The 53,954-nt window shown below is 68.2% G+C and carries 56 protein-coding genes (1 of these 56 running past the window's edge); 26 read left to right on the top strand and 30 right to left on the bottom strand.

All coding sequences use genetic code 11. The annotated features are described in order from the left end of the window. Positions 1 to 203: the 5' portion of a YcgL domain-containing protein gene (locus AC3WTD_RS07540; protein ID WP_008436685.1), read on the bottom strand. Its footprint begins 91 nt before the window's first position; 203 of the gene's 294 nt are visible here — the first part of the coding sequence; it begins with the start codon at positions 201 to 203; the stop codon falls past the left edge of the window. A 253-nt stretch (positions 204 to 456) separates the two neighbouring features. On the opposite strand from AC3WTD_RS07540, the gene AC3WTD_RS07535 reads away from it, so the two are divergent. After that, on the top strand, positions 457 to 1,953 hold the full coding sequence (locus AC3WTD_RS07535; protein WP_492613409.1) for an OmpP1/FadL family transporter: 1,497 nt from the start codon (positions 457 to 459) through the stop codon (positions 1,951 to 1,953). 77 nt (positions 1,954 to 2,030) lie between these two features. On the opposite strand, the gene AC3WTD_RS07530 is transcribed toward AC3WTD_RS07535, so the two are convergent. The 3 genes from AC3WTD_RS07530 to putA all read right to left on the bottom strand — a co-directional run bounded on the left by AC3WTD_RS07530 (position 2,031) and on the right by putA (position 7,023). After that, positions 2,031 to 3,467, bottom strand: coding sequence for a coniferyl aldehyde dehydrogenase (locus tag AC3WTD_RS07530; RefSeq protein WP_492613408.1), 1,437 nt, complete (start codon positions 3,465 to 3,467; stop codon positions 2,031 to 2,033). Beyond that, positions 3,457 to 3,741, bottom strand: coding sequence for a restriction endonuclease (locus AC3WTD_RS07525; RefSeq protein WP_235642453.1), 285 nt, complete (start codon positions 3,739 to 3,741; stop codon positions 3,457 to 3,459). The genes AC3WTD_RS07530 and AC3WTD_RS07525 overlap by 11 nt, the downstream gene beginning before the upstream one ends. Before the next feature lie 126 nt (positions 3,742 to 3,867). Beyond that, positions 3,868 to 7,023: a bifunctional proline dehydrogenase/L-glutamate gamma-semialdehyde dehydrogenase PutA gene (gene putA, locus AC3WTD_RS07520; RefSeq protein WP_027493459.1), complete on the bottom strand. Its 3,156-nt coding sequence runs from the start codon at positions 7,021 to 7,023 to the stop codon at positions 3,868 to 3,870. 246 nt (positions 7,024 to 7,269) lie between these two features. On the opposite strand from putA, the gene AC3WTD_RS07515 reads away from it, so the two are divergent. The 5 genes from AC3WTD_RS07515 (at position 7,270) to AC3WTD_RS07495 (ending at position 11,778) form a co-directional block, all read left to right on the top strand. Then, positions 7,270 to 7,710, top strand: a complete 441-nt coding sequence (locus AC3WTD_RS07515) for a DUF2244 domain-containing protein (RefSeq protein WP_027493460.1) — start codon at positions 7,270 to 7,272, stop codon at positions 7,708 to 7,710. 286 nt (positions 7,711 to 7,996) lie between these two features. After that, entirely contained in the window at positions 7,997 to 8,908 is a 912-nt protein-coding gene (coxB, locus tag AC3WTD_RS07510; protein WP_492613407.1) for a cytochrome c oxidase subunit II, read from the top strand. A gap of 63 nt (positions 8,909 to 8,971) precedes the next feature. Further along, positions 8,972 to 10,588 (top strand): cytochrome c oxidase subunit I, encoded by a 1,617-nt coding sequence (gene ctaD, locus AC3WTD_RS07505; RefSeq protein WP_008436673.1) that lies wholly within the window; start codon positions 8,972 to 8,974, stop codon positions 10,586 to 10,588. A 46-nt stretch (positions 10,589 to 10,634) separates the two neighbouring features. Further along, positions 10,635 to 10,778 carry a hypothetical protein gene (locus AC3WTD_RS07500; protein WP_185754682.1) on the top strand — a complete coding sequence of 48 codons (144 nt, stop codon included), beginning with the start codon at positions 10,635 to 10,637 and terminating at the stop codon, positions 10,776 to 10,778. A gap of 112 nt (positions 10,779 to 10,890) precedes the next feature. Continuing rightward, entirely contained in the window at positions 10,891 to 11,778 is an 888-nt protein-coding gene (locus AC3WTD_RS07495) for a cytochrome c oxidase subunit 3 (RefSeq protein ID WP_027493462.1), read from the top strand. Positions 11,779 to 12,133: 355 nt separating this feature from the next. Here AC3WTD_RS07495 and AC3WTD_RS07490 read toward each other — a convergent pair whose 3' ends face one another. After that, positions 12,134 to 12,349: a twin transmembrane helix small protein gene (locus AC3WTD_RS07490; protein WP_492613406.1), complete on the bottom strand. Its 216-nt coding sequence runs from the start codon at positions 12,347 to 12,349 to the stop codon at positions 12,134 to 12,136. A 59-nt stretch (positions 12,350 to 12,408) separates the two neighbouring features. On the opposite strand from AC3WTD_RS07490, the gene AC3WTD_RS07485 reads away from it, so the two are divergent. The 7 genes from AC3WTD_RS07485 to AC3WTD_RS07455 all read left to right on the top strand — a co-directional run bounded on the left by AC3WTD_RS07485 (position 12,409) and on the right by AC3WTD_RS07455 (position 19,630). Continuing rightward, positions 12,409 to 13,167, top strand: coding sequence for an SURF1 family protein (locus AC3WTD_RS07485; protein WP_027493463.1), 759 nt, complete (start codon positions 12,409 to 12,411; stop codon positions 13,165 to 13,167). Continuing rightward, complete coding sequence (locus tag AC3WTD_RS07480; RefSeq protein ID WP_492613405.1) at positions 13,164 to 13,733, top strand: redox-active disulfide-containing membrane protein; 570 nt, start codon at positions 13,164 to 13,166, stop codon at positions 13,731 to 13,733. The genes AC3WTD_RS07485 and AC3WTD_RS07480 overlap by 4 nt, the downstream gene beginning before the upstream one ends. Next, a complete protein-coding gene (locus tag AC3WTD_RS07475) occupies positions 13,733 to 14,908 on the top strand; it encodes a COX15/CtaA family protein (RefSeq protein ID WP_492613404.1) in 1,176 nt (391 codons plus the stop codon). The genes AC3WTD_RS07480 and AC3WTD_RS07475 overlap by 1 nt, the downstream gene beginning before the upstream one ends. 2 nt (positions 14,909 to 14,910) lie before the next feature. Continuing rightward, positions 14,911 to 15,813, top strand: coding sequence for a heme o synthase (gene cyoE / locus AC3WTD_RS07470; RefSeq protein WP_027493466.1), 903 nt, complete (start codon positions 14,911 to 14,913; stop codon positions 15,811 to 15,813). A 505-nt stretch (positions 15,814 to 16,318) separates the two neighbouring features. Next, a complete protein-coding gene (locus AC3WTD_RS07465) occupies positions 16,319 to 16,552 on the top strand; it encodes a hypothetical protein (RefSeq protein WP_027493467.1) in 234 nt (77 codons plus the stop codon). Positions 16,553 to 16,708: 156 nt separating this feature from the next. Then, positions 16,709 to 19,363, top strand: coding sequence for a magnesium-translocating P-type ATPase (gene mgtA / locus AC3WTD_RS07460; protein ID WP_027493468.1), 2,655 nt, complete (start codon positions 16,709 to 16,711; stop codon positions 19,361 to 19,363). Positions 19,364 to 19,384: 21 nt separating this feature from the next. After that, complete coding sequence (locus AC3WTD_RS07455; protein ID WP_492613403.1) at positions 19,385 to 19,630, top strand: PA4824 family protein; 246 nt, start codon at positions 19,385 to 19,387, stop codon at positions 19,628 to 19,630. 435 nt (positions 19,631 to 20,065) lie between these two features. Here the strand turns inward: AC3WTD_RS07455 and AC3WTD_RS07450 are convergent, their stop codons facing one another. The 4 genes from AC3WTD_RS07450 to AC3WTD_RS07435 form a co-directional block, all read right to left on the bottom strand. Further along, positions 20,066 to 21,061 (bottom strand): bile acid:sodium symporter family protein, encoded by a 996-nt coding sequence (locus AC3WTD_RS07450; RefSeq protein WP_492613402.1) that lies wholly within the window; start codon positions 21,059 to 21,061, stop codon positions 20,066 to 20,068. Between the two features lie 9 nt (positions 21,062 to 21,070). Then, positions 21,071 to 21,691 (bottom strand): DedA family protein, encoded by a 621-nt coding sequence (locus AC3WTD_RS07445; RefSeq protein ID WP_027493471.1) that lies wholly within the window; start codon positions 21,689 to 21,691, stop codon positions 21,071 to 21,073. A 118-nt stretch (positions 21,692 to 21,809) separates the two neighbouring features. After that, complete coding sequence (gene dnaG / locus AC3WTD_RS07440; RefSeq protein WP_492613401.1) at positions 21,810 to 23,603, bottom strand: DNA primase; 1,794 nt, start codon at positions 23,601 to 23,603, stop codon at positions 21,810 to 21,812. Positions 23,604 to 23,737: 134 nt separating this feature from the next. Continuing rightward, a complete protein-coding gene (locus tag AC3WTD_RS07435; protein ID WP_027493473.1) occupies positions 23,738 to 23,908 on the bottom strand; it encodes a DUF1328 domain-containing protein in 171 nt (56 codons plus the stop codon). Positions 23,909 to 24,053: 145 nt separating this feature from the next. On the opposite strand from AC3WTD_RS07435, the gene AC3WTD_RS07430 reads away from it, so the two are divergent. Next, on the top strand, positions 24,054 to 24,368 hold the full coding sequence (locus AC3WTD_RS07430) for a hypothetical protein (protein WP_027493474.1): 315 nt from the start codon (positions 24,054 to 24,056) through the stop codon (positions 24,366 to 24,368). Here AC3WTD_RS07430 and AC3WTD_RS07425 read toward each other — a convergent pair. Both AC3WTD_RS07425 and rpsU read right to left on the bottom strand, forming a co-directional pair. Beyond that, on the bottom strand, positions 24,346 to 24,792 hold the full coding sequence (locus tag AC3WTD_RS07425; RefSeq protein ID WP_027493475.1) for a GatB/YqeY domain-containing protein: 447 nt from the start codon (positions 24,790 to 24,792) through the stop codon (positions 24,346 to 24,348). The genes AC3WTD_RS07430 and AC3WTD_RS07425 overlap by 23 nt on opposite strands. 190 nt (positions 24,793 to 24,982) lie before the next feature. After that, positions 24,983 to 25,198, bottom strand: a complete 216-nt coding sequence (gene rpsU / locus AC3WTD_RS07420; RefSeq protein WP_007081639.1) for a 30S ribosomal protein S21 — start codon at positions 25,196 to 25,198, stop codon at positions 24,983 to 24,985. Between the two features lie 67 nt (positions 25,199 to 25,265). Here rpsU and tsaD point away from each other — a divergent pair, with 67 nt between their 5' ends. Then, positions 25,266 to 26,315 carry a tRNA (adenosine(37)-N6)-threonylcarbamoyltransferase complex transferase subunit TsaD gene (gene tsaD, locus AC3WTD_RS07415; protein ID WP_492613400.1) on the top strand — a complete coding sequence of 350 codons (1,050 nt, stop codon included), beginning with the start codon at positions 25,266 to 25,268 and terminating at the stop codon, positions 26,313 to 26,315. A gap of 136 nt (positions 26,316 to 26,451) precedes the next feature. Here the strand turns inward: tsaD and AC3WTD_RS07410 are convergent, their stop codons facing one another. The 3 genes from AC3WTD_RS07410 to AC3WTD_RS07400 form a co-directional block, all read right to left on the bottom strand. Continuing rightward, entirely contained in the window at positions 26,452 to 27,171 is a 720-nt protein-coding gene (locus AC3WTD_RS07410; protein WP_492613399.1) for a pseudouridine synthase, read from the bottom strand. 108 nt (positions 27,172 to 27,279) lie between these two features. After that, the gene (locus tag AC3WTD_RS07405; protein ID WP_235642455.1) at positions 27,280 to 28,062 is read right to left on the bottom strand and encodes an ABC transporter permease; all 783 of its coding nucleotides are present in this window, start codon (positions 28,060 to 28,062) and stop codon (positions 27,280 to 27,282) included. Beyond that, positions 28,059 to 29,024, bottom strand: coding sequence for an ABC transporter ATP-binding protein (locus AC3WTD_RS07400; protein ID WP_027493478.1), 966 nt, complete (start codon positions 29,022 to 29,024; stop codon positions 28,059 to 28,061). Before AC3WTD_RS07400 ends, AC3WTD_RS07405 begins: the two co-directional genes overlap by 4 nt. Positions 29,025 to 29,117: 93 nt before the next feature. Here AC3WTD_RS07400 and AC3WTD_RS07395 point away from each other — a divergent pair, with 93 nt between their 5' ends. Then, positions 29,118 to 29,879: a ferredoxin--NADP reductase gene (locus AC3WTD_RS07395; RefSeq protein WP_492613398.1), complete on the top strand. Its 762-nt coding sequence runs from the start codon at positions 29,118 to 29,120 to the stop codon at positions 29,877 to 29,879. A gap of 270 nt (positions 29,880 to 30,149) precedes the next feature. Continuing rightward, positions 30,150 to 30,497: a hypothetical protein gene (locus AC3WTD_RS07390; protein ID WP_235642456.1), complete on the top strand. Its 348-nt coding sequence runs from the start codon at positions 30,150 to 30,152 to the stop codon at positions 30,495 to 30,497. Positions 30,498 to 30,558: 61 nt separating this feature from the next. On the opposite strand, the gene AC3WTD_RS07385 is transcribed toward AC3WTD_RS07390, so the two are convergent. The 4 genes from AC3WTD_RS07385 to AC3WTD_RS07370 all read right to left on the bottom strand — a co-directional run bounded on the left by AC3WTD_RS07385 (position 30,559) and on the right by AC3WTD_RS07370 (position 35,678). Next, positions 30,559 to 31,545, bottom strand: coding sequence for a fimbrial protein (locus AC3WTD_RS07385; protein ID WP_492613397.1), 987 nt, complete (start codon positions 31,543 to 31,545; stop codon positions 30,559 to 30,561). Beyond that, the gene (locus tag AC3WTD_RS07380; protein WP_492613396.1) at positions 31,542 to 34,307 is read right to left on the bottom strand and encodes a fimbria/pilus outer membrane usher protein; all 2,766 of its coding nucleotides are present in this window, start codon (positions 34,305 to 34,307) and stop codon (positions 31,542 to 31,544) included. The genes AC3WTD_RS07385 and AC3WTD_RS07380 overlap by 4 nt, the downstream gene beginning before the upstream one ends. Beyond that, a complete protein-coding gene (locus AC3WTD_RS07375; RefSeq protein WP_492613395.1) occupies positions 34,304 to 35,047 on the bottom strand; it encodes a fimbrial biogenesis chaperone in 744 nt (247 codons plus the stop codon). Before AC3WTD_RS07375 ends, AC3WTD_RS07380 begins: the two co-directional genes overlap by 4 nt. A 91-nt stretch (positions 35,048 to 35,138) precedes the next feature. After that, on the bottom strand, positions 35,139 to 35,678 hold the full coding sequence (locus tag AC3WTD_RS07370) for a fimbrial protein (protein ID WP_492613394.1): 540 nt from the start codon (positions 35,676 to 35,678) through the stop codon (positions 35,139 to 35,141). Positions 35,679 to 36,197: 519 nt separating this feature from the next. Between AC3WTD_RS07370 and AC3WTD_RS07365 the strand changes: the two genes are divergently transcribed. Genes AC3WTD_RS07365 through AC3WTD_RS07340 form a run of 6 tightly spaced genes read left to right on the top strand, consistent with a single transcriptional unit; the run spans position 36,198 to position 40,733 of the window. After that, complete coding sequence (locus AC3WTD_RS07365) at positions 36,198 to 36,581, top strand: hypothetical protein (RefSeq protein ID WP_027493484.1); 384 nt, start codon at positions 36,198 to 36,200, stop codon at positions 36,579 to 36,581. 32 nt (positions 36,582 to 36,613) lie between these two features. Continuing rightward, a complete protein-coding gene (locus AC3WTD_RS07360) occupies positions 36,614 to 37,018 on the top strand; it encodes a UbiA prenyltransferase family protein (RefSeq protein ID WP_037090152.1) in 405 nt (134 codons plus the stop codon). Further along, the gene (locus AC3WTD_RS07355; protein ID WP_027493485.1) at positions 37,011 to 37,211 is read left to right on the top strand and encodes a helix-turn-helix transcriptional regulator; all 201 of its coding nucleotides are present in this window, start codon (positions 37,011 to 37,013) and stop codon (positions 37,209 to 37,211) included. The genes AC3WTD_RS07360 and AC3WTD_RS07355 overlap by 8 nt, the downstream gene beginning before the upstream one ends. Positions 37,212 to 37,231: 20 nt before the next feature. Further along, positions 37,232 to 38,785, top strand: a complete 1,554-nt coding sequence (locus AC3WTD_RS07350) for an alpha/beta hydrolase (protein WP_027493486.1) — start codon at positions 37,232 to 37,234, stop codon at positions 38,783 to 38,785. 11 nt (positions 38,786 to 38,796) lie between these two features. Next, positions 38,797 to 39,531, top strand: coding sequence for an ABC transporter ATP-binding protein (locus AC3WTD_RS07345; protein ID WP_027493487.1), 735 nt, complete (start codon positions 38,797 to 38,799; stop codon positions 39,529 to 39,531). Further along, entirely contained in the window at positions 39,528 to 40,733 is a 1,206-nt protein-coding gene (locus AC3WTD_RS07340; protein ID WP_492613393.1) for an ABC transporter permease, read from the top strand. The genes AC3WTD_RS07345 and AC3WTD_RS07340 overlap by 4 nt, the downstream gene beginning before the upstream one ends. A 119-nt stretch (positions 40,734 to 40,852) precedes the next feature. On the opposite strand, the gene AC3WTD_RS07335 is transcribed toward AC3WTD_RS07340, so the two are convergent. From AC3WTD_RS07335 to AC3WTD_RS07325, 3 genes are all read right to left on the bottom strand, one after another. After that, positions 40,853 to 41,176, bottom strand: coding sequence for an EF-hand domain-containing protein (locus AC3WTD_RS07335; protein WP_027493489.1), 324 nt, complete (start codon positions 41,174 to 41,176; stop codon positions 40,853 to 40,855). Between the two features lie 2 nt (positions 41,177 to 41,178). After that, a complete protein-coding gene (folE, locus tag AC3WTD_RS07330; protein ID WP_492613392.1) occupies positions 41,179 to 41,781 on the bottom strand; it encodes a GTP cyclohydrolase I FolE in 603 nt (200 codons plus the stop codon). Positions 41,782 to 41,857: 76 nt separating this feature from the next. Continuing rightward, positions 41,858 to 43,300 (bottom strand): DNA recombination protein RmuC, encoded by a 1,443-nt coding sequence (locus AC3WTD_RS07325; RefSeq protein ID WP_492613391.1) that lies wholly within the window; start codon positions 43,298 to 43,300, stop codon positions 41,858 to 41,860. A gap of 123 nt (positions 43,301 to 43,423) precedes the next feature. On the opposite strand from AC3WTD_RS07325, the gene AC3WTD_RS07320 reads away from it, so the two are divergent. Beyond that, complete coding sequence (locus AC3WTD_RS07320; protein ID WP_027493492.1) at positions 43,424 to 44,617, top strand: NAD(P)/FAD-dependent oxidoreductase; 1,194 nt, start codon at positions 43,424 to 43,426, stop codon at positions 44,615 to 44,617. A gap of 255 nt (positions 44,618 to 44,872) precedes the next feature. Here the strand turns inward: AC3WTD_RS07320 and AC3WTD_RS07315 are convergent, their stop codons facing one another. The 6 genes from AC3WTD_RS07315 to AC3WTD_RS07290 form a co-directional block, all read right to left on the bottom strand. Continuing rightward, a complete protein-coding gene (locus AC3WTD_RS07315; protein WP_492613390.1) occupies positions 44,873 to 46,045 on the bottom strand; it encodes a class I SAM-dependent rRNA methyltransferase in 1,173 nt (390 codons plus the stop codon). Positions 46,046 to 46,181: 136 nt separating this feature from the next. Beyond that, the gene (locus AC3WTD_RS07310) at positions 46,182 to 46,616 is read right to left on the bottom strand and encodes a hypothetical protein (RefSeq protein ID WP_492613389.1); all 435 of its coding nucleotides are present in this window, start codon (positions 46,614 to 46,616) and stop codon (positions 46,182 to 46,184) included. Positions 46,617 to 46,705: 89 nt separating this feature from the next. Then, a complete protein-coding gene (locus AC3WTD_RS07305; RefSeq protein ID WP_492613388.1) occupies positions 46,706 to 47,884 on the bottom strand; it encodes a glutathionylspermidine synthase family protein in 1,179 nt (392 codons plus the stop codon). Further along, complete coding sequence (locus AC3WTD_RS07300) at positions 47,884 to 48,426, bottom strand: DUF1190 domain-containing protein (RefSeq protein ID WP_027493629.1); 543 nt, start codon at positions 48,424 to 48,426, stop codon at positions 47,884 to 47,886. Before AC3WTD_RS07300 ends, AC3WTD_RS07305 begins: the two co-directional genes overlap by 1 nt. 183 nt (positions 48,427 to 48,609) lie before the next feature. After that, positions 48,610 to 49,572, bottom strand: a complete 963-nt coding sequence (locus tag AC3WTD_RS07295; RefSeq protein ID WP_027493630.1) for a serine/threonine protein kinase — start codon at positions 49,570 to 49,572, stop codon at positions 48,610 to 48,612. An 88-nt stretch (positions 49,573 to 49,660) separates the two neighbouring features. Then, entirely contained in the window at positions 49,661 to 50,101 is a 441-nt protein-coding gene (locus tag AC3WTD_RS07290) for a hotdog fold thioesterase (RefSeq protein WP_492613387.1), read from the bottom strand. Positions 50,102 to 50,155: 54 nt separating this feature from the next. Here AC3WTD_RS07290 and AC3WTD_RS07285 point away from each other — a divergent pair, with 54 nt between their 5' ends. After that, positions 50,156 to 51,226 carry a 2Fe-2S iron-sulfur cluster-binding protein gene (locus AC3WTD_RS07285; protein WP_492613386.1) on the top strand — a complete coding sequence of 357 codons (1,071 nt, stop codon included), beginning with the start codon at positions 50,156 to 50,158 and terminating at the stop codon, positions 51,224 to 51,226. A gap of 119 nt (positions 51,227 to 51,345) precedes the next feature. Here the strand turns inward: AC3WTD_RS07285 and AC3WTD_RS07280 are convergent, their stop codons facing one another. The 3 genes from AC3WTD_RS07280 to AC3WTD_RS07270 all read right to left on the bottom strand — a co-directional run bounded on the left by AC3WTD_RS07280 (position 51,346) and on the right by AC3WTD_RS07270 (position 52,816). Further along, positions 51,346 to 51,792 (bottom strand): rhodanese-like domain-containing protein, encoded by a 447-nt coding sequence (locus AC3WTD_RS07280; RefSeq protein ID WP_027491592.1) that lies wholly within the window; start codon positions 51,790 to 51,792, stop codon positions 51,346 to 51,348. 77 nt (positions 51,793 to 51,869) lie between these two features. Next, positions 51,870 to 52,283 carry a hypothetical protein gene (locus AC3WTD_RS07275; protein ID WP_027491591.1) on the bottom strand — a complete coding sequence of 138 codons (414 nt, stop codon included), beginning with the start codon at positions 52,281 to 52,283 and terminating at the stop codon, positions 51,870 to 51,872. A gap of 59 nt (positions 52,284 to 52,342) precedes the next feature. Beyond that, positions 52,343 to 52,816, bottom strand: coding sequence for a YiiD C-terminal domain-containing protein (locus tag AC3WTD_RS07270; protein ID WP_027491590.1), 474 nt, complete (start codon positions 52,814 to 52,816; stop codon positions 52,343 to 52,345). 60 nt (positions 52,817 to 52,876) lie between these two features. Here AC3WTD_RS07270 and AC3WTD_RS07265 point away from each other — a divergent pair, with 60 nt between their 5' ends. Then, on the top strand, positions 52,877 to 53,656 hold the full coding sequence (locus tag AC3WTD_RS07265; RefSeq protein WP_027491589.1) for a uroporphyrinogen-III synthase: 780 nt from the start codon (positions 52,877 to 52,879) through the stop codon (positions 53,654 to 53,656). Positions 53,657 to 53,954: the final 298 nt, after the last annotated feature.

The raw sequence follows: 53,954 nt of genomic DNA, 5'->3' as shown, positions 1-53,954 counted from the left end.
CCTTGCGTGCGCAGGTGCTCGAGCACCTGCGCGGTATCCTCGACCGGCAGCTTGCGGGCCTCCTCCAACTGCACCTCCATCACGAAACGCAGCTCGCCCAGCAGCAGCGCCAGCGGCTCGGGCAGCGTGTCGAACGCGTCGCGCTGCGCCAGCCATAGATAGCTGTCGGCTTTGCGCAGGCTGGCGTAGACGAAACATTGCATGGCGGCACCGTGTGGATGGGTGGGCGGACGCGGGGTGGCGAGAGTAGCAGCGCGGGGTACGGGACCCTCCGCCCTCCAGTTTGCCTGTCCGATTGAAATGCGCTCGTTAGTTATTTGTTGCGACCGCACTTGCAACGCCTTGTCCAACAGGGCAAAGTCCTGCAAAGGAAGTTCAAACGCACGTATGAAATTGTTCTTCCGGCCGATCCATCGTCACTACCCGAGCTGTTCCAACACCATGCAGGAGCTAGCGATGCATACGTCTTTCCGTTCCCTCACGGGCGCCGCCCGTCCACTGGCGCTTGCCGCGCTGAGCATCGCGGTTGTGGGCGCCCTGGTCGCACCCGCGAGCGCGGATGCCAGTGCGTTCCAGCTCAAGGAAAACAGCGCCAAGGGCCTGGGCCGCGCCTACGCGGGTTCCGCTACTGCCGGCGGCGACGCCTCGGTGGTGGTCAACAACCCGGCCGCGATGTCCGAGCTGAAGGGTACCTACCTGCAGGCCGACGTCACCGCCATCAATTTCAGCGCCAAGTTCGACGGCAGCGCGCATGACGTACTGGGTCGCCCGATCAGCGGTGGCAACGGCGGCGACGCGGGCACCACCCTGCCGGTGCCGGCGCTGTTCTTCGCCACCCAGGTCAGCGACCGCATGCACGTGGGCGCCGGCTTCTCGGTGCCGTTCGGCTTCCAGACCGAATACGACAAGAATTGGGTCGGCCGCTATAACGGCATCAAGTCCAAGTTCCAGTCGCTGGACGCCACGCTGTCGGCGTCGTTCGACGTCACCGACAACTTCAGCCTGGGCGCCAGCTTCATCGCCCAGAAGACCAGTGCCGAGCTGACCAGCGCGGTCAACTACAACGCCGTGGGCCTGGGCATCCAGCAGGGCATCGGGGCCAAGACCGCCGCCGGCGTCGCACAGATCCAGGCCGCGGCCGCCGCCGGGCAGCTCTCGTCGGCCCAGGCTGCCGCCATGATCCAGGCAGCCGTGCAGCAGGGTCGGGCTGCCGCGGCCGGCGTGGCGGCGGTGACGCCTCCGGGTTCGGATGGCTATGCCCGCATCAAGGGCGACGACTGGGCCTACGGCTGGCAGCTGGGCGGCTACTGGAAGCTGACCCCGAACGACAAGCTGGCGCTGAACTACCGTTCCAAGATCAGCCACACCCTGGAAGGCACCGGCAACTTCACGACCACGCCGGGCTACGATCTGCTGCTCGCCAATCCGTCGCTGGCCAGTTCGATCCCGCCGTTCTCCCACACCACTGGCAGCGCCGACTTCACCACCCCGGCGGTGGCCAGCGCAAGCTACTGGCATCAGGCCGAAAAATTCGGTTTCGGCGTCGACGTGGCCTGGACCAAGTGGGACGTGTTCAAGAACCTGACGGTGAACTACGGCAACTCACAGCCGCGGACATCCGAAGCGTACAACTGGCGCAACACCATCTACGCCTCGATCGGCGGCGACTACTACCTCAACGACAGGCTGACCCTGCGCGGCGGCATCGCGGTCGACAGCAGCCCGACCCACCTGAGCACCCGCAGCCCGCGCGTGCCCGATTCGACCCGCAAGATGGTCACTGTCGGCATCGGCTACAAGGCCAGCGAGCACCTCGAGATCAATGCCTCGTATGCGCACATCTTTGTCAACAACGCGCACGTCAATGTCACCGACAGCACCCGCGACACGCTGACCGGCAACTTCGACGACTACGGCAATCTGCTGAGCGTGTCGGCGATGTACAAGTTCTGACGCTTGGCATGCGGTAACCGTACGAGTGAAACCTCCCCGCCCCGGCGGGGAGGTTTTTTTATGCTCGGGGGGAAATGTCAGCCGCGGCGCAGCAACAGGGTGAGCATGCGCCGGAAGCGTTCGCCGTAGGGCGGATTGAGCAGGCCGGCGCCGTTCCAACGGGCCTGGCGGAACACCGGCTTCAGGTGCGAGAACGTGCGGAAGCCGGCCTCGCCGTGATAGCCGCCCATGCCGGAAGCGCCGACACCGCCGAACGGAAGGTCGTGCTGAGCGATGTGGTACAGGGTGTCGTTGATGCTGACGCCGCCGGCGCGGGTGCGCGCCAAAACGCGGTCGATGCTCGCCTGGTCCTGTTCGAACAGGTACAGCGCCAGTGGGTGCGGGCGGGCGGCGACCTGGGCGATCGCGTCGTCCAGTGCGTCATAGGGCAGCAGCGGCAGCAGCGGGCCAAAGATCTCCTCGCGCATCACCGCCATGCCGTCGTCGACGTCGGTCATCAGCTGCGGCGGCAGCAGCCGGCGCGCCGAGTCCGCCGTTGCTTCGCCGAGCGGATGCGCGTGTGCACCGGCCGCCAGCGCATCGTCGCGCAGCGCCACGAGGCGCCGGTACTGGCGGTCGGAGACGATGCTGGCGTACTGCGTGCTCCGCTCCAGTTGCGGGTACATCCGCGCCACCGTCTTGCCGGCCAGCTCGATGAACTCCGCCACACGTGCGCGCGGCAGCAGCACGTAATCCGGCGCGATGCAGGTCTGCCCGGCGTTGACCAGCTTGCCGAACACGATGCGCTCCACCGCGTGCTCGAAACGCGCACCCGGGCCGATGATCGCCGGCGACTTGCCGCCCAGCTCCAGCGTCACCGGGGTGAGGTTGGCGGCGGCCGCGCGCATCACATGGTGGCCGACCGCGGTGGAGCCGGTGAACAGCAGGTGGTCGAACGGCAGCGCAGAGAATGCCTGCGCCACGTCCGCGTCGCCGTTCACTACGACCACCTCGTCGGGCGGGAAGTATTTCGCCACCTGTTCGGCGAACAGCGCCGAGAAGCGCGGAGTGAACTCGCTCATCTTCAGCATCGCGCGGTTGCCGGCGGCCAGCGCGTCGACCAGCGGGCCGACAGCCAGGTACAGCGGGTAGTTCCATGGCACGATGATGCCGATGACGCCTAGCGGCTGGGGGATCAGCACGTTGTGGGCGGGCAGGAAGGCGAGTCCCGCCAGCGAGCGCCGCGGACGCATCCAGCGGCGACCATGGCGCAGCGCATGGCGCACCGCCGACAGGCTGGGGAAGATCTCCAGCATGTCGGTTTCCTCTTGCGGCCGACAGCCGAAGTCGGCGCTGATGGCTGCCGCGAACGCCGCGCGCTGTTCGCGCAGCATCTGCTCCAGTTTGCGCAGGCGTTGCGCACGGATGGGCCAGTCAGGCATCGGCTCGCGCGCCTGCGCCTCGTGCAGGCGCTGCAGCACGCTGGCGAGATCGGCGTCCGTCGCATCGCGCGCGGCGCTTCGCTCAGGATTCACGGCGGAATTCGTCAAAGAAGGCATGGTCGACCTCATACACCATTTTGGGCCTGATGCCGATGAGTTTGTCCTGGAACGGTTCGACCAGTTGCCCGTCGTCGATCAGCTCGATCGGCACCACGCCATCGCGCGTGGCTTCGGCCTCGCCATCCGGAGTGAAGCGGCCGGTGGTGATGAACACGCCCTTCTCGGCGCGGCCAAGCAGGGCATTGTGGAACTCGCCCACCGCGCTGCGGGTGACGGTGTCCTTGTAGCGCTTGGCCTGGAAGGCCACGCGCAGGCTTACGAAGGCTGCGGTATGGCAACGCCGGAATGTTTCCCTTTTCCCTCGCCCCTCTTCCCGAGCGCCGTTTGGGAGGAGGGGCAAAGCCTGGCTCTGCTATTCCCGATTCTCTATTCCCTACTCCCCGATAGTCAGCAACGACGCGTTGCCGCCGGCGGCGGTGGTGTTGATGGTGAGCGTGCGCTCGCCGGCGAAGCGCAGCAGGTAGTGCGGACCGCCGGCCTTGGGGCCGGTGCCGGAGAGGCTTTCGCCGCCGAACGGCTGCACGCCGACCACCGCGCCGATCTGGTTGCGGTTGACGTAGCAGTTGCCGACGCGGGCGTGGCTGCGGATGTATTCCACGGTGTCGTCGATGCGGCTGTGCACGCCCAGGGTGAGGCCGTAGCCGGTGGCGTTGATCTGCTCGACCACCTGCTTCAGCTCGCTGCCCTTCCAGCGCAGCACGTGCAGCACCGGGCCGAACACCTCGCGGGTGAGCGTGGACAGCACGGGGATCTCGTAGGCGCGCGGCGCGAAGAAGGTGCCGTGGGCGGCGACCTCGGCGTCGAGCGTCGCCTCGGCGATCAGCTTGGCTTCCTTGTCCATGCGTGCGGCGTGGTCGACCAGGATCTGCTTCGCATCCTCGTCGATCACCGGACCGACGTCGGTGGACAGCTGGCCGGGGTCGCCCACCTTCAGCTCGGCCATCGCGCCGGCGAGCATGCTGGTCACCTTGTCGGCGATGTCCTCCTGCACGAACAGCACGCGCGCAGCCGAGCAGCGCTGGCCGGCGGACTGGAACGCGGAGGCGATCACGTCCTTGACGATCTGCTCGGGCAGCGCGGAGGAGTCGGCGATCATCGCGTTCTGGCCGCCAGTCTCGGCGATCAGCGCGGCGATCGGTGCATTGCGCGCGGCCAGTGCGCGGTTGATCGCCCAGGCGGTTTCGGTGGAGCCGGTGAAGGCCACGCCGGCCACGCGCGGGTCTTTCGTCAGCGCGGCGCCCACGGTGGCGCCGTCGCCGGGCAGATATTGCAGTATGGCCTCGGGCACGCCGGCCTCGTGCAGCAGCTTCACTGCGGCATAGCCGATCAGGCTGGTCTGCTCGGCGGGCTTGGCGATCACGCTGTTGCCGGCGGCGAGCGCGGCGCTGATCTGGCCCAGGAAGATCGCCAGCGGGAAGTTCCACGGGCTGATGCAGACGAACACGCCGCGGCCGTTGAGGAACAATTGATTGCTCTCGCCGGTGGGGCCGGGCAACTGCTCGGGCTGGCCGAACAGGCGGCGCGACATCGTCGCGTAGTAGCGCAGGAAGTCGGCGGCCTCGCGAACTTCGGCGATCGCGTCGGGCAGGCTCTTGCCGGCTTCGCGCACGCACAGCGCGATGAACTCGGCGCGGCGCGCTTCGAGCTGTTCCGCCGCGTGTTCGAGGATCGCGGCGCGACTGGCGGCGGGCAAGCGGTCCCAGTCGGGCTGGGCGGCGACGGCGTTGGCCAGCGCCCGGTCGACCAGCGCGGCATCGGCGCTGACGTAGCTGCCCACGGTCTGGCGGCGATCGGCGGGGTTGGTCACCGTGACGGTCGGGCCGTTGCCCTTGCCGCCGGGGACCAGTGGTGCGGCGTGCCACGGGCCGCTCTTCGCGTTGACGGCCTCGGCGAGGGCCTTCAGTTCGTTGTCGTTGGAGAAGTTGATGCCCATGGAATTCTTCCGCAGTTCGCCAAAGAGGTTGACCGGCAAGGGAATGCGCGGGTGGGGAATGGACGCGAAGTGGCGCACCGTCTCGCAGGGATCGGCCACCAGCTCGCGCACCGGCAGCGTCTCGTCCACCACGCGGTTGACGAAGCTGGTGTTGGCGCCGTTCTCGAGCAGGCGGCGCACCAGGTAGGGCAGCAGGTCCTCGTGCGTGCCCACCGGCGCGTAGACGCGGCACGGCACGTTGAGCTTGTTCGCGCCGATCACCTCGGCGTAGAGGTCGGTGCCCATGCCGTGCAGGCGCTGGAACTCGAACGGTCGGCCGCGCGCAATGTGGTGCACGGCGGCGATCGAGTGCGCGTTGTGGGTGGCGAACTGCGGGTAGATCAGCTCGCTGCCGGCGTCGAACAGCTTGCGCGCGCAGGCGAGGTAGGAGACATCGGTGTTCGGCTTGCGCGTGTACAGCGGATAGCCCGGGAGCCCCTGTTCCTGCGCGCGCTTGATCTCGGCGTCCCAGTAGGCGCCCTTGACCAGCCGTACGTACCAGCGGCGGCCGGTGGCACGCGCGGTTTCGACCAGCCAGTCGATCACGAACGGGGTGCGCTTGGAGTACGCCTGCACCACGATGCCGAGGCCGTTCCAGCCGGCCAGCGAGGGGTGCGCGAAGACGTCGCCGATGATGTCCAGCGAGAGTTCCAGCCGGTCGGCTTCCTCGGCATCCACCGACAGCGCGATGCCTTGTTTCATCGCCAGCTGCGACAGCTCCAGCAGTTTCGCGGTGAGCATGCGCCGTGCGTCTTCGCGCCTGGCCACCTCGTAGCGCGGGTGCAGCGCGGACAGCTTGACCGAGATCGACGGCGCGTCGGTGTGGTTGGCGAACGGGCCGCGCGCGCCGATGCGGGCGATCGCGCGGCGGTAGTCTTCCTGGTAGCGCTCGGCGGTTTCCGCAGTGAGCGCCGACTCGCCCAGCATGTCATAGGAATAGCGGTACACCGCGTATTCCTTCTTGGCGCAGCGGTCCAGCGCCTCGTCGATGCTGCGGCCCATCACGAACTGGTGGCCCATGATGCGCATCGCCTGGCGCACCGCCAGCCGGATCGCCGGCTCGCCGGCGCGACCGGCGAGGCGCTTCAGCGCGCCGGTGAAGTCGCGGCGGGTGTCCTCGGCCAGTTGCACCAGGTGGCCGGTGAGCATCAGGCCCCAGGTGGAGGCGTTGACGAACAGCGACTCGCTCTGGCCCAGGTGCTTCTTCCAGTCCGCCTCGCCGAGCTTGTCGCGGATCAGCTTGTCGGCGGTGGCCTTGTCGGGGATGCGCAGCAACGCCTCGGCCACGCACATCAGCAGCACGCCCTCCTCGGAGGACAGGTCGTACTGGCGCATGAAGGATTCCACTGCGCTCTGGTCCTTCGCGCGTGCCCGCACGCGCGTGACCAGGCCGGCGGCGACGTCGATCACCTGCTCGCGCTCGGCCGGCGGCAGGGTGGCCTGGGCGAGCAGGTCGTTGACCGCTTCGGTCTCGTCGCGCAGCCAGGCGGCGGTGATCCGCGCGCGCGCGGGCGCGCCGTCGGGGGGAAGTTCGGGGCGGAGAATGGCTTGGGTCACGGGCTTGTCGCTGGGATGTGCGGATGTGGAGGGAGCCCGGAATTGTACGCGTGCCGTGCAATCCGCGGGAGTCGGGGCGTCGCGCAGGGGGAGCTCTGTCGCGCAACATCATTCCTTGATCCAGGTCAAGCAGGTGCGACATTGTTGCCCGTTGCGTTGTCGCGGCCTATGATTCCTGTGTTCCAGGCACGCCGGGTCTCGATGATCGTGCTTCGACCAGCTACCGCCGGCTTGCCCCGCGTGACGATGTGGCTCAAGCCCAACCGCACGCTAAGCCGGCGCGGTCTGCGTCGGCTGATCGTGGTTCTGGCGGCGCTGGTGCTGATGACGGCTGGACTGGTGGCGTGGCAGGGGAATGTGTTCGCTCCGCTGTTTGCCTTGGTGGAATCCGCTGCCATGGCCATCGCCTTGAGTGTGGCCTGGCGGGCTGGCGACCGTAGCGAGCGCATCACCCTCGACGCAGAGTCGCTGGAGGTGCAATCGCTGCCGGGTCGGCGCCGCACGCGTTTCCCGTCGTACTGGGTGCGCGTGCTGCTGGAGCCAGGCGGCAGTCGTCAGCGGTTGCTGTTGTCGTCACATGGACGCGAGCTGGAGATCGGCGCTTTCCTGGCGGAACAGGAACGTGCCGCGCTGTCGAAGAAGCTCATGGTGTTGCTGGCCGATTTCAACGGGCAGCCACGCAAGTAGGTTCAAAAGAGTCTGTGTTGATTATCCAAGTACGCCGCGCCGGGAGCTGTTTGCCCGCGGGGCAAGGAAGAGGGAGGGAATGTATGTCGATACATGACCGAGCGATGACGCCGCTCCGTGGGCAAACGGACCCGGCCCTGCGGGTTGCCCTGCAGCGGCCGTCACGCGCCAGCTCGCGGCTTGCCCATGCAGCCAGCATGGGCTTCACCACGGACCACCACCTGCCAGCCGCTGCAGGGCAACGCGACGTACTTGGATCATGAATACAGACTCTAAGGTGCAAGACATGACATCTGGCGGCATCAGGCGATCATTCACGGCAGTGGCGGCCCTCGCCCTTGCATCGTTCGGCAGCACGGCGCTGGCCGCTCCCGGTCCGTGGCAGCTGAACATGGAGCGCGGCGCGAGCACCTGGTCGCCGGTGCCGTACCACCTGAACAACGTGGCGCTCGGCGTGTGCACGGTAATCGGCGTGCTGGTGTTCAGCGCCATGTTCATCGCCATCTTCCGCTTCCGCAAATCGCGCGGCGCGGTGGCCGAGAAGTGGTCGCACAACACCACCGTGGAGGTGGTCTGGACCACCATTCCGGTGCTGATCCTGATCACCCTGGCCTACCTGGCCACCAGCGGCCTGACCAGCTGGGCCGACACCACCGGTTCGCAGATGACCGTCAAGGTCACCGGCTACCAGTGGAAGTGGCGCTACGACTATGTCGACTACCTGGGCAAGTCGATCGACAAGGTCGGCTTCATGTCCAGGCTGGACACGCGCAGCGACCAGACCCGCCAGCTCGGCTCGGGCATGGACCCGTTCGCGGTCAAGGTCGGCAACGAGAACACCTACCTGCTGGACGTCGACAAGCCGCTGGTGGTGCCGGTCGACACCAAGATCCGCTTCGTGATCACCAGTGGCGACGTGATCCACTCCTGGTGGGTGCCGGCGACCGGCTGGAAGATCGACGCGATCCCCGGGATCATCAATGCGGCGTGGGCCAACTTCACCACGCCGGGCACCTATCGCGGCCAGTGCGCCGAACTGTGCGGCCAGGACCACGGCTTCATGCCGATCGTGGTGGTGGTGAAGTCGAAGGCCGATTTCGCCAAGTGGCTGGCCGAGCAGGAGGCGTCGTCGGCGGCGCCCGCTGCGGCGGCGCAAACCGCCCAGGTCGCCGCTCCGCCGGCCGGCAAGCAGGGCTGAGGCCGCTTGCCGCTACGGTTTTTTTGCAGTCGCATTCCATATCAAGGTTAGAGGTGCAAGGCCATGTCCTACGCAGCCACCCATGATCAGCACGACGATCACCACGGCGCGCCGAAAGGTTTCTTCCAGCGCTGGTGCATGTCCACCAACCACAAGGACATCGGCACGCTGTATCTGATTTTCTCGTTGACCATGCTGTTCATCGGCGGCAGCTTCGCCATGCTGATCCGTGCCGAGCTGTTCAAGCCCGGCATGCAGCTGATGCAGCCGTACTTCTTCAACGAAATGACGGCGATGCACGCGCTGGTGATGATCTTCGGCGCGATCATGCCGGCCTTCGTCGGCCTCGGTAACTGGATGATCCCGTTGATGGTGGGCGCGCCGGACATGGCGCTGCCGCGCATGAACAACCTGTCGTTCTGGATCCTGCCGTTCGCGTTCGTGCTGCTGCTGTCCACGCTGTTCCTGCCCGGCGGCGGCCCGGCCGGCGGCTGGACCATGTACCCGCCGCTGTCGCTGCAGAGCGGCTCGCTGGCCTACGCGGTGTTCGCCATCCACCTGATGGGCATCAGCTCGATCATGGGCGCGATCAACATCATCGCCACCATCCTCAACATGCGCGCGCCCGGCATGGACCTGATGAAGATGCCGGTGTTCGTGTGGAGCTGGCTGATCACCGCCTTCCTGCTGATCGCGGTTATGCCGGCGCTGGCCGGCGCGGTGACCATGCTGCTGACCGACAAGTACTTCGGCACCAACTTCTTCAACCCGGGCGGCGGCGGTGACCCGGTGCTGTACCAGCACATCTTCTGGTTCTTCGGCCATCCCGAGGTGTACATCATGATCCTGCCGGCGTTCGGGATCATCTCGGAGATCGTGCCGACCTTCGCGCGCAAGCCGATCTTCGGCTACAAGGCGATGGTGTTCGCGATCGCCTGCATCGCCTTCCTGTCGTTCATCGTGTGGGCGCACCACATGTTCGCGGTGGGCCTGCCACTGGGCGCCGAAGTCTTCTTCATGTACGCCACCATGCTGATCTCGGTGCCGACCGGCGTGAAGGTGTTCAACTGGGTGGCCACCATGTGGGGCGGCTCGATGACCTTCGAGACGCCGATGCTGTTCGCCATCGCCTTCATCATCCTGTTCACCATCGGCGGCTTCTCCGGCCTGATGATGGCGTTGGTGCCGGCCGACTTCCAGTATCACGACACCTACTTCATCGTGGCGCATTTCCACTACGTGCTGGTCACCGGCGCACTGTTCGCGATCATCGGCGCTGCGTACTACTGGATGCCGAAGTGGACCGGCAACATGTACAACGAGTTCTGGGGCAAGGTGCACTTCTGGAACAGCGTGATCTGGGTCAACGTGCTGTTCTTCCCGCAGCACTTCCTGGGCCTGGCCGGCATGCCGCGCCGCATCCCCGACTACAACGTGGCGTTCGCCAACTTCAACATGATCAGCTCGATCGGCGGCTTCCTGTTCGGCGCCACCCAGCTGATCTTCGTGGGCGTGCTGATCCACTGCGCGTTCTTCTCGAAGAAGAAGGCCACCGATCGCGTATGGGAAGGGGCCAAGGGCCTGGAGTGGACCATCCCGTCGCCGGCGCCGCACCACACCTTCGAGGTGCCGCCGGTGATCAACGACGATGAACTGGCTCACGGCCACGTCAACGATTGACCGTCATGCCGGCCGTGGCCGGCATGCTCCTCGGGAGCAAGCAGAGATGGCGCAGCAGACGATTCATACGGCAACGGCCCAGCCGGACGGGAAATCCCGCCGCGGCGTGCGGCGCACGGTCACGATACTTGCCGTGGTCGCGCTGGCGGTCTACCTGTCGACGTTCCTGCAGATTCTGCTGATGAAATAGCGGTCCACGCGTTACAGGTGTCCTTCAACCGGCGCGGTTCGGCGGCCGGCGTGCAGTTCCCCGGTCGCTGCGACGGGGCAAAGTCATCAAGAGAAATCCACGGGGTTACACCATGGGTCAGCAACACGACGCTTACTTCGTTCCGACCAAGAGCTACTGGCCGTTCGTGGCCGCAGTGGTCATGTTCACCACCGTGTTCGGAGCTGCGCACTGGCTGGGCGCGGAGCCCGGCGAGAGCGGTTTCGGCAAGTCCGTGCTGACCATCGGCGTGATCGGCATGCTGGCCATGTTCTTCGGCTGGTTCCGCTCGGTGATCAACGAGTCGCTGGCCGGCAGCTACAACCACCAGGTGGATACCTCATTCCGCATGGGCATGATGTGGTTCATCTTCTCCGAGGTGATGTTCTTCGGCGCATTCTTCGGCGCGCTGTTCTACATCCGCATGTTCTCGGTGCCGTGGCTCGGCGGTCACGGCCACGGCGTGCTGACCCACGAATTCCTGTGGAGCGACTACACGGCCGCGTGGGGCGCCAATGGCGGCAACGGCCCGGAACAGGCCGGCGGCGCGTTCCGCACCGTGCCGGCGTGGGGCCTGCCGCTGCTCAACACGGTGATCCTGCTCACCTCCAGCGTCACCGTGACGATCGCGCACCACGCGCTGCGCGCCGGCCATCGCGGCAAGATCCTGCTGTTCCTGGGGCTGACCGTGCTGCTGGGCGCCACCTTCCTGTACTTCCAGGCGCACGAGTACATGGAGGCGTACAAGGAATTGAACCTGACCCTGCACAGCGGCGTCTACGGTTCGACCTTCTTCATGCTCACCGGCTTCCACGGCCTGCACGTGACACTGGGCACGATCATGCTGGCGGTGATCTGGCTGCGCGTACTGAAGGGGCATTTCGACAAGGACCATCACTTCGGCTTCGAGGCGGTGGCGTGGTACTGGCACTTTGTCGACGTGGTCTGGCTCGGCCTGTTCATGTTCGTTTATATCCTCTGACTTCACGCGACGTCCTGTCGCGAAAGGCAAAGATCAAGAAACCGGCCATCCGTGGCCGGACTTTTCAGAAGAGCGACGCGAGATCTTGCTGCGGAGAGCGAATCAAGAACCGGCCATCGGGCAGCTACTCCTGCGTTGCCTCAACTCGGGCATCCATGCCCTCGCCATGCCCTCGTCATGGCCGGTTCTTGCTTTCACGCGACGTCGTGTCGCGAAAGGCAAGATCAAAACCGGCCATCCATGGCGGGATTCTTCATAGGAGCATTGCTCCGGATCGGGTTCGGGCATGAAAAAAGCCCGCCGGATAGCGGGCTTTTCGTTTGGCGGGAAATGGCCGCGGTCGTGGCGGCTACAATCATTGGCCCACGTCGTGCGGGTGCAGCCAGCCCATCCAGATGCCGAACGCGACCATGGCGATGAACACCAGCGACAGGCCGATGCGGCGGGTCAGCGCCCATACCGTGCGGCGGTCGTCGTCCTTGTCGGTCATCATGAAGTACAGCGCCTGACCGAGGCTGAAGATCACCACCAGCAGCACCACTACCAGCGCAATTTTATAGATGGCTTCCACGTGATTGATCCCGTCAAGTTCGACATGGCGAGTATAGCGGCCACCGGCAGGCGCCCGGCGTGAGCGGATTCCGCCGTCCTTCGTGGTGGGCGCTGCTGCTGACCGTGGCCGGAGCGTTGCTGTTCGTGCGTCTTGGCGTCTGGCAGCTGCATCGCGCCGACTTCAAGGAAGACCTTCTGCGACGGTATGCCGCGGCCGCGGCGGCGCCGCTGCAGGACTTTGCCGGGGTGGCCGAGGCGCCGCCGGCGGACGGCTTCCCGCGGGTCAGGGTCGATGGCCATTACCTGGCCGACCGCGTGTACCTGCTGGACAACCCGAAGCATGACCGCCGCGGCGGTGTGCAGGTGTACGCGCCGCTGGTACTGGATGGCCACGCGCCGTTGCTGCTGGTCGATCTCGGTTTCCTGCCCGGCAACGGTAGCGACAAGCCGCCCCAGGTGCCCCCATTGCCGATCGGCAGGGTGAGCCTGCAGGGGCTGTACGTGCCGCCGCCGCCGGTTGGCTTCGAGATGGGCGGCAATGCGCTGGCGCGGCAGACGCAGTGGCCGAAGAGCTCGATCTTCCTGGACCCCGCGCAGGTCGCCGCCGATCTCGGACGGCCGCTGTATCCGAGGGTGCTGGCGCTGGACCCTGACCTGGCGGCGATCTACGAGCGCGAGCGCAACCTCGATTTTTCCTCGATGCCGCCGGCGCGGCATCGTGCCTACGCGTTCCAGTGGTTCACCTTCGCGCTGGCCGCGGTGGTGATCCTGCTGGTCGTGCATCGCAAGCGCAAGCCGCGCCGCTCCGATTCCACCAAGGTCGATGAGAACCGATGAAAGCCGCTGACCCCGCCAACGTGCGCAAGAGTCGACTCTTCCTGCTGCTGATCGTGCTGGCGTTCGTCGTGCCGATGATCGTCGCCGGCTTGCTCAGCTGGAGCGGCTGGCAGCCTGGCACCAGGGGCAACGGCGAGCCGATCCTGCCGCAACGCAACTTTGTCGACGAACAGCTGCGCGTGCGGCTGGCGGATGGCCAGGCCTACGCCTGGCGCGACACCCAGCCGCGGCTGACTCTGGTGGCGCTGGCTGGCCCCGAGTGCGCCGCGCGCTGCCTGGCCACGCTGACCAGCATGGCCGCCGCGCGAGTCACGCTGAACCGCAACCAGTCGCGCCTGCGCCTGCTCTACCTGGGCACGCCGCCTGTGGATGACGCGCGCGACGGGATGCGCAACTACTGGCAGCTCGGCACCGACATCGACGGCAAGCTGGCCGGGTTCCGGCCCGACGTGCCGGACAGCGTGAGCGCGCTGCTGGTGGAATCCAACGGCACCGCGTTGTCGCTGTATCGCGCCGGCTTCGATCCGAGCGGCTTGCGCAAGGACCTGCAGAAGGTGATCAAGTGATGTCGTCGCGCTCGCTGCGTTGGTTGCGCTGGCTGGCACTGTTCGCGGCAGTGTTCGCGTTTGGACTGGTGATGTTTGGCGCCTTCGTGCGGCTGTCCAATGCCGGCCTGTCCTGCCCGGACTGGCCGACCTGCTACGGCCAGGTGACCTGGCCGCAGCATGCGCAGGCGGTGGCGCATGCCGACGTGGCGTTCCCGGATCGCCCGTACGAAGCGCACAAAGCCTGGCGCGAGCAGGTGCACCGCTTCCTCGCCGGCACGCTCGGCGTGCTGGTGCTGCTGCTGGCGTTGCTGGCGAGCTGGCGGCGTCGCGATGCGCTGCTGGCGGTACTCGCCGGCGCCGTATTCGCCGCGTTCGGCGTGGGCCTGTACATGCGCGGCGAACACCTGTGGTCGTCGCTACTGGCGGCCTGCGCGATCGCGCTGCCGCTGATCGCCGCGATCCGCCTGCCGCGGCCCGGCGCCTGGAAGATCTGCGTGCTGGCGCTGGCGGTGATCATCTTCCAGGCGATGCTCGGCATGTGGACGGTGACCTTGCTGCTCAAGCCCATCGTGGTGATGGGCCACCTGCTCGGCGGCATGGCCACGTTCGCGCTGCTGGCCTACGCCGCGCTGCGTTTCGCCGGCGTGGCGGCAGCGGGCGATGGCCTTGCCGACCTGCGCCGGCTGGTGGCCGTCGGCATCGTGCTGCTGCTGTGCCAGATCGCGCTGGGCGGCTGGACCTCGGCGAATTACGCCGCGCTGGCCTGCGGCTACGGCCCGGGCTCGTTCCCCGAGTGCCTCGGCCAGTGGGCGCCGCCCGCCGATTTCCGCGAGGGCTTCGTGTTGTGGCGCGGCATCGGCGTGAACTACGAGGGTGGCGTGCTCGACATGGCCGCGCGCAGCGCGATCCAGATCGCGCACCGGCTGGGCGCGCTGGTGGTGTTCTGCTACCTCGGCTGGCTGGCGGTTCGCACGGCGCGGCATGGCCTGCGCGCGCTGGGCTTGGCGATCGCGCTGGCGCTGGCGGCCCAAGTGCTGCTGGGCATCAGCAACGTGTACTTCGGCCTGCCGCTGGCGGTGGCGACCGCACACAATGGGATAGCGGCCCTGCTGCTGTTCACCCTGTTGGCCACGCTGGCGCGCACGCAGCGGCGGCATGACGCGTCGATGTTCCTGTCGTTGGGGCGAGCGTGAAGATGAGCGTTTTCCATGAGTACCTGCAACTGACCAAGCCGCGCATCGTCGCGCTGCTGGTGTTCTGCGCGGTGATCGGCATGTTCCTCGCCGTGCCCGGGGTGCCGCCGTGGCGGGTGCTGGTGTTCGGCACGCTGGGCATCTGGCTGGCGTCGTCCTCGGCGGCCGCGTTCAACCAGCTGATCGACCAGCGCATCGACAAGGTGATGGTGCGCACGGCGCACCGGCCGCTGGCCACCGGCCATCTCAATCCGCGCCAGGTGTTCGTGTTCGCGCTGGTGCTGGGCATCGCCTCGATGCTGGTGCTGGTGCTGTGGGTCAACACGTTGACCGCGGTGCTGACTTTCGCCGGCCTGATCGGCTACGCGGTGATCTACACCGCGTTCCTGAAGCGCGCCTCGCCGCAGAACATCGTGATCGGCGGCCTGGCCGGGGCGATCCCGCCGGTGCTGGGCTGGACCGCGGTTACCGGCGCGCTGCACCCGTACGCGCTGCAGCTGTGCCTGATCATCTTCGTGTGGACGCCGCCGCACTTCTGGGCGCTGGCGATCTTCCGCCGGGACGACTACTCGCGCGCGCAGGTGCCGATGCTGCCGGTGACCCACGGCGTGGTGTTCACCCGCTGGCACATCCTGTTCTACACCGTGCTGCTGGTGCTGGTGACCCTGCTGCCGGCGCTGACCGGGATGAGCGGGCTGGTCTACCTGGGTGGTGCCGCGGTGCTGGGCGGGGCGTTCCTCTATTACGCGGTGCGTCTGCTGAATCCGCCGGACGAGCTGTACGCGATGAGGGTGTTCAGCTACTCCATCGTCTACCTGATGGCGCTGTTCGCGTTCCTGCTGGTCGACCACTGGCTGCTGCCGCCGCTGATGCCTTCAGGCCCGTCGTCGGTATCGATCGGCTGAGAGGTTGTGATTTTTTCAACCGCTCAGACCGGCCACGGCGAGGGCATGGCGAGGGCATGGATGCCCGAGTTGAGGCAACGCAGGAGCGGTTGCCCGATGGCCGGGCATGAAACAGTCACGCGAGTGACTGTTTCATGTGAGCGAGTCCGGGCGTGTACCGGACTCGCGACTGAAGAAAACCACGGGAAGTGGTTTTCTTCACAAGCGCTGAGCGGCGATCGTGCGAACTTTCGTCGTCGCGGGCATTGACAATGCGCTGCTGCAATACAACAATACGCGCGCCCTCCGGCGCGCTCGCGCTGGCTGGCTTCCTGTCCTGACTAACCAAGGCATATGGACGTTTACCCTAGTCGCAACGTCGACATCCGCTCGCATCGGGTGCCGGCATTGCATAACAAGCTGATGATCTGCGGCGACCGCCCGCGGTCGGCTGGCGCTTTCCTCGACTAGGGAAGACCGGCCCACCTCCCGCGGCGCCGTGGGCGCCGTAACGAGGAGATGGGCCATGAAGCTCCTTCGCGATTCCGCTCTGTTGCGCACACTGTGCCGGCTGCTGGTCGACCGTCGCAAGACCGTGCGCGCGCCCTACACCATCACCGTGCCCGCCCCGCTGGAACGTCCCGCCGGCGGCAGCGTGGTCGAGCTGCCGCGCCGTGCTGACGCCGGCGAGCGCGCCGCGTCGACGCAACAGGTCCGCTTGCCATCGTCCGGCCATCTCGCGCTGGTATCCAGTCGCTGATGGTCGCCCCGACCTCATGCAAGGGGTGGCCTCCGCCAGCGGCGGAGCCATCGCGGCCGCGTGCGCGGCCATGCGCAACCATGCCGGCGCGTCTGGCGGATTGATTCCGCGGACTCGCACCGGTGGCAGGCAACAGCGGGTTCACGGAAGCGGGTCATGATCAAGCAATCCATCCAGGGCGCCCTCCCGAAGGCGCCGGGCAAGAGCGCGCCGGCACCGGCGCACGTGGCGGCCGCGCAGGAGGCGTTCCGCGACAACCAGGCGCTGCTTGCCGCGCTGGACACCACGCCGGCCGGCCTCGACGAGGGGCAGATCGCCGCGCGGCTGGGGCGCGACGGCGTCAACGAGGTCTCGCACGAGAAGCCGCCGCACTGGTCGGTGCAGCTGCTGCGCGCGTTCAAGAACCCGTTCATCATCGTGCTGCTGGCGCTGGCCGGGGTGCAGCTGTTCACCGATTCCAGCGACCTCACCGGGCCGGCGATCATCGCGGTGATGGTGGGCATCAGCGTACTGCTGAGCTTCACCCAGGAGTTCCGCTCCTCGAAGGCGGCGGAGAAGCTGAAGGCGATGGTCCGCAACACCGTCACGGTGACGCGGCGTGCCTCCGACGGCCACAGCGAGCGCATCGAGGTGCCGGTAGGCGAACTGGTCGCCGGCGACATCGTGCACCTGGCCGCCGGCGACATGGTGCCCGCCGACCTGCGCCTGCTGCACGCGAAGGACCTGTTCATCAGCCAGGCGATCCTCACCGGCGAGTCGCTGCCGGTGGAGAAGGCGGCGCCGGACGCGCCTGGCGTGGCCGGGGCGGACCACGCCAGCCCGCTGGACCTGCCGACGATCTGCTACATGGGCACCAACGTGGTCAGCGGTACCGCCACCGCGGTGGTGGTGGCGACCGGCCCGCGCAGCTATCTCGGCTCGCTGGCGCACAGCATCGTGGGCCAGCGCGTGCAGACCAGCTTCGACCGCGGCGTGAACAGCGTCAGCTGGCTGCTGATCCGCTTCATGGCGGTGATGGTGCCGGTGGTGTTCCTGATCAACGGCTTCGACAAGCACGACTGGCTGCAGGCGTTCATGTTCGCACTGTCGGTGGCGGTCGGACTCACCCCGGAAATGCTGCCGCTGATCGTCACCGCGAACCTGGCCAAGGGCGCGCTGGCGATGTCCGGCCGCAAGGTGGTGGTGAAGCGGCTCAACGCGATCCAGAACTTCGGCGCGATGGACGTGCTGTGCACCGACAAGACCGGCACGCTCACGCTGGACAAGATCGTGCTGGAGCGGCATCTCGACCTGCATGGCGAGGAATCCGACGAGGCGCTGGAGTACGGCTACCTCAACAGCCGTTTCCAGACCGGCCTGAAGAATCTGATGGACAAGGCGGTACTGGAGCATCGCGACCTGGAGCCAGCCGCGGCGCACTACCGCATCGTCGATGAGATCCCGTTCGACTTCCAGCGCCGGCGCATGTCGGTGGTGCTCGGCAACGGCGACGGCCACGACTTGATCGTGTGCAAGGGCGCGGTGGAGGAGATGCTGTCGATCTGCGCCTGGGCGAGGACCGGCGGCGAGGTCGTGCCGATGACCGACGCCCAGCGCGACGAGATCAAGGAGATGACGCACGGGCTCAACGAAGACGGCCTGCGCGTGCTGGTGGTGGCAGTGAAGCAGCAGCCGCCGGCCGGGCGGCCGTACGGCGTCGCCGACGAGAGTGGGCTGACCGCGGTGGGCTGCCTGGCCTTCCTCGATCCGCCGAAGGATTCGGCGGCCACGGCAATCGCCGCGCTGCATCACCATGGCGTGCAGGTGAAGGTCATCACCGGCGACAACGAGGCGGTGACGCGCAAGATCTGCCGCGAGGTGGGGCTGGACGTGGAGCATTCGGCGCAGGGCCGGCAGATCGAGCCGCTGGACGACGCGGCGCTGGATGCGCTGGTGGCGCGCACCACCGTGTTCGCCAAGATGTCGCCGCTGCAGAAGGCGCGCGTGGTGAAGTCGTTGCAGCGTCAGGGTCACACGGTGGGCTTCCTCGGCGACGGCATCAACGACGCGCCGGCGCTGCGCGAGGCGGACGTGGGCATCTCGGTGGATACCGCCACCGACATCGCCAAGGAGTCGGCCGACATCATCCTGCTGGAAAAGAACCTGATGGTGCTGGAGGAGGGCGTGATCGAGGGCCGCATCACCTTCGGCAACATCATCAAGTACATCAAGATGACCGCCAGCTCGAACTTCGGCAACATGTTTTCGGTGCTGGTGGCGAGTGCGTTCCTGCCGTTCCTGCCGATGCTGCCGCTGCAGATCCTGGTGCTGAACCTGCTCTACGACATCTCGCAGCTGTCGATCCCGTTCGACCGCATGGACGACGAGTACCTGCGCAAGCCGCGCAAGTGGAACGCCAGCGACATCGGACGCTTTATGGTGTGGATCGGCCCGGTCAGCTCGATCTTCGACATCACCACGTTCCTGCTGCTGTGGCACGTGTTCGGCGCGAACTCGGTGGCGCACCAGTCGTTCTTCCAGTCCGGCTGGTTCGTCGAGAGCCTGCTCACGCAGACGCTGATCGTGCACATGATCCGCACGCGCAGGATTCCGTTCCTGCAGAGCATCGCCTCGGCCCCGGTGCTGGCGCTGACCAGCGCGATCATCCTGATCGGCCTGTTCATCCCGTTCATCGGGCTCGGCGCCAAGATCGGCATGGTGCCGCTGCCGCCGGCGTTCTTCGGCTGGGTGGCGCTGACCGTGCTCACCTACGGCGTGCTGACCCAGCTGATGAAGCTGGTGTACATCCGCCGCTACGGGCGCTGGCTGTGACCATGGCCGGGAGCAGCGACCATGCGCCACCTGGTGGTGCCATTCGTGCTGGCCGCCATGCTGCTGTCGCCGTGCGCGGCGCGGGCGGGAGCCAGTCTGCTGGTCGATGACGCCGGCACCGTGCCGGATGGCCGCTGCCAGCTCGAATCCTGGTTGCGCTTGCGCGGCGGTGGTGAGGTTACGGCCGTGCCGGCCTGCGGCCGGGCGGGGTGGAGTACAGCCTGGGCGGCAGCGCCAGCGCCGGGGCGCCGTCGGGGCCGTGGCTGAGCGCCGGCCTCAAGCGCACCCATGCTCGACATGGACGAGGCCGCCCCGGGCGCCGCCGTCTCGCTGGGCAGCAGCGGGCGCCGCTCCGATCACCGCCTGGCGGCGGGTACGGCCAACCTCGTCGTCAGCCTGCCGCTGGATCCGTCCTGGGCCGTGCACGTCAACCTGGGCTGGAACGCCGCGCGCGACGGGCCACCGCGACCAAGCGGCGGCATGGGCATGCAGTACGCGCTGGCAGCGCACTGGAGCGGCCTCGCCGAACTCTACGCCGCGCGGTGTCGTCGGTGGCGCGGCGCAGGCCGGGCTGCGGCGCTCGTTTGCGCACGGTCTCAGCTTCGACCTGCTCGCCGGCCACGACCGCGACGGGCGCTGGCTCACCTTCGGCTTCAACTACGCGCCGGGCGACTCCTGACGCCTGGGCGAGCGGCGCCGGTGTCAGTCCGCTTCCAATGTGTCATCCGTCGCCGCCGCCCGCGTGGCGTAGCGCCGCGCCACCACCGCGCACACGATCAGTTGCAGCTGGTGAAAGATCATCAGCGGCAGCACCAGCGCGCCGAGGCCGCCGAGCTGGCCGGCGAACAGGATCTTCGCCATCGGGATGCCGCTGGCCATGCTCTTCTTGGAGCCGCAGAACACGATGGCAATCTCGTCTTCGCGCGAAAAGCCGAGCCGGCGTGCGGCCCAGGTCAGCGTAGGCATCACCAGCGCCAGCAGCAGCGCGCACATCGCCAGGGTGGCGAGCAGGGCGGAGACCGGCGTGTCGCGCCACAGGCCGTCGACCACGGCGGCGCTGAACGCGGTGTAGACCACCAGCAGGATCGTGCCCTGATCGGTGTAGCCGAGCAGCGGCCGGTGGCGGTCGACCCAGCCGCCGATCCGGCGCCGCGCGACATGGCCGAGCGCAAACGGCAACAGCAGTTGCAGCATGATGTCCAGCACGCCGCGCCATGAGGCGCCGCCGCCGTGGCTGGCCAGCAGCAGGCCGACCAGCAGCGGGGTCAGCACGATGCCGATCAGGTTCGACATCGACGCGCTGACCACCGCAGCGGAGACGTTGCCGCCGGCGATCGAGGTGAATGCGATCGACGACTGCACCGTGGAAGGCAGCGTGCAGACGAACAGCACGCCGAGATACAGCTCCGGCGTCAGCAGCGCGTGGCCGAGCGGTCGCAGCGCCAGCCCGAGCAGCGGAAACAGCACGAAGGTGCTGGCGAACACGGTCAGGTGCAGCCGCCAGTGGGTCAGCCCCTGCACGATCGCCGCGCGCGGCAGCTTGGCGCCGTGCAGAAAAAACAGCAGTGCGATCGCCGCGTCGGTGATCCCGTCGAGCACCCGTGCGGTGCCACCGCGGCAGGGCAGCAGCGTGGCCAGCAGCACGGTGGCGAGCAGGGTGAGGGTGAAGTTGTCCGGACGAAAGCGACGCAGCGACATGCGGCCAGCTCAATCCAGCCCGCAACGCGTGCGGCGCCGGTGCCTCCACCACAGCACCAGCACGGTCAGCAGCAGGATTCCCCCCAGCACCCACAGGCTGCTCTGGCCGCGGTGGATCCATTTCACCAGCCACTCGTGGTTGTCGGCGCCGAAGTAGCCCAGGTAGACCCAGATCGGCACGCTGATCAGCGCGGCCATGGTGTCGATCAGCAGGAAGCGCAGGAACGACACCCGGTGGGTGGTGCCGGCGGTGAGGTAGACGGTGGTGCGCATGCCGGGCAGGAAGCGGGCCAGGAACAGCAGCCGGTTGCCGTATTGGTCGAACTTCTCCTGCACTTTGACGTAGCGCGCCGGGGTCAGCACGCGCGCCACGAAGCGCCATTGCAGCATGCGCGCGCCGTAGTGGTGGCCGAGCAGGAAGATGGCGCAGTCGCCCAGCAGCACGCCGGACATCGCCAGCGCGAACATCGTATGCACGTTGGCGTAGCCGAGCCCGGCGATCACGCCGCCGGCGACCAGGGTGACGTCTTCCGGCAGCGGCAGGCCGGCGCCGCAGATCATCAGCGCGATGAACACGGCCACGTAGCCGTTCTCGGCGAAGATCGTCACCAGTTGCTGCAGCAGGTCCATCAGTGTCCTTGTGCCCCCCGGTGCGGACCCTGGCCGGCCGCAACCGGGCATGATCCCACAGTCGGGTGGAGTCCGGCGGCCGCTGCGGCAAGGGTGGACTGGTGGCAGCTCATCGTGGTCAGGCCGAGGTCACCGGCGGACGCACGCGGGCGGCCAGCAGTTCGCGCAGTTCGGCCTTCTCGGCGGGGTCGAGCGTACTCTCGCGGCTCTTCGCGGTGAGCGCGTCGCGACGCTGGGTCGCAGCCTGGTCTTCCATCCGCGCCAGTGCGTCGAAGAACTCGCTGCGCTGCGCCTCGGGCTCGCCCACCGCCAGCGCCGCCATCAGCTTCTGCAGCGAAGGGTATTCCGGCCGCTCGGCGAAATGCTCCACCAGCATGGCGGAGTTGATGCCGGGCCGCGCGCGCGCGCGGTCGAGCAGCTCGGCCAGCAGCGCCACGCCGGGCTTGTCCAGGCGCAGGAAGCGGTAAGGCCGCTCCACCTGGTCGGCCATACCCGGCTGCGCCAGTAGCAGCGAGATCGCGCTGCGCACCAGGCTGCGCTGCACCGCGGTGGGCCGCTGCACGGCGCGACGTGTGGCAGGGTCGGCCTGCAGTACCGCGCGGGCGCCACTGCGCTTCTCCAGCTCCTGTGCCATCAGGTCGCGGAAGGCGCCGTCGGGCAGGCGGGCGATCAGCGGGCGGGCGCGCTCGGCGAGGCGGGCGCGGCCGTCGAGGCTGGCCATGTCGACGTCGCGCGCCAGTTCGTTGAAGAAATAGTCCGACAGCGGCATTGCTTCCCGGATGCGCTTTTCGAAACCCTCCTTGCCTTCCTTGCGCACCAGCGTGTCCGGGTCCTCGCCGTCGGGCAGGAACAGGAAGTACGCCTGGCGCCCGTCGCGCAGCCGCGGCAGCGCCGCTTCCAGCGCCTTCCACGCCGCGGCGCGGCCGGCGCGGTCACCGTCGAAACAGAACACCACGTCGGGCGCGGCGCGGAACAGCACCTCGGTGTGTTCCGGCGTGGTCGCCGTGCCCAGCGTGGCCACCGCGACCGGCAGGCCCGCCTGGTGCAGCGCGATCACGTCCATGTAGCCCTCCACCACCACGATGCGCTCAAGCTTGGGGTTGGCCTGCTTCACCTGCCACAGCGCGAACAGCTCGCGGCCCTTGTGGAACAGCGGAGTCTCGGGGGAGTTGAGGTACTTGGGGGATGAGTTTTGTTGAGAAGTGCGGGCGGGGATGCCTGCTTCTTGATCTTCGCGCGCAGGAGGCGCGCTGGAAATGATGCGACCGCCGAACGCGATCACGCGGCCGCGGCGGTCGAGGATCGGGAACATCAGCCGCTCGCGGAAACGGTCGTACTTGCTGCCGCGCTCGCTCGACGCGACCATGCCTGCCTCGTTGAGCAGTTCCATCCGCCGCGGCGTGTTGCCCAGCGCCTTGATCACGCCGTCGTAGCCGGCCGGCGCCCAGCCGAGGCGGAAGCGTTTGATCGTCTCCGCGTCCAGGCCGCGTTTCCTGCAATACGCCTGGACCTCGGCGCTGCGCGGCAGCTCGCCCTCGTACCAGGCCGTGGCGGCATCGAGCAGCGCGTACAGGTCGGTCTTGTCCTCGCGCGGGCGTTCGTCGCGGCCGCCCTCGCGCGGCACCGTCAGGCCCACCGACTGCGCCAGCTCCTCGACGGCGTCGGGAAACTCCAGCCGCTCGTAGTCCATCAGGAACTTCACCGCGCTGCCGTGCGCGCTGCAGCCGAAGCAATGGAAGAACTGCTTGGCCGGGCTGACGTAGAACGAGGGCGTGCGCTCGTTGTGGAACGGGCAGCAGGCGGTCCATTCGCGCCCGGCCTTCTTCAGCGGCACGCGCCGCTCGATCACGTCGACGATGTCGACGCGGGCGAGCAGTTCGTCGATGAAGCTGTCGGGGATCAGGCCGCGCATAGACCGCCTAGTCTAGTCGGTCGCCGCCGACGAGGCTTGGGCGGCTTGCGCTGACCTGGGGCGAAATGTCGCAGGGAGGACGGCGAGCTGCCGTCTCCAGGCCGTTCCCGTCCCGCCGCCGATCCGAAGCGTTGCTAGACCAGGCTGACCACGCCGATCACCGCCAGCACGGCCAGCAGGAACAGGATCAGGAAGCACACGAACAACACCTTGGCGATGGTGGCGGTGGCGCCGGAGAGACTGCCGAAGCCGAGCCAGCCGGCGACCAGCGAGACGATGGCGAAGATGATGGCCCACTTCAGCATGCGCTTCTCCTGCGGCGGCGCCCGCGGCACGGTGGGGTCGCCCGTTGCCCCGGTTGTAGCGGAGCTGGCGTGAATGCGATGCATGGCGGCTTGCCGGTGCGCCGGCGGCACGGCAAGCTTCCTGGCCCGCCCGGAGTGACGAACCATGCTGATCAATGCAGTGATGATGCTCAGGCAACGCGCGATCGTGCGCGCGTTCGAGCGGGCGGCCGCGACCACGGCGGCGACCGCCTGCACGGCGGGGCTGCTAGGGTTGAAGCCGGGCATGGCCTGGCATCGGCTGGTGAGCCTGGCGGTGCTGCGCTGTCCGGGCGAGGGCCGCTATTTCCTCGACATGGAGAACTGGCAGCGGCTGCGCCGGCGCCGCCAACGTATTGCGCTGGCCGTGATCACCGGCGTGCTGGTGCTGCTGGGGCTGCTGTTCCTGGCCGGCACGCTCAGCCGGCCAGGCGCGCCTTGATCCGCCCTGAGACCACGCCCATGTCGGCGCGACCGGCGGCCTTCTCCTTCACCGCGGCCACCACCTTGCCCATGTCGCGCGGCGAGCTGGCGCCGGTGGCGGCGATCGCGGCGGTGATCAGCGCGTCGATCTCCTCGTCGCCGAGCTTGGCCGGCAGGTAGCCCTCGATCACCACCATCTCGGCGCGCTCGACGTCGGCCAGGTCCTCGCGGCCGGCGGCGGCGTACTGGCTGACTGAATCCTTGCGCTGCTTCAGCATCTTCTCCAGCACGCTGAGCACCTGCGTGTCGTCCAGCTCGATCCGCTCGTCCACCTCGCGCTGCTTGATCGCTGCCAGCATCAGCCGGATCACGCCCAGCCGGTGCTTGTCGCCGCTGCGCATGGCGGTCTTCATGTCTTCGGTGATCTGCTGCTTGAGCGTCATGGGCGGAACCTCGGAAGGTGGATGTAATGATTCTACGGAAACGACAAGGCCGGCGTTGTCCTGGGGACAACACCGGCCGAGGTCGAATCCGGAGTGCTTGCGGTGGCTGCGACTGGCCGCGCCAACCGTGTTTCCTGCATGTGCCGCGTGAGGACGCGGGCGGCTCGCCGACGGGCGAGCGGGCGGAAACTCAGTACAGGCGGACCTTGCGCGAGACGTCGCGCGACAGGCGGCGCAGGTGGCGCTTCACCGCGGCGGCACGCTTGCGCTTGCGCTCCTGGGTCGGCTTTTCGTAGAACTCGCGCTTGCGCGTCTCAGCCAGCACGCCGGCCTTTTCGCAGGTACGCTTGAAACGACGCAGTGCGATCTCGAACGGCTCGTTCTCGCGAACTTTTACGTTGGGCATGGAAACTCCGAGTGGTAATCTGCCCCGCTGACGGGGTTATTGGGTAGAGCGAGCCGCGAAGTATACCGTGGAAACAGGCAAATTTTCAAAGCCCGTGCTGGGTATCGAGACCTCCTGCGACGAGACCGGCGTGGCCCTGCTGCGCTGGGAGCCGGACGCGCCCGGCCGCGGCCTGCTGGCCCACACCCTGTACAGCCAGATCAAGCTGCACGCCGACTACGGCGGGGTGGTGCCGGAACTGGCCAGCCGCGACCACGTGCGCAAGCTGCTGCCGCTGATCCGCGAGGCGCTGGCCCAGGCCGGGCTGGGCGTGCGCGACCTGGGCGGGGTGGCCTATACCGCCGGCCCGGGCCTGGTCGGCGCCCTGCTGGTGGGCGCTTCGGCCGGGCGCGCGCTGGCCTGGGCGCTGGGCGTGCCGGCGATCGGGGTACACCACATGGAAGGCCACCTGCTGGCGCCGCTGCTGGAGGCCGATCCGCCGCAGCCGCCGTTCGTGGCCCTGCTGGTTTCCGGCGGCCATTCGATGCTGGTCGAGGTCGAGGCCATTGGTCGCTACACGATCCTGGGCGACACCCTGGACGACGCCGCCGGCGAGGCCTTCGACAAGACCGCCAAGCTGATGGGCCTGCCGTATCCGGGCGGTCCGGCGCTGGCGAAGCTGGCGACGCAGGGCACGGCCGGCGCGTTCCGCTTTTCCCGCCCGATGACCGACCGGCCGGGGCTGGATTTCAGCTTCTCCGGGCTGAAGACCCAGGTGTTGCTGGCCTGGCAGCAGTCTGACCAGTCCGAGCAGACCCGCGCCGACATCGCCCGCGCGTTCGAGGAAGCGATCGTCGACACGCTGGTCATCAAGTGCCGCCGCGCGCTTGCGGCCACCAGCGCGCAGCGGCTGGTGATCGCTGGCGGCGTGGGTGCGAACCGCCACCTGCGCAGCGAGCTGGCCAAGGCTGGCGAAAAGGATGGTTTCCGGGTGTACTTCCCGCGGCTGGACTTCTGCACCGACAACGGCGCGATGATCGCGCTCGCCGGCGCGATCCGCCTGGCCGGCGGCCAGCATCAGGACGAAACCGTGCAGGTGCGCCCGCGCTGGGATCTGCAGACTTTGCCGGCAGCGTGAGCGACAGGCACGACCTTGTGTTGGGGAGCCCGCTCGCGGGCGATGCTTTCGCTTTTTCGAATCCCGAATCCCGAATCCCGAATCCCGGACTTCAAAGCATCGCCCGCCAGCGGGCTCATACGAGTGCATGTGGGGGTCACCACTGCATGCGGCCGGGCAGCAGGCCCTTCAGCTCCGCCTCGGTGAGGTTGCGCCACTGGCCGGGCTTGAGATGGCCCAGCTTCACGTTGTCGATACGCACGCGGCGCAGCTGCGTGACGCGATAGCCGAACGCGGCCGCCATCAGCCGGATCTGCCGGTTCAGGCCCTGGGTCAGCACGATCGAGAAACCGAACTTCGCGATGCGGCGGGTGCGGCAGGGCCGGGTCATCTGGCCATGGATGCGCACGCCTTTCGCCATGCCGGCGAGAAACTCGTCGGTCACCGCCTTGTTCACCGCCACCAGGTACTCCTTCTCGTGGTGGTTCTCGGCGCGCAGGATCTCGTTGACGATGTCGCCGTTGCTGGTGAGCAGGATCAGCCCCTCGGAATCCTTGTCCAGCCGGCCGATCGGGAAGATCCGCTGCGGGTGGTCGACGAAGTCCACGATGTTGCCGGCCACCGCCTGGTCGGTGGTGCAGGTGACGCCCACCGGCTTGTTCAGTGCGATGTAGACCGCCTTCTTCGCCGCCGGCGTGGCGGCCAGGATGCGCGCCTTGACGACTTCGCCGTCCACCCGCACCTCGTCGCCTTCCAGCGCCTTGGCCCCGGTCGAGACCACTTCGCCATTGATGGTCACGCGCCCGGCCGCCAGCCACTCGTCCGCCTCGCGACGCGAGCACAGGCCGGCTTCGCTGATGTACTTGTTGACGCGCATGGGATTAGAACCGGGATTCGGGATTCGGGATTGGGGATTCGGCAAGGCGCATTCCCGCGGGCTTGTGGCTTCTGCGAATCCCCAATCCCGAATCCCGAATCCGGGCCTTCAAGACCTCAGCCCCACGCCGCGCTTGAGCAGCTGCAGCGCGAACACGCTGAGCACCGCCACGAAGCCCAGCATCACCACGAAGGCCCAGCCCACGTGCACATCGCTGATGCCGAGCACGCCGTAGCGGAATGCGTTAACCATGTACAGGATCGGGTTGGCGCGCGAGATCGCCTGCCACGGTTCGCCCAGCATGTTGATCGAGTAGAACACGCCGCCGAGGTAGGTCAGCGGAGTGAGGATGAAGGTGGGAACCAGCGCGATGTCGTCGAATTTCTTCGCGTACACCGCGTTGACGAAGCCGGCCAGGGAGAAGATGGTGGCGCCCAGCAGCACCGAGGTGAAGGTGATCAGCGGGTGCATCACGTGCAGGTCGGTGAAGAACAGTGCGATCAGCAGCACCAGTACGCCGACCACCAGGCCGCGCACCACCGCGCCGGCGACATAGCCGGTCAGGATCACCCAGTTCGGCATCGGCGACACCAGCATCTCCTCCACCGCGCGGCTGAACTTGGCGCCGAAGAACGAGCTGGAGATGTTGCCGTAGCTGTTGGTGATGATGCTCATCATCACCAGCCCGGGCACGATGTACTGCATGTAGCTGAAGCCGCCCTCGACGCTGCCGATGCGGCTGCCGATCAGCTTGCCGAAGATCACGAAGTACAGCGTCATGGTGATCGCCGGCGGGATCAGCGTCTGCGTCCAGATGCGCATGATGCGCACGATTTCGCGGCGCAGGATGGTGTTCAGGGCAACCAGGTTGGCGGCGGCGTTGCGGCTCATGCAGCGCGCTCCCGATCCGGCGCGTGCCGGCCGCTCTCCACCAGCCGCACGAACAGTTCCTCCAGCCGGTTGGTCTTGTTGCGCATCGAGGTCACCGTGATGCCGTGCGCGGACAGCGTGGCGAACAGCGAGTTGAGGTCGTGCGAGCGGGCCATCTCGGCTTCCAGCGTGTGGTCGTCGCGGCGGCGCAGGGTGACGTGGGGGATGCTTGGCAGCGCGGCCGGGATGGCGGCCACGTCGAGCACGAAGGTCTCCACGTCCAGCGTCGCCAGCAGGCGCTTCATGCTGGTGTTCTCGATGATGCGGCCGTGGTCGATGATCGCGATGTTGCGGCACAGCGACTCGGCTTCCTCCAGATAGTGTGTGGTCAGAATCACCGTGGTGCCGGCCGCGTTGATACCGCTGATGAACTGCCACATCGAGCGGCGGATCTCGATGTCCACACCCGCGGTAGGCTCGTCGAGGATCAGCAACCGGGGCTCGTTCATCATCGCGCGGGCGATCATCAGGCGCCGCTTCATGCCGCCGGAAAGCATGCGCGCCTGGTCGTGCGCCTTGTCCCACAGGCGCAGCTCCTTCAGGTACTTCTCCGCGCGCTCGGCGGCGATCTTCCGCGGAATGCCGTAGAAGCCCGCCTCGTTCACGCAAATGTCGAACGACTTCTCGAACTGGTTGAAGTTGATCTCCTGCGGCACCAGGCCGATCAACTTCATTGCCTCGCTGCGCTGCTTGTTGACCGATACGCCGAACACCCGGGCGTCGCCGGAGGTGGAGTTCACCAGCGAGGACAGGATGCCGATCAGGGTGGACTTGCCGGCGCCGTTCGGGCCGAGCAGGGCGAAGAAGTCGCCGGGCTGCACGGTGAGGCTGATGCCCTTCAGGGCCTCGACGCCGTTGCCGTAGGTTTTGCGCAGGTTGTCGACGGCGAGCGCCGGGACCGTATCGGGAAGCTGCGGGGACATGGGCTGCACCGGAGGGGTTAACCCGTATTATAGCGGGCCACGCCCCGTCGTCCGGCCCTGCCGGATGGCACTCACCGTTTCCGGAAACGCTCCATGGCCGACCCCTTCCAGCTCCGCCTCGTCGACAGCCGCATGCTCGCGCCCACCGTGCGCCACCTGGTGCTCGAGCGCGTCGATGGCCAGCCGCTGGCGTTCCAGCCGGGCCAGTTCGTGCAGGTGCATTTCCACTACGACGACGGCACGGCGACCAAGCGCAGCTACTCGGTGGGCACCGTCGGCGACGGCAGCTTGCCGGGCGGATTGACAGAAGTCGGGCGCATCGAAATTGCGGTGAGCTATGTCGAGGGCGGCGCGGCGACGAAACTGCTCGGCGAGCTGCCGGTCGGCGGGGTGGTCGATGCCAGCGGTCCCTACGGTCGCTTCTATCTGCAGGAAAGCGATCGCCACCCGCGCTACCTGCTGCTGGCCACCGGCACCGGCGTCACCCCGTATCGCGCCATGCTGCCGCAGATCGGGAAGCTGCTGGCCGCGGGCGGCCGCGAAGTGGTGCTGCTGTACGGCGCCCGCAGCGAGGCCGAGCTGCTCTACGGCGAGGAATTCGAGGCGTTCGCCCAGGTCCACCCCGGCTTCGCCTTCCATGCCTGTCTCAGCCGCGAGGCCCGCGCCGTGCCGCGTCCCGACGACCGCTATGGCCACGTGCAGAACGTGCTGGCCGAACTCGGCCCCCACGCCGACCGCGACATCGCTTACCTGTGCGGCAACCCCAACATGGTCGACGCCGCCTTCAATGCGCTGAAGGATTTCGGCCTGCCGGTGGCGCAGATCCGCCGCGAGAAATACATCTCGTCGCGCTGAACACGGCCGCGGCGAGGCGCCCGGCTATGACGCCCGGCGGGGTTACCGTTCACCGACGCGTCACGGCCGTTTCACTTGCCCAAGGCTAAATGACCGTGGCGGAGTGACGGACCAGTCGCGTCAGGGTCACGGTTCGCTCGGTCAATGTGATCGCCATCACATTTCCGGCAATGGGTGCGCCGGAATCGATCAAGGTCGGACGGACTGGGGTCGATAGCCCGCTGAGAGGCTCCATGTTCAAGGGAGCGGTATCTCGACGAGGTGAGCGGTATGAGCGGTCCGCTTGGCTTTGCATTGGCAGGTCTGGCCATGCTCGTGGGCGCGTCGAACGTCTGGGCGGCGAGCGGTCGCGTCGTGTTTTCCGGTGCGGTGGTCGAGCCGACGTGTGTCGTCGCCGAAGCCGGTTCCATCGCGCAGGAAGCCGGCAGCCCGGCGGCGCAGCATCTGGCTTGCGGCCGCACCGCCACCGATGCCGGCCGCAGCTACACGCGCGAGGTGATCGACCTGACTGCGGCCAACCGCGGCCACGATCGTTTGCTGGATTATTTCGTCAGCTACGCCCGGCGCAATGCCGACGGCGCCGCCGCGGCGAAGCTGGTCGTGCACACCTACGATTGAACCGAGCGACGCCGCGTAGGCGCGGATGCCGGCCGCGCGAGCCCTGGTGACGCGTCCGAAATTACTGGTAGGAGAGCGTGAACGTCGCCGTGGCGCCAAGCAGGCCGGCGCTTACCGTGCTCCCGGTCTGGTAGTAGCGGGCGAAATAGTTCACCGTGAGCGTACCGTTCGGCGTGGCGCCAATGGTCTGGGCCACGCCGAATGACACCGGTGTCACCCCCGACGAATCCAGTACCTGCACGCCGACGCCGCCGGTGCTGCCGCTCGACGGCGCGATCACGCCTGGTTTGCCGGCGACCGGCGTGGCCGTGTCCAGCGTGATGCGCACGGTGGCGCCGCTGGAACAGGTCAGCCCGATCGAGAACGGCGTCGTGCCGGCGACCGAACCGACACCGCTGAAGGCCTGACTGGTGACCGTGGGCAGCGCCACGGTGATGTTGCTGGTGCTGACCTGGCAGGCGGGCGCGGTGAAGGTCAGGCTGTTGGCCAGGTTGATCACCGCGTCGTAGATGAAGTTGCCCGGTGTGCCCGCCTTGAAGCTGGCCAGCGGACCCTGCAGCGTGGTGCCGTTGGCAATCGTGCCGGTCTTCACCAGCTCGATGGTGACGGCATCGTTCTCGTACCAGGCGCCGTTTCCCAGGTTGAAGTAGTCGTACGGGTAGATATAGCTGCCGCGCTGCAGTACCCGGTAGCCCATGCCGGTAGTGCCGATCGGGAACAGGTTGTCTGTCGTCGCGGGGGTGCTGCCGGCTTTGTTCACCAGGCCCCAGCGGTCGTTGCCGCCCTTGCTGTCGCAGGTGAAGGAAACCGGCTGGTTGATCGGCGTGGGATACGACGTGTACAGCACGCTGCCGACCGGGGTGGCCGGATCGTTGACGATAGTCGCGGGCAGCGCCACCGAGTAGGTCCCCTGCGAGTTGCCCGGATCGAAATAGCATTTGGCCCAGCCGCGGCCGGGCATGATTGCAAGCAACGCGATGAGCAGCAGCAGCCCGCCGCGGGCCAGGCCCATGGTTGGTGTCCGCTGGCGCGGTGGATGGATGCTCATGGCGGCGTGCTCTCGAAAGCGGCGGCCGGACCGGTGGCGGGCGACTCGCTGCAGACGGCGTCCTGCACGGCATAGCGCCCGACCCCCTCGCCGCGGGCGGCGGGGACGTGGTAGGTGAAGCTGCAACGGCGCTCGTGGCCTGCGTCCTGCCAGGTCACGGTGGCGCGGCCGGCTTCCCGGCTGGCCCGCATCATGATGTGTCCGGCCTGGCCGACGATGCCGATGACCTGGTCCTGTCCGTCTTCCACTTCCGCGCCGAACGGCAGCAGCGTGCCGTCGGCCTGGTGCGCCCGGACCAGCATGAAGCGGCCGCTCTCGCTCTTGAACTTCACCATCACCACGGCGCCGGCGCGCGGCGCCACCTGGGTGCTGGTGTTGTCCAGCTGCACGTCCAGCGGCAGGCCGGCGGGGTCGATCTCGATCGTGTCGAGCACGTAGGGGCTGAGGTAGGGCACCAGCGCGTAGCCGGTGTGGTCGATGCGCACGCCGGTCGCATTGCCGACGCGCGCACCCTCGGCGTCGGGCACCTGCACGATCGCCACGGTGTCGCCCAGCGGCTGGCCGAAGGTGACCCCGCCTGGGTGCGCGACGATGCCGCCCGCCACGTTCAGTGATGCCTGGGAATAGCCGCTGCCCGCGCCGAAGTTGGCGTTGAGCTGCGCATGGCTGCCGCGGTAGCCGGCGTTGACGCTGGCGGTGCTGCCGGTGGCGCTGGGGCCGCTGTCGTGGGTGGCGGTGGCGCCGTAGTAGAAGCGGTCGTCGGCCCCGGCGTTGCCGCCGAGCGTGGCCTGTTCCTGCATGCCGCCGTTGCCGTCGCGGCTGAGGCTGCCGGTGAAAATGGGGCTGTGCGAACCGTTGCCCAGCGGGATCGTGAGGTTGACCATGTAGCGGTTGTCGCTGCGCCCGAACAGGTCGCGTTCGCGGCCGGCCGAGAGGTTGTAGTTCACTCGGCCGATCGAGTTGTCGTAGCCGAGCTGGAACTGGGTATCGGTGCCGCCGCGGTTCCAGTAGTCACGCACCGAGCCGTTGACATAGAGCGAGCCGCCGCGGCTGCCCAGCCGCTGGCTGAGGGTGAGGCTGAAGCTGTTGCGCTGGCGGTCGACGCCGTTCGGCACCAGATAGTCGCGGTAGTCGACGCCGGCCAGCGCGGCCTGCTGCGCCGGGGTGAGCAGGTCGGAAACCGGCATGCCGTTGATCGTCAGCGGCCGGGCCGGGCCGCTGGCGAAGACCGGCAGGCCGCGGCGCGCATAGTCGCGCGCGCGCGCGGCATCGCCGAGGGCGAGGAAGCCGCTGGTCGAATAGCGGTAGGCGGCCACGGTCAGCGAGGTGCCGGTCTGCGCCAGTATCTTGCTGTAGCTGAGGCGCACGCTGCGGCCGGACAGCGTGTCCAGCCCCGGAATGCGCGTGCGCGCGCTGGTGATGTCCATGGCCAGCGCGCCGTAGCGCGTGTTCAGCGCGCCGCCCAGCAGCAGCGCGCCGTAGCCGGGCGAAGCCGCCGCGCCGGCATAGCCGGTCAGCAGGTTGGAGAAGCCGCGCTGCAGGGTCGCCTGCACCAGGTTCGGCTGGTGCTCGATCGTCGCGTTGCGCAGCTGGCCGGCGGCCACGCTGAAGCGGGTGACGCCCGGGCGCAGCAGCTGCGGCACCGAGGCGTACGGCACCGAGAACGTGTGCACGCGACCATTCGCCTCGGTCACGCTGACCTCGATGTCGCCGCCGTAGCCGGTGGCGTAGAGGTCGTCGACGACGAACGGACCGGGCGCCACCGTGGTCTGGTAGATCAGCATGCCGTTCTGGCGCACGGTCACCCTGGCATTGCTGTCGGCGATGCCGCGCACGGTCGGCGCGTAGCCGCGCTGTGACTGCGGCAGCATGCGGTCGTCGGTGGCGATCTGCACGCCGCGCAGGCCGATGCTGTCGAAGATCTCGCCGCTGGTCCAGGCATCGCCCAGGGTCAGCTGCGCGTGCAGTTGCGGCAGGTCGCGTTGCGCGTAGGTGGCGATGTTCTGCCAGTGGTGGCCGGAACGCGCGCCACCGCCGAATTGCCAGCTCAGCGAGGAGTTGTGGCGCAGGTGCCAGCGGCCCAGGTTCACGCCGGCGTTCAAGCCGAGGTAAGACGAGGTTTGCGACAGCCCGTGGCTGCTGGTGCGGTAGCTGTTGAAGTTGTAGTTGAGCAGGCCGGCGTTGACGCCGGAGTCCCAGTACTTCGGGTCGACGTAGCCGCGTGCCTGCTGCCCCAGGTAGGCCTGCGGCACGCTGGTGTCCAGGCGCAGGTCGGACATCTCGAACGCCATGCTGGCGCCGGGAATCACGCTGGCCATGTCGACGCAGAGCTTGTCGTCGGTCAGCCCGGCGCCGGTGCGGGCCGACAGGTCGGCCGGGTGCAGCCCCAGCTTGTCGAGCAAGGGCCGGGTCACGCAGGGGGTGGCGCTGGCATCGGCCGATGCCGCGGCGAAACGCACGTCGCTGCGGCCGACCGGACGGTCGTTGAGGTAGAGGTCGACGCTGTAGGTGCCGGCTGGCACGAAGTTGCCGCGCTCGAAGCGGGACAGGTCGGTGGTGTTCTGCCCCGCACCGGAAAGCATGCTGCGGTCGAAGCTGGCGTCCATGGCGTCGACGGCCGGTGTGCTGGCGTCGGCGTTCGGGCCGGCGGCAGTCGTTGCGGCCACGGCGTGGCTACCCCAGCCGCACAAGGCCAGGCCGATCAGCGCGGACAGCAGCTGGCGGCGGGCCGCCACCGGGGCGCTGGCGCGCGGCCAGCTCACGGCGTGATGGTGCCCTGGTAGGACGCGGCGGCACCGAAGTCATTGATGACGGTGTAGTCGACCGTGCTGCCCGCCGCCGGCGCGCGGTCCAGCCGCTTGACCGGCAGGCGCAGCGACGACCGTGGCACCACCATGCCGTTGGCCGGCGCATACGTCGCGCCGCCGACACTCAGCGACAGCTTGCTGAAAGTGATGTGGTACGGCGTGGGGTTGCGGGCCTCCAGCGCGTAGCCATTGCCGTCCGTGACCACGCCCCAGGTGATCTGTTGGGCCGCGGTGGCAGGATCGCCGGCCAGGTTGGCCGGGCGGAAAAAGAGCTTGAGCCGCGAACGCACGGCGAACTGCAGCGTGTTCTGCTCTTCGCCCGGCTTCGCCGTGGGCTTGGGCGGAATCTCCAGCACGTTCAGCCAGAACAGCGACTCGCGATCGGTGGGCAGCGGCTGGCCGGTGTAGACGATGCGCAGGCTCTGGCCCTTGCCCGCGTTCATGCGCGCCAGCGGCGGCGTGATCAGGAACGGCACCTTGGCGCTGTCGGGGGTGGAATCGGGATTGCCGCCGTCGATCCACGCCTCGATCAGGGCCGGCTGGTTGCCGGCATTGCTCAGGCGCACGGTGACCTCGCCGTTGGCCGCCGGAAACACCACGCGCGTACCGGCAATCACCACGCTGGCGTGGGCGGAGCCGGTACTGGCGCCAAGCACCAGCAAGGCTGCACCGAGGGCGCAGAGCAGGCTTTTCATCAGGGTGTCCGTGCGGATCAATGCATCGCGGCGATCGACAGCAGGAGCGCTGCAGCCACGTCCCCCCTGGCTGCAGCGCGTCAATGCCTGCTTACAGATAGGTCAGCGTGAAACCGACCGACGAGGTGACCAGGCCCGCCGTGGTGGCCGTGGCGGTCGAGACGTACTGAGCCGTGAGCGTGGTGAAGCCGGTGCCGCCCTTGACCGCGATGACCGGGGCGTTGGCCTGGGTCGACGTGTTGATGACCGCGCTGGTGCTGTTTAGCAGCTGGATCTGCACGTTCGAGCCACCGGCGGTGGCGTTCTTCAGGTTGCCGCTGGTGGTGTCGATGCTGGGGCCGGCGGTGAACGCCATGTTGGCGTTCGCGGTATTCGTGTCGCAGTTGCTCAGGTCGACGGTGAAGTTGGTGGCGCCGGCCACGTTGCCCGCGGCCGCACCAAACGCGGCGGTCATGACGGTCGGCAGGGCGACCACGTTGCTCGTGCTGTTGTTGATCTGGATGACGCAGGTGTCGGCCAACACCTTGCCGGTGAAATTGATGGTGCCGCTGCTGGCCGCCTGGGCAGTCGGAGCAAGGGCGGTGGCGGCGACGGCGGCAACCAGGGCGGTGCAAAGCAGGGTCTTGTTCATGGGTCGATCGTTCCTGTAAGTGCGTACGGGTGATGGTTCTGCATGGGCGGCAGCGGGTAGCGCCGGACCAGCTGGCTGGAGATCCGTCCGACGTGTGTTGCGGTTTCGGGAGTCCCCCCGGACATCGAATGCCGGCCTTGGCTTCTAAGGCGGCTGACTGCTCAAGGCAAGCGGTGTGCCAGAATCTGCACGTAAACGGTTACTCAAACCAGCCAAGCCGCTCGCCGGAGTGACGTATTTGAAGCTGGGCAAGGCTTTTCGCATAATTTGTCAGCTTTCCCTGACAAAAATCGGCACTTCAAACTGCGAACTATGTCACTTATTTATCGCGCCGTCATCATGCCATTTTCATGCGTGGCGACCTTGAACCGGGAATTTGAAAACCCTTCTGTAAAGTGACCTTGACCTGGCTCGGGAAGCCTGCCTATCCTGCACTTGTCAAGGTTGCTTGACATGACCGGCGGGGTGCCAGGTGTGTACGGCGTCGGCCGCCAGGCGAAACGCAGGAGGGGATGGGGTATGCCGCGTTTTACGGAAAGGCGTTACCGGCGCCGGGTGGCGCTGGCGATGGTGCTGTATGTCGCCGTGCTGCCAGTGGCGTGGCCGCTGGTGCGCGGCACGGCCAGTGCGCCGTTCAAGGTCGCGCTGGCGCTGCTAGCGCGCCATTACGGCAGCGAGGCGAGCTGCGCCGGCGATGACGCCGGCATACCGCTGCGCTGGCGCCTGCTGCTGGTTGCCGGGCTGACCGCCCTGGTGGGGTGGCTCGCCTGGCGTCGCCGGGACGGCTTCGACCACGGGATATTCGTGGGTATGGCGGCCGCGGCGGTGCTGTTCGTGCTGGTGCAGGGCATCCTGCGTTGGCGCCGCCGTCGCTCCTCGACCGTGCCATCCCATGACGCCTGAGTCGCTGTCCATCACCACTACTGGAGCTTCCGATGCGCGCCGTCCATAAACGCTATCTGCGCGAGTTCTTCCCGGCCATGCTGGCCTATGTGGTGCTGATCGTGCTGTCGGGGCTGCTGCTGCCGAAGCTTGCCAGCCTGCCCTGGCGAGTGGGGCTGGCGTTGCTGCCGCTGCTGCCGATCGTGCTGGCGATCCGCGCGATGGTGCGGGTGGTGCGCGATCAGGACGAACTGGAGCGGCGCATCGACCTGGAATCGTTTGCGATAGCTGCCATGGCGACCGGCTTCGGCTTTTTCAGCTTCGGCCTGCTGCTGTTGGCAGATGTGGGCTGGCAGGTGCGCGGCGGAACGGTGGCGATCTGGGTGATGCCGTGCCTGTTCGCGACGTTCGGCCTGGCCAAGCTGGTGGTCGCCCGGCGCTACCGCCGCCATGCATAACCACGTGCGCGAACTGCGCGGCGAACATGGCTGGTCGCAGGCCGACCTGGCCAAGCGGCTGGACGTGTCGCGGCAGACCGTCAATGCGATCGAGACCGGCCGCTACGACCCCAGCCTGCCACTGGCGTTCAAGCTTGCGAAACTGTTTGGCCGTCCAATTGAATCGATTTTCGATCCAGGGAGCAGCACGTGAACAAGAAGTCCGGAGCACGCATGGGGGCGGTGGTCGCCATCGCGGTGGCGATCTTTGCCGCCAACCACAGCGGCCATCGCCGCGGGCAGGACAAGGGCCTGCCGCCCGCGGCCATCGCCTCACCAGCGCCTGCCGTGAAAGTGGCTCCGGCCAAACCGGCGACATGGAAGCTCGGCGCCGTCACCCTGTCCGCCTGCGAGCTGGCGCAGCCGAATAGCGGGCTCAGCACGGCGGCGTGGTGTGCCGATTTTCCGGTGCCGGAGAACCGCGACGATCCGCACATCCGCACGATCAAGCTGAAGCTGGCCGTGCTGCGCTCGCGTGCGCAGGTGGCCAGCCCGGACATGCTGGCCTTCCTCGCCGGTGGCCCCGGCCAGGCGGCGACCGATTCGGCCGGCACCGTGGCGTCGGTGCTGAAGCCGCTGCTGGCGCATCGTCACGTGCTGCTGCTGGACCAGCGCGGCACCGGCGGCTCGAATGCGCTCGACTGCAAGGCAACCGCCGAGGCCACCACTCCGGCGGACGACAGCACGTTCGATGCCGACAAGCTGCGCGCGGCCGCCGCCGCGTGCCTGAAGCAGCTGGCCGGTCACGCCGATCCGCGCTACTACACCACCACCATCGCGGCGCAGGATCTGGAGGACGTGCGCAAGGCGCTCGGCGCACCGCCGCTCGACCTGGTCGGTGTGTCCTACGGCACGCGGATGGCGCAGCAGTACCTGCGGCGCTTCCCGGATGCGGTGCGCAGCGTGGTGCTGGACAGCGCGGTGCCGAACGAACTGGCGCTGGGCGAGGATTTCGCGCGCAACCTGGACGACGCGCTGAAGGCGCAATTCGTCCGCTGCACTGCGGAGCCGGCGTGCAAGGCGAAGTTCGGCGACCCGGACCAGACCCTGTACCAGTTGCGCGACGCGCTGCGCGCCAACCCGCACCAGGTCAGCTTCCGCGACCCGCAGAACTACCAGACGGTGAAGCGGATGCTGGACGAGGATGCGCTGGCCAGCGTGGTGCGCATGTTCGCCTATACGCCGGCCACCGCCGCGCTGCTGCCGCTGTCGATCGACGCCGCCGCACGCGGCGACGTCGGCCCGTTGCTCGGCCAGGCCAAACTGCTTTCCGGCGAGCTGTCCGAGCTGATGGGCAGCGGCATGCAGTATTCGGTGATCTGCGCCGAGGATGCGGACCTGCTCACGGCGCGCCCGCAGGACGCGCAGACCATGCTGGGCACGCGCATGGTCGATGCGCTGAAGGCGGTCTGCTCGGTCTGGCCCAAGGGCACGCGCCCGGTCGATTTTCACGCTCCGCTGAAGACGGCCAAGCCGGTGCTGCTGCTGGCCGGGCAGTATGACCCGGTGACCCCGCCGCGCTACGCCGACGAGGTGGCGAAGGGCCTGCCCAACGCGCGCGTGCTAGTGCTCAAGGGCCAGGCGCACAGCGTGATGGCGACCGGCTGCACGCCGCAGCTGATCCAGCATTTCGTCGAGCAGCCCGAGCCGAAGACGCTGGACGCGAGCTGCCTGGACCGCCTGCAGCCCACGCCGATCTTCATCGACTTCAACGGTTCAACCCCTTAAGGAGCCGCGCCATGATCGAGGTAAGGGATTTGCACAAGGCGTTCGGCGCGGTGAAAGCCGTCGACGGCGTCAGCTTCACCGCCCGCGACGGCGAGATCACCGGCCTGCTCGGTCCCAACGGCGCGGGCAAGACGACCACCTTGCGCATGCTCTACACGCTGATGACGCCCGATCGCGGCCAGGTGCTGGTGGACGGCATCGACGCGGCGGCCGACCCGCTCGGCGTGCGCCGCCAGCTCGGTGTGCTGCCGGATGCGCGTGGCCTGTACAAGCGACTGACCGCGCGCGAGAACATCGACTACTTCGGCCGCCTGCACGGCCTGCCGGAGGATCTGCTGGCTAGCCGGCGCGAGGCGCTGGTGAAGGCGCTGGAGATGGTCGACATCGCCGACCGCCGCACCGAGGGTTTCTCGCAGGGCCAGCGGGTGAAGACCGCGATCGCCCGTGCGCTGGTACACGACCCGCGCAACGTGATCCTCGACGAGCCGACCAACGGCCTCGACGTGATGGCCACCCGCGCGCTGCGCCAGTTCATGCGGCGGCTGAAGGACGAGGGCCGCTGCGTGCTGTTCTCCAGCCACATCATGCAGGAGGTCGCCGCGCTGTGCGACCGCATCGTGGTGATCGCGCACGGCCGCGTGGTAGCCGACGAATCGCCCGACGCGCTGCGCGCGCAGACCGGCGAATCCAACCTGGAGGACGCCTTCGTGAAGATCATCGGCACCGATGAGGGACTGGCGGCATGAGCACGACCCCATCGAAAACCCGGCCCAGCAGCGCCTTCCTCACCGTGTTCCTGAAAGAGGTGAAGGAAAACCTGCGCGATCGCCGCACCTTGATGAGCGCCTTCCTCACCGGCCCGCTGCTGGGCCCGCTGCTGTTCGTGATGCTGATCAACCTCACCTTGAACCGCGAGCTGGACAAGGCGGAGCAGCCGCTGCCGGTGCCGGTGATCGGCGCCGAGTACGCACCGAACCTGATGAACGCACTGAAGGCGGGCGGCGTGCTGGCCGCCGCGCCGGTGGCCGACCCCGCGCAGGCGGTGCGCAAGCAGGACGCCGACGTGGTGCTGCGCGTCGCCCCCGGCTACGGCAAGGCCTGGCGCCAGGGCGAGCCGGTGCAGGTGGAGCTGTTCTACGACTCCTCGCAGCGCGACGCGAACAGCTCGGTGGAGCGGGTCACCCAGCTGGTGGAAGGCTACGCGCGCCAGCAGGGCGCGATGCGGCTGGTGGCGCGCGGGCTGTCACCAAGCACCGCGTGGCCGCTGCAGGTGGCCAGGCGCGACCAGGCCACGCCGCAGTCGCGCGCCGTGCTGATGTTCGCGATGCTGCCGTATTTCTTCGTGATCACCATCTTCATGGGCGGCATGTACCTGGCGATCGACCTCACCGCCGGCGAGCGCGAGCGGCAATCGCTGGAGCCGTTGTTCGCCAACCCGGTGGCGCGCTGGAAGATCCTGTGCGGCAAGCTGGCGGCGATCTGCGCGTTCTCCACCGCCAGCCTGCTGATCACCCTGCTGGCGTTCGCCGTGGTGGGGCAGTTCATTCCGGCGGAGAAGATCGGCATGGAGCTGGACCTGGGCCTGCACTTCGCGACGTACGCGCTGCTGCTGATGCTGCCGCTGGTGCTGCTGCTGGCCGCGCTGCAGTCGATGGTGGCGGCGTTCGCCAAGAGTTACCGCGAGGCGCAGACCTACATCTCGCTGTTGATGCTGGTGCCGATCATTCCCAGCCTGCTGCTGTCGTTCATGCCGATCAAGGCGCAGGCGTGGATGTACGCGGTGCCGCTCTTGGGCCAGAACCTCGGCATCATGCAGCTGCTGCGCGGCGACGGCGTCAGCGCCGCGCAGATCGGCCTGTGTCTGGCCGGCAGTCTGGCGGCGGCGCTGATCGCGCTGCTGGCGACCGCCCAGCTGTACCGTTCGGAGAAGCTGGCGATCTCGGCCTGAGTCTCTTGAAATCGTAGGAGCCCGCTGGCGGGCGATGCTCTTGGGACCGGGATTCGGGATTCGGGATTCGCAAAAGCAAGAGCATCGCCCGCCAGCGGGCTCCTGCATGGAGATCGGCTTCAGCGCGGTGGCGCGGTCAGTTCCTTCGCGTCGAGGTAGCCATCGTGGTTGCGGTCGAGCTTGTGGAACTGCCGGCGCAGGTTGTCCTGGTATTCCGTGAGCGTGATCGGCTGGCCGCGGCCACCGGGCAATTCGTCGGTTTCGAGGATGCCGTCGCCGTTGCGGTCCATCGCCTGGAAGCCGCGGCCCATGTACGCCAGGTACTCGGCCTCGCTGACCCGGCCGTCGCCGTCGCGGTCGAACGCCTGCAGGTACTCCGAACGCGTGTCCTGCGCCAGCGCGGTCGCCGCCGCCAGCAGTGCCAGCGCGGCAGCCAGCCGCACGTTCAGCGGTGGCCGCCGTGGATGCCGATGAACTGCAGGAACTCGGCGCGGGTGCGCGCGTCCTCGCGGAAGGTGCCGAGCATCTGGCTGGTCACCATCGACACGCCGCGCTTGTGCACGCCGCGGGTGGTCATGCATTCGTGGCTAGCGTCGACCACCACCGCCACGCCGGCCGGCTGCAGGGTCTCCTGGATGCACTGGGCGATCTGCGCGGTGAGCGTCTCCTGCACCTGGAAGCGGCGCGCGAAGCCGTCCACCACGCGCGCCAGCTTGCTGATGCCGACCACCCGGTTGGTCGGCAGGTAGCCGACGTGGGCACGGCCGATGATCGGCGCCATGTGGTGCTCGCAGTGGCTCTCGAACTGGATGTCGCGCAGCACCACCATCTCGTCGTAGCCGTCCACCTCGCTGAAGGTGCGGCGCAGGTAGTCGCCCGGGTCGGACTCGTAGCCGGAGAACCAGTCGCGGTACGCCTTCACCACCCGCTTGGGCGTGTCCAGCAGGCCCTCGCGAGCGGGATCGTCGCCGGCCCAGCGCAGCAGTGTGCGCACCGCCTCCTCGGCCTGCTCCTGGCTGACATCGTTCGGGTTGCGCTGCTCGCTCATGGGGAATCTCGGGTGGCCGGATGGGGCAGTCTAACGTCCGCGTCAAGCCGGCGCTGGTCCGACCGCGGCGGGGAAGTCATGTCTCGGTGTCGTCGTCGCGGTCGTCCGTCGCGGGCACGTCGTCCAATAGCTGCCGGGTGACGTCGCCCGGCGCGGTTTCCACGCCGCGCAGCCTGCGTTCGATGGCACGGGTACGCACGCCGGTCGCGTCGATCTGGTTGCTGGCCTGGTCCAGATTCTTCTTGACCTTGTCCAGTACCGCGCCGAACTTGCCGAATTCGGTCTTGACCGCGCCCAGCAGCTGCCATACCTCGCTGCTGCGCTTTTCGATCGCCAGCGTGCGGAAGCCGGCCTTGAGGCTGGTCAGGATCGCCGCCAGCGTAGTCGGTCCGGCGACCGTGATGTGGTGGTCGCGCTGCAGCGACTCGAACAGGCCCGGCCGCCGCAGCACTTCGGCGAACAGGCCCTCGGTGGGCAGGAACAGGATGGCGAAATCCACCGTGTGCGGCGGCACCACGTACTTGCTGCGGATGCGCTTGGCTTCCTCGCGCACGCGCCGTTCCAGCGCATTGGCGGCGTCCGCGGCGGCGACAGCGTTGGCGTTTTCCTGGGCGTCCTGCAGGCGCTGGTAATCCTCGAGCGGGAACTTGGCGTCGATCGGCAGCCACAGCGCGGCGCCATCGACGCCGTTGGGCATGTGGATGGCGTATTCGACCCGTGCGTCGACGTTGGGCACCACCGCCACGTTGGCGGCGTACTGGTCGGGCGCAAGCAGCTGTTCGAGCAGGGCGCCGAGCTGGGTTTCGCCCAGTACGCCGCGTGTCTTCACGTTGCCGAGCACGCGCTTGAGGTCACCGACGCCGGTGGCCAGACTCTGCATCTCGCCCAGCCCGCGCTGCACCGCTTCGAGCCGTTCGGACACCAGCTTGAAGGACTCGCCGAGGCGGGTTTCGAGCGTGGCGTGCAGCTTCTCGTCGACGGTGGCGCGCATCTGTTCCAGCTTGGCCGCGTTGTCCTGCTGGATCGCGCCGAGCTTGCTCTCCAGCGTGGCGCGCACCTCACCCATGCGCTTCTCGTTGTCGGCGGTGAGCGCGGCGAGACGTTGCTGCTGCTGTTCGCCGGAGTGGTTGAGCGCCAGCGTGGTTTCCGCGCGGCTCTTGCGTGCGTCCTCGGCGAGTTGCTGCGCCAGCGTCTGCAGGCCCTGGCTGGTGCCGTCGGTGAGCGCGGTGAGGCGTTGGCCGAAGCCGTCGATGCGCTCAGCCTGCTGCCGCGACATGTCGCCGAGCTGCTCGCCCACGTGGCCGCGGAAGCGGTCGAAGCCCTGTTGCAGCTCTTCGCGCCCGGCGCGCTGCTCCTCGCGCAGGGTGCGTTCGACGCGGGCGCTGTCGTCCTTCAGGGCATCGAGTTTCGCGCCCAGGCCAGGGTCGCCGCGGCCGCGCAGCAGCAGCGCGACCTGCAACAGCAGTACCAGCGCGGCGAGGATGACCAGGATGATCAGCAGGGTTTCGGCGAGCGTCATGGAACGTTTTCCCGGGATGATGCATCCAGTGTACGTCGAGCCGTCTCGTCGGCTGCGCCTGATTCACGCCACCGCGATCGCGGTGGTGCATCATGGGCCGATCCGTCGGCCCGGGAGAAGCTCATGGAACACATCCACGATTACCTGATCATCGGCGGCGGCATGACCGCCGATGCGGCTGCCAAGGCGATCCGCGAGGTCGATGCCGCGGCGAACGTCGGCATGGTCGGCGCCGAGGCGCAGGCGCCGTACCAGCGTCCGCCGTTGTCCAAGTCGCTGTGGAAGGGCGACAAGTCGGTGGCCGACATCGACCTGGCTACCGCGGCCAGCGGCGCTGTGCTGCATATGGGGCGGCGCATCGAGTCGCTGGACCGGGTCGCGCGTACCGCGCGCGACGACCACGGCGACAGCTACCGCTACCGCCGCCTGCTGCTGGCCACTGGCGCCACCCCGCGCCGGCTGCCGTTCGAGGGCGGCGAGCGGATCATCCATTTCCGCACGCTGGACGATTACCAGGCCTTGCGGCGCTACGCCAAGCCTGGCGCCTTCATCGCGGTGATCGGCGGCGGCTTCATCGGCTGCGAACTGGCCGCATCGCTGTGCGCCCTCGGCTGCAAGGTGAGCCTGCTGTTTCCCGGCGGGACGATCGGCGCGGGGCGCTATCCCGAGGGCCTGGCGCGCTATCTCGACGCGTACTACCGCGATCGCGGCGTGGACGTGCGCAGCGGCGTGCGCGTGGAGGGCAGCAACCCCACCGATGGTGGCGTCGAGCTGACGCTGTCCGACGGCAGCCTGCTGCGCGTGGAGGCGGCGGTGGCCGGCCTCGGCGTGACGCCGAACACCGCGCTGGCCGAACAGGCCGGGCTAGCCGTCGACAACGGCATCGTGGTCGACGCGCAGCTGCGCAGCAGCGATGCGGACATCTGGGCCGCCGGCGACGTGGCCAATTTCCACAATCCGGCGTTGGGCCGGCGCCTGCGCGTGGAGCACGAGGACGCGGCGGTCAGCATGGGCCGCCATGCCGGCCGCGCGATGGCCGGCGTGGCCGGGGAATACACCGTATTGCCGTTCTTCTATTCGGACCTGTTCGACCTCGGCTACGAGGCGGTCGGCCTGCTCGACACGCGCCTTGAGGTGGTCGAGGACTGGCGCGAGCCGAACCGCGAGGGCGTGGTGTATTACCTGGACGGTGGCCGCGTGCGCGGCGTGCTGCTGTGGAACACCTGGGACCAGGTGGGTGCCGCGCGCGAGCTGGTCGCGCAGGCCGGCCCGTTCGACGCCGCTTCGCTGCGCGGGCGGCTGCCGCAAAAACCCTGACCCACACCACGTTGCTGTGGAGCGCACCCTGTGCGCGATGCTCTTCGTCAGGTAGCGAAAGAGCATCGCGCGCAGGCGCCTCCTACAAAAAAACGGCGGTTTTGCCCCACCCGCAGCCGCGTAGGGCGGGCACGGCCCGCCGGCTTTGGTTTTCGCAGCCGCGTAGGTTGGGGTGAGCGCAGCGAACCCCAACGTCACGGCGCGAGCATGTTGGGGTTCGCTGCGTTCACCCCAACCTACCCCGGTCGCGCTACCTCACTCCACCCGGCAGAACGCCGCCTTCAGGTAGCGGCCTTCCGGCACGTCGGTGCGGAACGGGTGGTCGGCGCCGGGGCCGCGCACTTCCAGCACCTGGATCTCGCGGCCGGCGTTGAGCGCCACCCGGCGCAGCATCTCCAGGAACTCGGCCTCGCCGACCAGGCCGGTGCACGAGCAGGTCAGCAGCAGGCCGCCAGGCGGGATGATGTCCAGCACCATGCGGTTCATCGCGAAGTATTTCTTCAGCGCGTCCATCACCTTGCTGCGGTCGCGGGTGAGCTTGGCCGGGTCGAGCACCACCGCGTCGTAGCGCTCGCCGCGCGTCACCGCGGCGCGCACCCAGTCGAAGATGTCGGATTGCTCGAACACCACCGCGACGTTGTTGGCGGCGGCGTTGGCGCGGGCGACTTCCAGGATGCCCGCATCCAGATCCACGCCGACCGCCTCGCGCGCGCCGGCCGCCATCGCGTGCACGGCGAAGCCGCCGGCATTGCAGCACAGGTCGAGCACGCGACGGCCTTTCGCCAGTTCCGCGAAGCGCTTGCGGTTGTCGCGCTGGTCGGCGAAGAAGCCGGTCTTGTGGCCCAGGCCCGGCGCGGCGTGGAAGCGCAGCCCATGTTCGTGCACCTCGAATGGCGCCGGCACCTCGGGGCTGCGGCAGTCGAACGACTCCTGCTTCTGCACGTGCGACTCGGCAAACCAGTACAGCTGCGCGCCTGGGAAATGCGTGAGCAAGGCGGTGTGGATCGCCTCGCGGAAACGCCACATGCCGGCAGCGAAGTATTCGATGACGAGAACGTCGGCGTAGCGGTCCACGATCAGCCCGGAGAGTCCGTCGCCCTCGCTGTGCACCACGCGCCAGGCGTCGCTGACGGCATCGAGCTGCAGCCAGTCGCGGCGCAGCTGCACCGCGCGGGCGATCCGCGCGGCGATCCAGTCAGCGTCGATCACCGCATCCGCATGCGTGTCGAGCAGGCGCAACGCGATGCGCGCGTGGCCGTTCCAGAGCGCGCGACCCATGAAGCGGCCTTTCGCGTCGTGCACCTCGACCACGCTGCCCGGCGGCAGCTTCGCCTCCGGCTTGTGCAGCTGCGCCGACCACACCCACGGGTGGCCGGGAGCGCGGTCGGACTTCAATCGGATGACGGGGAGTGCGGCGGGCGTATTCATCCGCGCATGATAGCCGCTGCCCGGGTTCCTCCCCTGCCTGCAGGGGAGGCTGGGAGGGGTTGCTCGGGCTGGCAGGGAAGATCAAAGGCACCCCACCCCGGCCCTCCCCTGCGTCGCAGGGGAGGGAGCAGGAGTGTCAGCGCAGGCGCAGCACCAGCCAGGAGAGCAGCGCCAGCAGGTTGATACCGAGGCGCGACACCGCCGGGCCGGCCGCGGCGAGCACGAAACCCTGCGTGCCGAAGTGCCAGTCCAGGCCCAGCCGCGGCGTGGCCTGCAGGGTGGCGAACACGTTGACGAAGGCGCCGCAGTGCAGGCCGTAGCTGAAGAGCGGCGTGGCGATCAGCGGCAGCTGCAGCAGCTGCGCCCAGCGCGACATGCGCACGCCGTGCTCGCTGCCGGCCACCAGCTGGATGCCTGCGGCCAGCACGAAGCCGTACAGCGCCAGGCCGAGCAGGGCGACCAGGCTGTCGTGCGCACCGAACGGCAGCAACCGGCGCAACATCGCAGCCACGCCGTAGAAACCACCGGCGATTTCGAGGACGCCGATCAGGCGGAACAGGACGGTGCGCATGCGGGGCCTTGTGCGGAAAAAGACGCAAGCTTAGAGCCTGTCCGAAGTCTGCGGAAATCCCGCGTCGGGAGCCGTCGGCGCGCGGGCTCTCAGGCGATCAGCACGCCGCGCGCTTCCTCGACGATCGCGTGCGGCACGAAGCGCGCGCTGTCCTGGGTGATCAGCGTGCTGTCCTCGCGGATGCCGATGCCGCAGGCGCGGTCGCCGACTACCCAACTGCCGAGCAGCGGGTGGTGGCCGTCGAAGGTCGGCAGCGGGTGGCAGACCTGGCGGATGCATGGACCGTCGTAGGGGCCGCCGGTGGCGAGTTGGCGTCCATCGTCCAGGCGCATTGCGATATTGGCGCCCTCGCGCGAGTGCAGCGGCTTGCGCACCCAGCCGCGCGGCAGCTCGCCGCCATCGTCGAACATCGCCGGCAGCAAGTTCGGGTGGCCCGGGTGCGCTTCCCACAGCAGCGGCAGGATGCCCTTGTTGCTCAGCAGCGCCTTCCACGGCGGTTCGATCAGCTGCAGGCCGGCGCGCGGCAGGTACGCGCCGAACGACTCGCGGAACAGATCCTCCAGCGGGTACAGCTTGAACAGGCAGCCGATCACCTGGTCGTCGAGGTCGGTGAAGCGGCCGTCCTCGGACAGGCCGATGTCCTCGATCGCCAGCAGCCCGCAGTCGATGCCCGCCTGCAGCGCGCAGTCGCGCAGGTAGGCCACGGTGCCCTGGTCTTCCGCCGAATCGCGCACGGCGGCAAAGAGGAATGGCCGCGCGATCCGGCGCGCAATGGTGCCGAACGCCTCCACCAGCGACTCGTAGATCGAGTTGAACTGATCGCTGCCGGCCGGCAGCTGGCCGTGCGCGAGCTGGTCCTCAAGCCACTGCCACTGGAAGAACGCGGCCTCGAACAGCGAGGTCGGCGTGTCGTAGTTCAGCTCGTAGAGCTTGGCCGGGCCGGTGCCGTCGTAGGCGAAGTCCAGGCGGCCGTACAGGTGGGGGTCGCGCCTGCGCCAGCTCTCGGCGATCCAGTCGCGGTACGGCTCGGGGATCGCCAACTGCTGCATGTGCCGCTCGCTGCCCACGATGCGCTCGACCATGTCCAGCGCCATCGCGTGCAGTTCTTCGCTGGGCGCTTCGAGGTCGTCCTCGATTTCGCGCAGGGTGAAGGCGTAGTACGCCGACTCGTCCCAGTACGGCGCATCGTCGATGGTGTGGAAGCCGAAGCCGCACTCGGCGGCCTTCGCGCGCCAGTCGGGGCGCGCGGCGGTGGCGACGCGGCGCATCAGCCGCCGATGCCGCGGCTGCTGCCGGAGCTGCCGAAGCCGGAACGGCTGACCGTGACCGCGCGGTTCGGCGTGGCGTTGACCGGCACCATCGCGGTGCCGGCCCCGCCGCGATAGACGCCGCCCGTACCGGCGCCGGCGGCGGGGCGCTGCCAGCCGCCGTTGCTGTCGCGGAACGCCGGCGCGCTGTTGAAGCCGTTCGCGGCCATGCCGTTGCGCATCATCTGCGACAGGAAGAAACCGGTCATCAGCGGGCCGAAGAACGAATGGTTGGCGCCATCGCTGCGTTCGGCGCACTGCTCCTTGCCGTAGCTGGCCTCGCACGCCTCGCGGTTGGCGAAGCGCGGCGCATTGGTGGTCGCATCCCGCTGTGCCTTGGCGAACGCCTGCTGGCAGGTATCGCGGTCGTTGGTCTGCGCCACGCAGGCCTCGACCGAGGTGTACAGGCCTTCGCGCGACGCGCTTTCGCTGCGGTCGCAGGCGGTCAGCAACAGCGGGGCCGTGCTCATCAGCAGCAGGGCGGCGGTCTTGGATCGCTTCATGGGATGCTCGGCTCGCGGGTATCCGTCCAAGCATGCCTGCTTGCGTGCGCGGAAGGAAGTTCTTGCGGTAGGAGCCGCGGTAGGAGTCCGCTTGCGGGCGAGGCTCTGCTTTTGCGAATCCCGAATCCCGAATCCCAGCTCCAAGAGCATCGCCCGCAAGCGGGCTCCTACCTGGTTGTGGAGCTATTCGAGTCCGTCGGCCAGCTCGTGCAGGTCGGCGACGTGCTGTTCCCACCAGCGCGATTCGGCGGCGAACGGGAACGCGGCGGGGAACGCCGGGTCGTGCCAGCGCGCGGCGATCCAGCCGGCGTAGTGCAGCTGGCGCATCGCGCGCAGCGCCGGCACCAGCGCCAGCTCGGCGTGGTCGAACGGGCGGAACTGGCGGTAGCCCTCGAGTACGGCGTCCATCGCGCGCTCGTCGTTGGCGAGCATCCACAGGTCCTGCACGGCGGGGCCGCTGCGGGCGTCGTCGAAATCGACGAAGTGCGGGCCGGCATCGGTCCACAGCAGGTTGCCGGGGTGGCAGTCGCCGTGCAGGCGCAGCTGGCGTACCGGGCCGACCGCTTCCAGGCGTGCGGCGATCGCCGCATCCAGCCGCGTCGCGGCGGCACGGTAGTTCCCCTGCAGGGCGGCCGGCAGCAGCGACGAGGCGAGCACCGCATGCATCGGCTGCTGCACCATCGTGTCGCGGTCGAGCCGGCCGCGATGCGCGAACGGCGCTCGCGCGCCGACCAGATGCAGACGTGCGATCAGCCGGCCCAGCCACTGCAGCTGATCGGTCGCCTCCAGCTCCGGCGCGCGGCCGCCGCGGCGCGGCGTCAGCGCGTAGCGGAAGCCGCCGTGATGCAGCAGGGTGCGGCCGCCGAAGGCCAGCGGCGCCACCACCGGCAGTTCGGCCTCGGCCAGTTCCTGCGTGAACGCGTGTTCCTCGATGATCGCCGCGTCGCTCCAGCGGCCGGGCCGGTAGAACTTCGCGATCACCGGCGCGGCCGGCTCCAATCCATCGTGTTCCAGGCCCACCTGCCACACCCGGTTCTCGTAGCTGTTCAGCGCGAGCAGACGGCCATCCGGCCACAAGCCGCAGGCGCCCACCGCGTCGAGCACGAGGTCGGGAGTGAGGCTGGCGTACGGCGTGCCGGCTGTCATCGGGTACCGCGCCTCTTTCGTTCGCCTCCTCTCCCCACGCAGGGGAGAGGATTGAGGTGAGGGGCGGGTGCTCGCGGGAACGTCACGATCAACGCACGCCCATGCCGCGTGCCGGGATCACCGCCATGGTGAGGCGCGCGATGCACACCAGCGTGCCCTCCTCGCTCTCGATGCGGATCTCCCACACCTGGGTGGTGCGGCCGATATGCAGCGCCTTCGCGGTGCCGGTGACGCTGCCCTCGCGCACGCCGCGCACGTGGTTGGCGTTGATGTCCAGGCCTACCGCCCGTTCCTTCTCGGGATCGAGCGTAAGCATGGCCGCGGTGCTGCCCAGCGTCTCGGCCAGTGCCACCGAGGCGCCGCCGTGCAGCAGGCCGTACGGCTGGTGGGTACGCCGGTCGACCGGCATGCTGCCGGCCAGCCAGTCGTCGCCGACTGCGGTGATGCGGATGCCCAGCGTCTCCATCAGGGTGTTGGCGCACCAGCCGTTGAGGCGGGCGAGGTCGGTGGATTGTTTCCAGAGGCTCATCGTTGATTCCTGTAAAGCGAACCCGCATTGTTGTCCGCTGTGATCGTCGCGACAATGCACCCAGTGCCCATCGTCACCCTCAAATCTTCCGGCCGCCGCTTTCCGGTGGCCCCCGGCGAAACCGTGCTGGAAGCGGCGCAGCGCGCGGGCGTGGCGTTGCCGTATTCGTGCCGCGCCGGCGTTTGCGGCAGCTGCAAGGCGACCCTGCTGGAAGGGCGCTGCGAATACCCGCGCAACCCGCCGCTGGCGCTGGATGCCGGCGCGCTGGCCCATCACGCGGTGCTGCCGTGCCAGGCGGTGCCGTGCGGCGACCTGCTGCTGGAAGCGCGCGAGGTGGCCTCGGTGGAGGACATCGCGCGGCGCCAGCTCGGCGTGGTGGTGGCCGCCAAGTGGCGGCTGGCGGCGGACGTGATCGGCCTGCGCCTGCTGCCGGATCGCGGCGAGCGCCGGCTGCGGCGGCTGCCCGGCCAGTACCTGGACGTGCTGCTGGAGGACGGCCGGCGCCGGCCGTTCTCGATCGCCAACGGCCCGCAGCGGGACGGTTCGATCGAGCTGCATGTGCGCCACGTCGCCGGTGGCGGCTTCACCTCGTGGGTCAACGACGTGCTCGAGGTCGGCGACCGCCTGCGCGTGGAGGGGCCGCTGGGCACCTTCGTGCCGCGCGAGGATTCCGAGCGGCCGATGATCTTCATGGCCGGCGGCACCGGCTTCGCCCCGGTCAAGGCGATCGTCGAACACTTCATTGCACTGGGCACGCGCCGGCCGATGCGGCTGTACTGGGGCGCGCGCAGCGCGGCCGACCTGTACCTGCGCGCGCTGGCCGAGCGGTGGGCGCGCGAGGTGCCGAACCTGACGTTCCACGCCGTGGTCTCCCACCCCGAACTGGCCGATGGCCTGCGCATGGGGCTGGTGCACGAGGCGGTGCTGGCCGATCAGCCCGGCCTCTCCGGCCACGACCTGTACATGAGCGGCCCGCCGGCGATGATCGACGCCGCGCACCCGCTGTTCCTCGCCGCGGGGCTGCCGGAGGATCGGCTGTACTACGACTCGTTCGAGTACGCGCCGGACGTGCTGGCGCAGATCATCGCCGGCCGCGCCGGCATCCACGACCTGCCGTTGCCGTAGGAGCCCGCTCGCGGGCGATGCTCTTGGAGCCGGGAGCCGGGAGCCGGGATTCGGGATTCGGGATTCGGGATTCGGGATTCGCAAAAGCAGAAGCAAAAGCATCGCGCGCCAGCGCGCTCCTACCGGTTGCCCTTGGCTACCGGCAGCTGCGCCGCGTGCCAGGCCAGCACGCCGCCGCCCAGCGTGTAGACCTTGCCGAAGCCGGCCTTGGCCAGCCGCTGCGAGGCCTTCAGCGAATTGCCGCGGCCATCCTTGTCCATCACCACCACCGGCAGTTCCTTCGCCTTGGCCAGGTCCTTGTGCTCGGGGTCGAACTGGCTCATTGCCACGTGGCGGGCGCCGGGCACGTGCATCTTCTCGAACTCGGCGATTGCCGACAGGTCGATCAGCAGCGGGCTTTCGCGGTTCATCAGCTGGGTCAGCCCGGCCGGGCTGAGCTCCTTGATCTTGCTGAACAGCGTACTGACCTGCATGACGATCAGCGCCAGCAGCAGGATCACGAACAGGGCGGACAAGGCGGCATGGTTGCCGACAAATTCGGGCAGCTTGTGCAGGAAATCGTTCATCGTCAGTCCACAGGTGCCGTGGCCGCACCAGTTCGGGTAAACCGGCAATTATACGGATATGTCGCGGGGCGCGCGGCTCAGTCCTGGGTGATGTCCGGCAGGCCGCTGGTCAGCCACCAGCGCTTGGCCTTCTCGTCGTAGTGCCAGCGCTGGTGATCGACCACGCTGCGCTCGGACTGGGTGTGGATGTTGACCAGGTTGATCAGCACGGTCTGCTGCACGTCGAAGTCGCCGCTCGGCACCGGGCCGGCGCCGTCGTCGTACTCGCTCACCCGCACCTGCTGGTAGCGCGCCAGCTGCAGCGGGGTCAGCGGATGGGCGGTGCGCATCGCCGGGTCGATGAACTGCGCGGCGCTGCGGAAGTCGCCCCAGCGCAAGGTGCTGCCGTAGGCCTTCAGCGTGGTGGTCAGCGCGTCGCTGCGGGTCTTGGTGGCGCAGCTGGCCAGCAGCAGCACGGGCAGCACGACGAGAATGCTCAGGATGCGACGCATGGATGGCTCCTCCCCCGATGGATATCCGGCCATTCTGCACCAAGTGGCGGCGAGCGACTTCAGCCGCGGCGTTTGGCGACGAAGCGCGCGCCCAGGGTACAGGCGGGCGCGCCGACCTCGTCGGGCACCACGCAGTCGACGCCGATGCGCGCCTTGCCGCGTGCCTCGATCGTACTGAAGAAGGTGGCCCAGTCGGCCTCGGCGGCGAGCCGTGCCTCGCTGCGGAAGTCCCGCCACAGCGGCGTCAGGTAGCGCACGGTCGATTCGGCGACGAACACGTCGCAGTCCAGTTCGCGCCGGCGCAGCGCCAGTTCCACCAGCGCCCAGCCGCTCAGGGTCATCAGGCTGACCAGGCTGCCGCCGAACGCGCAACCCTTGTCGTTGACGTTCGGCGGCAGCGGCGCGTGCAGGGCCAGGTGCCCGTCGTCGCAACCGGCCAGTTGCAGGTCCATCGCGCGGGCCAGCGGGATTTCGTCGCGGATGAAGCGGATCAGCTGTTGCGCGTGCAAGGTGGCGTCGTCGGTGCTGCTCACGTGGTCGGGGTTCCTGCGGAGGGGAGCCCGCCAGTGTAGGGCGGCCGCTACACTGGGGCCATGACAGTGACCGCACGACAACACCCCCGGGACAAGCCGGATCTGCGCGGCCGCAGCGTGGTGATCACCCGCCCGGCCGGCACCGCGTCGGCACTGGCGCGCCGGGTGCGTGCACTCGGTGGCGTGCCGCTGCTGCTGCCGGGCCTGGCCCTGCGCAGCGTGGCGGATGCTGTGGACGCGCGCCGTGGCCTGCGCGCGGCGCTGGCGGCGGAGCTGATCGTCTTCACCAGCCCGGCCGCGGTGCGCCACGCCGCCGCCTTGTTGCCGCTGCGAACCACGGCCGCGGTGTTGGCGGTAGGCCAGGGCACCGCGCGGGCCCTGCGCCGGCACGGCATCGCCACGCCGCTGGCGCCGCAGCGGCAGGACAGCGAAGGCCTGCTTGAACATCCCGAGTTGCGGGAACTGCGCGGTCGCCGGGTGGCGCTGGTCGGTGCGCCCGGCGGTCGCGGCGTGCTGCGCGAACAGCTCGCCGCCCGTGGCGCGCAGTTGCAGGAGGTGCATGTCTACCGGCGGGTGCCGCCGCGGCTGGACCGGCGTCACATCGAGGCGTTGCTGCGCTTGCCGGCTTCGGCGCGGGTGCTGCTGTCCAGCGCCGAGGCGCTGCATCACCTGCAGCAGGGGCTGCCGGCGGCGGCGTGGGCGCGGCTGTGTGCGGCGACCGCGGTGGTCAGCAGCGAGCGGCTGGCGGTGGCGGCGCGTGTGGCCGGGTTCGCGCGCATCGTGCCGGCCGCCTCGGCGCTTTCGGCCGACCTGCTCGACGCGGCCGCCCGCACGGGCTGAGCGGTTGAGTTTTTCAACCTCGAAGCCCGGCCATGCATGGCCGGGCGCGGATCGGGCACGCCAGTGCCTGATTCGCGTGAGCGAGTCCGGACAAATCCGCCGGGAGCGGATTTGAACAGCCGCAGGCTGGCCCACAGGGGGCATGCCATGGATGGCATGCACACATGTGCCGGACTCGCGATAGAAGAAAACACAGGAAGTGGTTTTCTTCACAAGCACTGAGAGGGTGTCGACAAAACAATCAGCTTGCGAGTCTAGTGGCGAGGATACGCGCTTCGACTAACCAGACCCAAGCCAC

The sequence above is a fragment of the Rhodanobacter sp. FW106-PBR-R2A-1-15 genome (genome assembly GCF_058789735.1).
The sequence above is the reverse complement of the archived record's forward strand: the minus strand, read 5'-3'. Positions and strand labels throughout refer to the sequence as shown.

What these genes read in the sequence shown, in the direction of transcription:
- AC3WTD_RS07535 (WP_492613409.1), top strand. Translation starts at nt 457, where the DNA reads ATGCATACGTCTTTCCGTTCCCTCACGGGCGCCGCCCGTCCACTGGCG.
- AC3WTD_RS07515 (WP_027493460.1), top strand. Translation starts at nt 7,270, where the DNA reads ATGTGGCTCAAGCCCAACCGCACGCTAAGCCGGCGCGGTCTGCGTCGG.
- coxB (WP_492613407.1), top strand. Translation starts at nt 7,997, where the DNA reads ATGACATCTGGCGGCATCAGGCGATCATTCACGGCAGTGGCGGCCCTC.
- ctaD (WP_008436673.1), top strand. Translation starts at nt 8,972, where the DNA reads ATGTCCTACGCAGCCACCCATGATCAGCACGACGATCACCACGGCGCG.
- AC3WTD_RS07500 (WP_185754682.1), top strand. Translation starts at nt 10,635, where the DNA reads ATGGCGCAGCAGACGATTCATACGGCAACGGCCCAGCCGGACGGGAAA.
- AC3WTD_RS07495 (WP_027493462.1), top strand. Translation starts at nt 10,891, where the DNA reads ATGGGTCAGCAACACGACGCTTACTTCGTTCCGACCAAGAGCTACTGG.
- AC3WTD_RS07480 (WP_492613405.1), top strand. Translation starts at nt 13,164, where the DNA reads ATGAAAGCCGCTGACCCCGCCAACGTGCGCAAGAGTCGACTCTTCCTG.
- AC3WTD_RS07475 (WP_492613404.1), top strand. Translation starts at nt 13,733, where the DNA reads ATGTCGTCGCGCTCGCTGCGTTGGTTGCGCTGGCTGGCACTGTTCGCG.
- cyoE (WP_027493466.1), top strand. Translation starts at nt 14,911, where the DNA reads ATGAGCGTTTTCCATGAGTACCTGCAACTGACCAAGCCGCGCATCGTC.
- AC3WTD_RS07465 (WP_027493467.1), top strand. Translation starts at nt 16,319, where the DNA reads ATGAAGCTCCTTCGCGATTCCGCTCTGTTGCGCACACTGTGCCGGCTG.
- mgtA (WP_027493468.1), top strand. Translation starts at nt 16,709, where the DNA reads ATGATCAAGCAATCCATCCAGGGCGCCCTCCCGAAGGCGCCGGGCAAG.
- AC3WTD_RS07455 (WP_492613403.1), top strand. Translation starts at nt 19,385, where the DNA reads ATGCGCCACCTGGTGGTGCCATTCGTGCTGGCCGCCATGCTGCTGTCG.
- AC3WTD_RS07450 (WP_492613402.1), bottom strand. Translation starts at nt 21,061, where the DNA reads ATGTCGCTGCGTCGCTTTCGTCCGGACAACTTCACCCTCACCCTGCTC.
- AC3WTD_RS07445 (WP_027493471.1), bottom strand. Translation starts at nt 21,691, where the DNA reads ATGGACCTGCTGCAGCAACTGGTGACGATCTTCGCCGAGAACGGCTAC.
- dnaG (WP_492613401.1), bottom strand. Translation starts at nt 23,603, where the DNA reads ATGCGCGGCCTGATCCCCGACAGCTTCATCGACGAACTGCTCGCCCGC.
- AC3WTD_RS07435 (WP_027493473.1), bottom strand. Translation starts at nt 23,908, where the DNA reads ATGCTGAAGTGGGCCATCATCTTCGCCATCGTCTCGCTGGTCGCCGGC.
- AC3WTD_RS07430 (WP_027493474.1), top strand. Translation starts at nt 24,054, where the DNA reads ATGCTGATCAATGCAGTGATGATGCTCAGGCAACGCGCGATCGTGCGC.
- AC3WTD_RS07425 (WP_027493475.1), bottom strand. Translation starts at nt 24,792, where the DNA reads ATGACGCTCAAGCAGCAGATCACCGAAGACATGAAGACCGCCATGCGC.
- rpsU (WP_007081639.1), bottom strand. Translation starts at nt 25,198, where the DNA reads ATGCCCAACGTAAAAGTTCGCGAGAACGAGCCGTTCGAGATCGCACTG.
- AC3WTD_RS07410 (WP_492613399.1), bottom strand. Translation starts at nt 27,171, where the DNA reads ATGCGCGTCAACAAGTACATCAGCGAAGCCGGCCTGTGCTCGCGTCGC.
- AC3WTD_RS07405 (WP_235642455.1), bottom strand. Translation starts at nt 28,062, where the DNA reads ATGAGCCGCAACGCCGCCGCCAACCTGGTTGCCCTGAACACCATCCTG.
- AC3WTD_RS07400 (WP_027493478.1), bottom strand. Translation starts at nt 29,024, where the DNA reads ATGTCCCCGCAGCTTCCCGATACGGTCCCGGCGCTCGCCGTCGACAAC.
- AC3WTD_RS07395 (WP_492613398.1), top strand. Translation starts at nt 29,118, where the DNA reads ATGGCCGACCCCTTCCAGCTCCGCCTCGTCGACAGCCGCATGCTCGCG.
- AC3WTD_RS07390 (WP_235642456.1), top strand. Translation starts at nt 30,150, where the DNA reads ATGAGCGGTCCGCTTGGCTTTGCATTGGCAGGTCTGGCCATGCTCGTG.
- AC3WTD_RS07385 (WP_492613397.1), bottom strand. Translation starts at nt 31,545, where the DNA reads ATGAGCATCCATCCACCGCGCCAGCGGACACCAACCATGGGCCTGGCC.
- AC3WTD_RS07375 (WP_492613395.1), bottom strand. Translation starts at nt 35,047, where the DNA reads ATGAAAAGCCTGCTCTGCGCCCTCGGTGCAGCCTTGCTGGTGCTTGGC.
- AC3WTD_RS07370 (WP_492613394.1), bottom strand. Translation starts at nt 35,678, where the DNA reads ATGAACAAGACCCTGCTTTGCACCGCCCTGGTTGCCGCCGTCGCCGCC.
- AC3WTD_RS07365 (WP_027493484.1), top strand. Translation starts at nt 36,198, where the DNA reads ATGCCGCGTTTTACGGAAAGGCGTTACCGGCGCCGGGTGGCGCTGGCG.
- AC3WTD_RS07360 (WP_037090152.1), top strand. Translation starts at nt 36,614, where the DNA reads ATGCGCGCCGTCCATAAACGCTATCTGCGCGAGTTCTTCCCGGCCATG.
- AC3WTD_RS07355 (WP_027493485.1), top strand. Translation starts at nt 37,011, where the DNA reads ATGCATAACCACGTGCGCGAACTGCGCGGCGAACATGGCTGGTCGCAG.
- AC3WTD_RS07350 (WP_027493486.1), top strand. Translation starts at nt 37,232, where the DNA reads ATGGGGGCGGTGGTCGCCATCGCGGTGGCGATCTTTGCCGCCAACCAC.
- AC3WTD_RS07345 (WP_027493487.1), top strand. Translation starts at nt 38,797, where the DNA reads ATGATCGAGGTAAGGGATTTGCACAAGGCGTTCGGCGCGGTGAAAGCC.
- AC3WTD_RS07340 (WP_492613393.1), top strand. Translation starts at nt 39,528, where the DNA reads ATGAGCACGACCCCATCGAAAACCCGGCCCAGCAGCGCCTTCCTCACC.
- folE (WP_492613392.1), bottom strand. Translation starts at nt 41,781, where the DNA reads ATGAGCGAGCAGCGCAACCCGAACGATGTCAGCCAGGAGCAGGCCGAG.
- AC3WTD_RS07325 (WP_492613391.1), bottom strand. Translation starts at nt 43,300, where the DNA reads ATGACGCTCGCCGAAACCCTGCTGATCATCCTGGTCATCCTCGCCGCG.
- AC3WTD_RS07320 (WP_027493492.1), top strand. Translation starts at nt 43,424, where the DNA reads ATGGAACACATCCACGATTACCTGATCATCGGCGGCGGCATGACCGCC.
- AC3WTD_RS07315 (WP_492613390.1), bottom strand. Translation starts at nt 46,045, where the DNA reads ATGAATACGCCCGCCGCACTCCCCGTCATCCGATTGAAGTCCGACCGC.
- AC3WTD_RS07310 (WP_492613389.1), bottom strand. Translation starts at nt 46,616, where the DNA reads ATGCGCACCGTCCTGTTCCGCCTGATCGGCGTCCTCGAAATCGCCGGT.
- AC3WTD_RS07305 (WP_492613388.1), bottom strand. Translation starts at nt 47,884, where the DNA reads ATGCGCCGCGTCGCCACCGCCGCGCGCCCCGACTGGCGCGCGAAGGCC.
- AC3WTD_RS07300 (WP_027493629.1), bottom strand. Translation starts at nt 48,426, where the DNA reads ATGAAGCGATCCAAGACCGCCGCCCTGCTGCTGATGAGCACGGCCCCG.
- AC3WTD_RS07295 (WP_027493630.1), bottom strand. Translation starts at nt 49,572, where the DNA reads ATGACAGCCGGCACGCCGTACGCCAGCCTCACTCCCGACCTCGTGCTC.
- AC3WTD_RS07290 (WP_492613387.1), bottom strand. Translation starts at nt 50,101, where the DNA reads ATGAGCCTCTGGAAACAATCCACCGACCTCGCCCGCCTCAACGGCTGG.
- AC3WTD_RS07285 (WP_492613386.1), top strand. Translation starts at nt 50,156, where the DNA reads ATGCACCCAGTGCCCATCGTCACCCTCAAATCTTCCGGCCGCCGCTTT.
- AC3WTD_RS07280 (WP_027491592.1), bottom strand. Translation starts at nt 51,792, where the DNA reads ATGAACGATTTCCTGCACAAGCTGCCCGAATTTGTCGGCAACCATGCC.
- AC3WTD_RS07275 (WP_027491591.1), bottom strand. Translation starts at nt 52,283, where the DNA reads ATGCGTCGCATCCTGAGCATTCTCGTCGTGCTGCCCGTGCTGCTGCTG.
- AC3WTD_RS07265 (WP_027491589.1), top strand. Translation starts at nt 52,877, where the DNA reads ATGACAGTGACCGCACGACAACACCCCCGGGACAAGCCGGATCTGCGC.